The following is a 55,431-nucleotide window of genomic DNA, read 5'->3' on the forward strand; positions in this document are numbered from 1 at the left end:
GCACATAGCGCCCCTCGCTCGATGCCACCAGCTCCTCGGCCTTGGCGATGGCACCCGGCATTCCGCGCACCCCGTCAGTAAGGATGTCGCTCTTCAAATTTGGAACGAAGACGCTGCGGAGTGCCGTTGCAGGAGAAAGTCACCTTCGCAGCGAGCGCTCGTTTTGGCACGCTACTCCGCGACCATTCGTGCGGAGCATTGATCTCATCGAAAGGCCCGATAGCCAAGAGTGGTCTATCCAGCACACCAGGGCGTGCTCGAGGGACGTATTGGGAGCCGGAGATGCGCCGGAGCGCACTCCGGATCTTTGTGCTGGGACAACGATTTTTCCCAATCCGGGCGTCAATTCGACGCCTTCCACCGGAGAACTCACGATGAAGAGCAAGTCTGAGCTACCTCTCGTTTATTCGTGCTCAGGCTGTTCGAGCGCCGCTCAGATGGCGAACGACGTCGCGCTACGTCTGGATCACGATGAAGAGGCAGAGATGTCTTGTATCGCCGGGGTCGGCGGCGACGTCGGTCCGCTCGTGCGGATCGCGAAATCGGGTCGACCAATTCTGGCTATCGACGGCTGCTCTCTCCGATGCGCCGCGCACTGCCTTGCGAGGCACGGAGTGAAGCCAACGACTCATCTCGTTTTGACCGACGTCGGCATCAAGAAGCGGTTCCACAAGGAGTTTGACGAGAGCGAAGCGACGCTGGTCTACCGAAGGGCCGTAGCCGAATTGAAGTCCATCAAAGCAAACCCGCCTGCGGACGGATTGACCAGTTCGTCGGAGATGGTGGACGTCTGAACGTCCGCGGTTGGTGGCAGCCGCCCGGTTCGGCCTGCGAGAACAGTCCAAAGGCTGTTTAATCGGCGTTTGGAGTAGCGATGCAAACCCGAGTCGCATGGCCGCACCGAATCCCCCTCGCTGCGGTAACGATCGCGTAAGTCGTGACCGCCTAGCTCGACGAACTGTGAAGGATTGTATCAGCCATCTATCGATTCTTCGACTTCGACTTTCGCGACGGTGCGTAACACGGAGAGCGCCGCAGCCAATGTAGCGGCGTCAACATTCGTCGAATACGCCGCGTAGACCGGGAAAGAGAAGTGAGGCGCGCCTGGAACCAGATGGAGCTTTCCTGATGCCAAATGGGATTGTACCGCGTGCATTCGGAAATAACCAGAACCACCCTCCAATAGAACATAATTGAGCGCTAGCGGACCAAGATTGGCCACCAAGCTCGGGGTCGTGTCCGGAAAACTTACCGCATGATGGAGAGCGAAGTCGGGGCCCCATTCGACGTGAACGTATCTGGGATCATTTGCTTGATACGTCTTGAGGTCGGTTGTTATCAGTACGAGCTCTTCCTCAATCAGCAGATCTATCTCCAAACCGGGTCGATGCTGAGGCGCGTACATAATCGCGATATCAACGAGTCCGGCCGCTACGTGTGCGATCAGATCCTGAGGTACGTCGACATGAACGCGAAGCGCTATGTCTGGATGCGAGCGCCGCATCAGCCTGACCCACTGGAGCAGAAGCGGCTGCCACAAGCTGACCTCGCTTCCAACCGTCAAAACCGCGCGATGTCCCTCCGGTACCGCGACTTGCTGTTTTGCGCGCTGCCACAATTGTACGAATGTCGGGGCGTAACGAAGAAACTGCTCGCCCGCCGGAGTGAGGCTAGCGCCGCTTTTGTTTCGGACGAAAAGCGGTCGACCGAGTTGCTGTTCAAGAAGGCGCACACGTGCGCTAACCGTCGTCTGTGCGACATGCAACCGATCGGCGGCTTTGATGAAACTCCCGGTCGAGACAATTTCTATGAAAGTCCTGGCCAGCTCGATATCCATACTTTCATAGCATAATCAATGAGGACAAATGTCAATGAAATTCGTTTACCTGCTTGATCGTTCGATGAAGAAGCTTTCGTGGCGCGAGAATATGAGTGCCTGACGCTCAAGCTCACGTCCAGGCCGAGAAGCTTCTTCCAAAACTTCTGCCTTTGCCGCCGATGCAGCAGTTGTGGCGAAGCCTCAGAGACGAACAGCTGTCGAAACGTGTCAGAGAAGGCCTGCATGAGCGCCGAGACTTCATACCGGTCCAATCGGCGGGCCCAATCCTGAGAATCTCGCCAGGGTGGTTCGATTCAGTGAGGTGTTGTCTGCCAAGTATAAGGCTGGGGTCGGAGTATCCTCCCGTCGCTCCAGGCCCAACTAAACTCCAGCAGTCGCGACGCACTGGGCGTCGATAATATCTGGGAGAAGTTCAGCGCAACTTGCGCTTCCCAATCACTCCGTAAGCTTCTGCCCACAATTACAAGAACGCTTTGAGTGAAGTTTCTCAATCGCGTCTTGTTTAGTCATCACGGAGCGTTCGATTTCCGACTTCGATGGCGCTAACATTTCCAGCCTGCCTTCTTGCCGATGAGGGGACCGTGGCATATCGCTCAAACGCTCGGCGGCTCGAGCAGGATGCTACTTCCGATCATCAATCGGGTCCCCGATGCCGCCCTATTTCCGGCGTACGAGCGAAAACTTGTAGTCATTCGCTTGAGAGACATTGATTGATAAAATCAATCTAGGCTTTGTGGCCGGAGGCGAATGGAGGCCAAGCACTCACGGTCGTATCTCACGAGACTACCGACAACGTCGTTGGGTTCACCTACAACGAAGGACCGTTTTGCTGCTTCGGTCGCCGCTTGCAGTACACCAATCAATCGATGCACCCTCAGATAGCCCAACTAGGGCAGCACCCAGCGGCGTCAGCACTGAAACCGCGTTTGGTTTGACAGACGTCGCGTCCGGAAATACGAGCACTATTTGGCTGTTTGTGCCAGTGAGATTGTCGCGTACATCCACGTTTGAGTGGACGGCGACAACATTTGACGGCAGTTGATCATCGGGAACAATGGTGGCTCGATAAATCTCTCTCAATAAATTTGAGGCGTCCGGTGACACGCGCCTGTCCGTCAGTGCCGCCGTCGCGACTGAAATTAGTCTTTCTCGATCGGTCTCCGAAATCATCACTGGGGGCAGTCTCACTGGGAGATCATGATAAAATGTAACTTGGCTTGTGATCATTGCCACTCCCCTCGGCTTGGCCCTGTTCTCCAAAGACCGTGTTTAACCTATCGGCTATATTTTCTTCTCTCGCGCGCATTTGACAAGCGACAAATATTGCGCATCAGCACCAAAAAAGATGACGCATCTCAGCAATTGAACTGGTCACGCGTCGCCTCCGGGTTTTCGCCACTCGCCGCAAATCGCGCGACTCCAGACACACGACTTCTGGTTCAGTCAGATAACTGTCGACTGGGAATTAAGACATTGCCCCTCAACACGAGCTGAGTTTTCCTGAGGACAATAGTCCGGGTCTATTCATCCACTTGGGCCCGCTGCCGCTGACTTCTTCCTCGAAGCGGTCAGGCCGGACGGCTTCTTTCGGCCTCTTTTGATTGCACCTCACATAGCGGCAGATTGCAACCTCGCTGCCGGCGCTCTAAGATTCTTCTGTGCGGCCTACGCCATCTACTGCGAACAAGCCGACGATGGATTGATCGACTTGGTCCTCGATGGGCTGCGTGGCATCGCTCTATCTCACCAGGTGGAGCGCGCAAATTCAATGCGATAGGCCTTCGTACCCATGAGCAGATTTGCGCCCATGGCGCGTTCTTCATCAAGCAACTGGTGCGAGCGGCGAGCCCGCTTTAAGTCAAGATAATCGCGACGATCATTCCAACGAGCGTCATGATAAGGCCCGCGATTAACATCGGCACTAGGCTGCTGCCGGAATAGGGATTGCTGGAAGCTTCATCGGTCACCGGTTGGCCTCGACGTCTCATGGCTTTTTTCCTTCCTGCGGACGCCTGAATCTTTCGCCAATACCGAGCATGAGGCCGTTAGCGTTCGCGATGCCGAGTTCGAGGCTCGAAGCAATCCGTCGTGCGCGCTCAGCGAACTGCGATGCGGGTTCCGGCGGGCAGATCTCGCATGCGGTCTGTTCGAACAGCTCGAGCCAGCGGTCAAAATGATCGGCGTCGACAAGCAATGAGATGTGCTTGGCCATCGGTGTGCCCTGATAGCGCCCTGTCATCAGCAGGACCGACGACCAGAAGGCGCACATCTGCGAGAGGTGGGGTTCCCAGTCGTGGATGCGTGCGTCGAACACCGGGGCCAGCAAGCCGTCCGCGCGAACCTTCGCGTAAAAGGCGCGCACTACGCGCTCAATCATAGCCTCGCTAATTCCGCTTCGCTCCGTGACCTCAGCAGAGATCCGCTCGCGGCGTTCCGCCGGCGTCATCAGGTTCTCCATAATGAGCATTCACAATATATCTTTAAAGGAGTATAGTCGGGCTGCAAAGTTAAATTTTGGAGGGCCCCTAAATGGCTGACGTCTGGCTACCGTCGTTGAAGACCGATAATCCCCAAGCAGGCTTTGAGCTAGCCGTAAAGCTGTCGCGAATGGGCGCGAAACTCACGCAGCCCTCCGATCAGGTGAGGGCCCATCTGCGTGCCGCTTACGAGCAGGATTCCGCACAGCTAATAACCGCTTCCCATGTGATTGCCGTCCACTTCCAAACAGTCGCCGCGGCGAACAACTGGTGGCGGTAGCAAGGGTGGCCTCCCGGCCAGGACGCCCGCTCGGTGAATTGCCGCTAACCGGCGCGACGCAAGCGGCTCCAGCGCATGGCGTCACCTGAAGCAATGCAGCATGGAGCGTGCAGCGCGGGCTGCATGGACGATTGAAAATGAGCGGACGCCGGTGAAGGAAGTGCCGCTGCGACAACAATCCGCAAACCAAGCTGCCGCAAGCGCTTGGTCTTGGAGGCGCGACCCAACGACGAATCGTGGCACGACTGATGGAGGATGACTTTCGCAAACTTCGGACCTTCCAGTCCATCCTCATGAATACGGATAGGAAAGCATTACAGCCTGAACTTGGCGTGTGCGCTTTCGTCGCAATGATCACAGCGTAGGGACTGACTATGTTTATTGCGCTATGACGTACGTCCTCGACACCGACTCGCGCATCGCGCGCCTTTATTTGCACGCTGGTCGCCTGCACGCAGGCATTTAGCCGGACGGCCGCGCGCGCCGTCCGGGTTTCTCCTCCCTTTGTTGATTGCATGTCGTGACTTCCGCTTGGGAGTCGCCTGGACTCGAATAGAAGGAGCCTGCGGTGTTGCCTCTTCCGAAGATTACATTGACAGCATCCGACTACCCGCGTCTTGAGCAACTCGCACGCACGGCCGCCCAGCAGGGGGATATCGACGCGATCTTCTTAATCGGGGAGATCAACCGGTCGGAGATCGTGCCGGACCAGGTTGACCACGTTGGCTCACTCGTAACGATCGGATCGTGGGTCACCTACTGGACGAACTGGGGTGTGCCACGAAAGACGGTCCAGCTGGTCTGGCCTGAGGACCAGTCATCTGATCTCGCTTGCGTTTCCGTTCTATCGTCGTTGGGCGCAGCCTTGCTCGGCCTGCGGGTGGGCGACCAAATGCCCTACTTCGTCGGTGGCTGCCTGAACCTGGTCAGGGTCCAGAGCGTGAAACGATCCGAACCGAATGTCGTGCCCCTGTTTCGTCCACCGGCACGTGCGAAGCCAAGGCCGTTTGACGATGACCCAGGACCATCTGCCGCCTAGACACGACCAAACAATCCACTCGGAGATGTCAATGAGTAACACCAATACTGATAATCGAAAGCGAAAGGCCGTGCTGCCGCCTATCAAGGTGACAAAGGATGATATGCGCCGCCTCAACGTGCTGGCCAACTCGAGCACCGAACTCTTCCCCCGCGTGTCTCATTTTCTCGCGAGAGAAATGGAGCGTGCGACCGTCGTTGCCGACGGCACAGATCTCCATGGGGTAGTTAGGATGGGTTCTCGCGTGAGCTACAGTGTCGAGAAGACGGGCGAAGCTCGCGAAGTGGTGCTTGTCTATCCGCACGAAGCGAACATCGAACTGAACAAGATATCAGTTCTAACGCCGATAGGAGCAGCCCTCATCGGTTTGTCCGCCGGGCAAAGCATAGAGTTTCAAACACCTGGCCATCAGGTCAGATCGTTAACTGTGCTTGGTGTGTCCGAATGAAGGAAAGATCGGCTATCGCGGCATCATGCGCCCCGATCGGCTTGAGCGAGCGCCGGAGCCGATTGCTCTGCGCTCGGGCCTATCGTCTGATCCGCTTCAAATTGACGCTGTGGAGTCACAATGCTCGCTTATATTTTCTGGCATAGGCCTTTCGCCCGCGTCGATGCACGCGAATATGAGACCGCGCTGCTGGATTTCCACGCCGACATGGCGCGCGATCCGCCCCCAGGGTTCGAAGGATCGGCGACCTACCGCATCTCCGAGGTGCCCTGGTTGGACAACCGAGCCGGGTATGAGGATTGGTGCTTCCTGAAATCGTCGGCGGCCCTGGACGACCTAAATAGGGCGGCGATCAAGCCGGAGCGATGGAATGTGCATGCTTCGATTTCCAGTAGGACCGATTTCGGACATGGCGGCCTGTACTATCACTTGTCCGGGGAGGAGCGACCGATTGCCGGATCGCGGCTGATCTGCTTGAAGCGGCCGCGCGGCATTCGTTATGAGAAGCCGCTGCAAGACATCATCGATAGTTCGACGGGATTCTCGAGCTGCTGGCGAAAGCAAATGGTGCTGGGTCCCGGTGACGAGTTTGCCATCATCGGAAATTCGTCCCTTCGCATCTCTGTGTCGGAGCACTGGCAGAGCCGCGTTGTGGAACGGTCGCTTCTGACACCGGACAACACGCCGCGATGAAGTGGAGACGATGGGCACCTGCATTCGCGACCATCGTCGCGGAGCGCCGGCGTGAGCGGCGCAATCGGCCGCGAGGATCTTACGTGCCGCCGCCCACCGAGCCGGACTCGACCGTGGGCCTCGACGGGAGCCCCTCGCAAATCAGCTCCATGAGCTCGGCGCCGAGTTGCAGGTCGGGAACATAGCCAAAGACGTGCCGGCGAAGTTGTCCGTCGCGGTCGAAGAGGAGCGTCGTGGGCGTTCCCCGGAAGCCGTAGACGCGCATCGTTTGAGGAATACCGATGCCGTCAGGAGCATCGACGCCGACGGGAAAGCCGACCTTATACTCGTGCAGGAAGGCGCGGAGTGCGTTGGGCTGCATCGCATCGTGGTGCTCGAACACGCTATGAAGCCCGATCACTGCAAGGTCGGACGACTTGAAGGTAGCCGCAACGCGCTGCGCTTGCGGAAGACTGGTGGCGACGCAGCCTGGGCAAAGCATCTGGAAGGCGGTCAGCATCACCACCCGGCCGCGCAGGACGGTCAGCGATAGTGGATCGGGAGTATTGAACCACTCCGTCGTCCGCCACTCCGGCGCCATGTCAGCAGCCGCCATGCTGTCCCTCCTCGTCAGTTCGCCAAGGCAATGGAAACGCGAATACGGGTGCTGACGGTCGACTTGCTGAGGTGAAGCCGGTCCGCGGCGCTGAAGAAAATCCCGCTCGAAACCACCGTCAGACAAGGTCCCGGCCAGCGCCGTGTCCATCTGAAAAGCGTCGCTCCTTGATATCAAATTCATCGATATGAAGTGCCTAAATTATTCGTTTGTCAAAATTGATCCAGAACATAGGTTTTTGGTCAACGGGCTTCTTCCGGTTTCGTGCCGAGTGATCTCACCTCGCGGCGGAAGGGAGGAGATACATGGCGACGTTTCTGTTTCGTGTTGTCGCTAGCTTGCATCGCACCGATGTCGCCCGTCGAGCTGTTGCCGACCATGTAGGACACGTGGATGCGGCTGGCTGGAACGAGTTCGTGGAATGCTGTCTGAGTGCGTAGATGCGCAGGGAGAACGAAAATGAAGACGTTGGCGATGCGTGTGCTGGAATTGACGAGGCGTCTGCTCGAAAGGATGAGCCAGATCAAGCGCAACCGTGAGCCGGCACTTTCCGTCTGGCTCAAATCCTATGGCGGCGAGCTGACGCCGCCGCGGGAGCCTGTTCCGATCCGCCGAAGGTGGATTTGACGACCGGCTCCCTCGCCGGATGCCGGGAGCCGTCGAGCCAACTGCTCGACGGCGAGGTCGCGGAAGAGACTGCGTGATGCGCGCAGCGGTCGCTGCGACGCTTAACTGAGAGGTCAGCCATGTACCGAAAAATTCTTCTGGCCTATGACGGCTCGACCGATGGCGACGAGGCCTTGGCTCAGGTCGAGAGCCTGGTCTCGTCGACGAATACGACTGTTCGTCTTCTGGCGATCATCGATCTCTCCGAGAACATGCTCATCGTCGAAGGGATGGCTTTCGTTCCCGACAACCGGCGACACCTCACGCAGAAGCTGCTGGATGCCGGCGTCAAACGTCTGCGGCGCGTCGGATACAAGGCGACCAGCGACATCAGATATGGCAATCCCGCCGACCAAATTGATCTGATCGCGAGGGAAATGAGTGCCGATCTGGTCGTTCTCGGCCATCGCGACCAGGGGACGCTGGCACGCTGGCTGAACGGATCGGTCGGCGAGACGATCCTGCACCATCCGCCCTGCAGTCTGCTTGTCGCGGTGAAATCCAGAAAGGTCAAGAACAACGTCACGCCGATCCGGGAAGATGTGGGAGCGGCGTGAGGAGGCTGCCATGTTGAAAGCATCGACTATGTCGGCTCTCTTGCTGCTGGCCGCGACCCTAACCATGCCGTCAGACCCGGCCATCGCGAAGGACGTCGTCCTCGGAGCGTCCGTGCAACTGACCGGCCCGCTTGCCAATACCGGCCGCTACTACCGCGACGCCTACCAGTTCACGGTCGACAAAATCAATGCGGCGGGCGGGATAAAGGTGGGCAATGAAACGCGCAAGCTCGAGCTCAAGCTGTACGACAACCAGTCCGATGTGAACTTGAGCGTGCGCCAGTACACGCAGCTGGTCACGCAGGACAAGGTGGATTTCTTGCTGGGACCGTTCGCAAGCAACTTCGCATTGGCGGATTCGGCCGTGTCCGAAAAGTACAGAGTTCCGATGGTTCAGGGCGGTGGCGCGTCCGACCAGATCTTCGCTCGCAAGTTCAAGTACATATTCGGAACGCTGGCACCGGCCAGCAACTATTTCGGCTCGACGGTGGACATGATGAAGGAGCTCGATCCGACCCCGAAGTCGGTCGCTCTGCTCTACGCCGACGATGCCTTCGACGTCTCGGTGGCGGAAGGCACGCGGCCGAAGCTGAAGCAGGCGGGCCTGTCCCTGGTCATGGACGAGCGCTACAGCACCAACGCTACGGACTTCAATTCGCTGCTCTCGCAGATCAAGAGCAAGAACGTCGATGCGGTGCTGGTGGCGGGTCACGAAACCGAGATCCTGAATTTCGTGCGGCAGGCGAAGAGCCTCGCGGTCGCGCCGAAGATGTATTCCTTCACGGTGGGCGTCCCCAGCGAAGACTTCCGCAAGGCGCTGGACAAGGATGCGAACTACGCCTTCGGCATGACCGCCTGGCTGCCCGCCGCCGATCTAAAGGACCGCTGGTTTGGCGATGCCGCAAAGTTCGCTTCGGACTACAAGACGAAGTTCGGCTATGATCCGGACTACCATGCGGCCTCCGGCGCAGCCGACGTCGAAGCGTTGGTGCAAGCCATCGAGAATGCCGGATCGACCGAGCCGCAGAAGGTCCGCGACGCGTTGTCGAAGGTGAAGTTCGACAGCCTTTATGGGAGCATTGCCTTCAACGAGAACGGTCAGATCGACATACCTCAGACGGTCGTCCAGGTTCAAGGCGACGCGCTGGTCGCGATCTACGGCGTCAAGGGCAAGGTCGCGCAGCCGAAGTATCCGATGCCGGCCTGGGACGCGCGCTGAGCGGATCGCAAACGATCCAGCGGCGGAGGAGAGGACGACGTGGATCTGCTCGGGCAAGTCCTCATCAACGGAATCCTTCTGGGCGGCTTGTATGCCGTGATGGCGCTCGGTCTGGCGCTGGTCTGGGGCGTGCTGAACATCGTCAATCTGGCGCACGGCGCGTTCATCATGCTCGGCGCCTACGTGTCATGGCATCTTTACACCTACGCGGAGGTCGATCCGTTCCTGGGACTGCCGATCACCGCCGCGGTGATGTTCGTGCTCGGCTACGGCGTGCAGCGCGGGCTCCTGAACCTGATCGTTCGGGCGCCGATGTTCAACACGCTGCTGATCACGTTCGGGCTGGAGGTGGTGCTGACCTATCTGGCACAGCTGGCGTTCTCCGCCGACTTTCGCACCATCAACCCGTCCTACGCCGGCGCCAGCATCGCGCTGGGTCCGGTCGTGTTGCCGCTGGCGCGGCTTCTGGCCTTTGGCGTCGCGATCGCGCTGACCGTCGGCATGTGGCTGTTCCTGCTGCACACGCGGCTCGGCCGCGCCATCCGCGCCACCGCGCAGAACCTGGTCGCAGCTCGCCTCTACGGCGTCGAGCCGCGGCACCTCTACGCCATGACTTTCGGCGTCGGAATCGCGCTGGCCGGAACGGCGGGAGGCCTCTACGGAACGGTATCTCAGATCAATCCGTATATCGGCGCGGCGCTGACGGCGAAATCGTTCGCCATTTCGATCATCGGCGGGCTCGACAATCCGCTCGGCGTGATCGTCGGCGGCCTGTTCCTGGGCATCCTGGAATCGTTGACCGCGCTCTACGTCGGATCGACCTACGCGGACGTCGCGAGCTTCGGCGTGCTGGTTCTGGTGCTGATCGTGCGGCCCAACGGCCTGCTTGGGAAGGCGGCGTGAGCGCGTGGCGCATCGCGCTCGTTGTGGCGGTGATCGCCGCTCTCGCGGCTGTGCCCTGGCTCGGATCGGACGTCACGATCCAGTTCGGCATCAACGCCCTCCTGCTCGCGGTTCTTGCCCAGAGCTGGAATATCATCGGAGGTTATGCGGGTTACGCCTCGTTCGGCAATTCGGTGTTCTATGGCCTCGGCAGCTATGGTGTGGGCATCGCGATGGTGCAATGGCAGCTGCCGTTCGCCGCCGGTCTGGCATTCGGCGTAGCTCTTGCCACCGCCTTCGCCATTCTCCTCGGTGTGCCGGTGCTGCGGCTGAAAGGGCACTACTTCGCGATCGCAACGCTCGCGCTTGCGCAGGTCATGACGGCGATCGTTTCCAACGTGGAGCTGGCCGGCCGGAATATCGGCCTCGTGCTGCCGCCGCTCAACAATGATCTCCTGTTTTACGAGCTGTCGCTCGGACTCCTGGTGCTGACCACGGCGACCGTCTTCTGGTTGACGCGCAGCCGCTTCGGATTCGGACTGATCGCCATCCGCGAAAACGAGGAAGGGGCGGCCGTGATGGGTGTCAACACGACGTTTTACAAGACGCTGGCATTTGCGCTGTCGGGCATCTTCAGTGCGCTCGCCGGCGGCATTCACGCCTACTGGGTAACCTTCATCGATCCGGAAAGCGCATTCGACATCAGCCTCAACGTCAAGATGATCATCATGGCGGTATTCGGAGGACCCGGCACGGTTCTTGGGCCCATCGTCGGGGCATTCGCGCTGTCGGCGATCTCCGAGTTTCTGTCGAGCGAGATCACCCGTCTCGCGGGCCTGTTCTTCGGCGTCGTCGTCGTGGCAGCCGTCGTCCTGATGCCACGCGGCCTTGCCGACATGCTGCGGCGCATCCGCAAGATGGGCTGGCGGTATTTTGCCGAGAACATTCGGACACATCGGCTGTGAGCGAGATACTCAAGATCAGGCACCTGACGAGGCGCTTTGCGGGCCTGATCGCGGTCGACGATGTGAGCTTCGTGCTGGAGCGCGGCGAGATTCTCGGCGTGATCGGTCCGAACGGCGCCGGAAAGACCACGCTCATCAGCCTGATCAGCGGAACGCTTACACCCAGCTCGGGCGACATCCTCTTCGAGCAACACTCTCTGGGCCGCTTGCCCGCCTATCGTCGTGCCCGACTGGGCATAGGGCGCACGTTTCAGATCATGCGTCCGTTTCCCGGACTGTCGGTGCTGGACAACGTCGCGGTGGGCGCCCTGTTCGGGCGTGGCGGAGGACAAGCCCAGCTGACGAAGGCGCGCGAGCAGGCGCGCGCCCAGCTCGATTTCGTCGGGCTGGGCAGCAACGTCAATCAGCGCGCCGACGAATTGGGAGGTCCCGGGCGCAAGCGGCTCGAGCTGGCAAAAGCCCTGGCGATGCAGCCCAAGGTTCTGCTCTGCGACGAGGTCATGGCGGGGCTCAATCACGTCGAGATCGAGGAAGTGATCGAGGTGATCCGCAAGGTCCGCGATACCGGCATCAGCGTCCTCGTCATCGAGCACGTCATCAAGGCCATTAAGAGTCTGTCGGACCGGCTGTTGGTGCTGCACCATGGCGAGAAGATTGCCGAGGGCGAGCCCGGCGCCGTGCTCGCCAACCAGGCCGTCGTCGAGGCGTATCTTGGCAAGAGGCGGACATGAAAGGCGAGCTGGCAGCCGGGAGGGAGCCCCTGCTTGACGTACGCGCGGTCAGCGCAGGCTATGGCGGAATGCCGGTCCTGCGCGACGTCGCTTTGAAGGTCTACCCGGCGGAGATCGTGGCGCTGGTCGGCAGCAACGGAGCGGGCAAGACCACTCTGCTGCGCACGCTGTCTCGTGTGCTTTCCTGCACGGGTGGCATCGTTATGAACCGCCACGATCTGGTTCCGATGACGTCCGACCAGGCGTTCGCCGCGGGACTGGTCCAGGTACCCGAGGGCCGCCAGCTCTTCAATCGCATGAGCGTCCATGACAATTTGCTGATGGGCGCCTTCAGAAGACATAACAGAGCTGCGATCGCACACGATCTGGAAAGGATGTACGCGCTGTTCCCGCGTCTGTCGGAGCGTCGACGGCAGCTCGCAGGCAGCATGTCGGGTGGCGAGCAGCAGATGTGCGCCATGGCCCGCGGGCTGATGGCGGCGCCGATCCTGTTGATGATCGACGAGATGAGCTTGGGACTTGCGCCCGTCGTCATCGAGCAGCTGATGGATGTGTTGACGAGGATCCGCGACGAAGGCGTGACGGTATTGTTGGTCGAGCAGGATGTGCATCTGGCGCTGTCGATCGCCGACAGGGGCTACGTCATGGAGACCGGCCGTATCGTTCACAGTGGGAGCGCCAAGAAACTCATTGACGATCCCGATGTTCGAAGAGCCTATCTGGGATTCTGAAAATCCCGGCGATGCAACCTCGTCGGCAGAGGTAGGCTCTCGGACAGTTCGTCGGCAAAGCCACCTTTCCGGCCGACCTGCTGCACCATCCGACTTGAATTTTCAAGTGACGGGGCTGAAGATATGACGAGTTACTCGGCCGCCGGGAACCATTGCCGTTATTCGTGAGTTCTTGGCGCGTCGCATCCACTGACGAAGCGAGGGAGTACATCGTGGCGTTGCAGCACGCGAAACCAGGAGAGGTCGTCGATTTGCGACCGCTTGGCGGCAAACTGAAGGACGCCAAAACGGCGGCAATCATCAAGTCTGAACATTTCGAGGCGGTTCGGCTGATCGTCCTGGCCGGAACGGAAATCGCACCGCACAAGGTGCCCGGCAACATCATGCTCCATTGTTTGGAAGGGCGCATATCGCTTGGCCTTGCGAATTCTTCGATCACATTGGGTGCCGGCGAGTGGGTCTACCTCACGGGCGGCGCGATCCATGCGCTGAAGGGTATCGAAGATTCCTCCCTCCTTCTAACGATCCTTTTCGGCACCTGATGGGGAAGCTCGGAGCGAAAGGCCGCGGAGCGACGGGCGTCAGCGCCACCAATTGTTGGCCGCCGCAACGGTCTGGAAATGCAAAGCGATTACATGTGACGTTGCGATGAGCTGTTCCGACTCCTGCTCATACGCTGTCCGAAGACGCGAACGAATTTCGTCGGACGGCTGCGTGATTTTCACTCCCATCCTGGACAGCTTGACCGCCAATTCGAAGCCGGCCTGGGGGGTGTCTGTCGCTCATGGAGTCTCTCCCTGTCGTCACTGTCGAACTCTATCGTCTCAGTGTCCCATCCCCGGCATCACCTCGCCGTTATAGATGTCCGGGTTCTTGGGGCCCTCCACATGAAGCACACCGAGCAAACCCCGCTCCATGCGAGCGAGTGCGTGATCGACGAGCGTGTAGTTGCCGGGCACGTCGAGCTTGAACTCCGTGATGGCCGCACCGCCCGGCGGCACTGAGACCGTCTGAATTCCTTCGAGCGGAGCCGTGGTCATGCCGCCCAGATTGTAGACTTTATCGAAGATCTCGCCGATGACGTGGAAGGACGATGTGTAGTTCGGACCTCCGACGCCGAAGAAGATCCTGACCGTATCGCCGACCTTGGCCTGGAGCGGATGTAGCTTGGTGAGCGCGCCGACGGAGCCATTGAATACGAAATATTCGGGCCGCTCGTTGAGGAGCTTGTCGACGCTGAACTCGGCGCTGCCGTGCCGACCGAAGGCGATGTCGGAATAGATCTCGCCCTGCATGACGTAGAACTCATGGTCGACGGGCGGCAGTCCGCCTTCCGGCTCGACCAGAATGAGGCCATACATGCCGTTGGCGATGTGCTCGGCGACCATCGGCGTGGCGCAGTGATAGACGAAGAGACCCGGCACCAGCGCCTTCCAGGTCATCGATTTCTCGCCGCCCGGGTCGACCTGCAGCGCGGCCGCGCCGCCGCCCGGACCGGTCGCTGCATGGAAGTCGACGGAATGGATCATGGCGCTATCCGCCGAGTTCTTCAGATGGATGTCGATGGTGTCGCCGACACGTACCCGGATGAAGGGGCCCGGCACTTTGCCGTTGAACGTCCAGTACCCGAACGTGGTGCCTTCGGCGAGTCTGCCTTCGACCTCGACGCTCAACAGATCGACGCGGACTGTCTGGGGATCGCGCTTGCCGATCGGAGGCGGCAGATCGCTGGGCTCGCGCGAGATGTCGGCCTCAACGACAGTTTGCGGAGACGGTCTCGGCGTGACGATGAACTGGCCTTCCATGCCCGCCAGGCGATGTCCGGGGACGCTACAGTAGTAGGTGAAATCGCCGGACTTGCTGGCTCTGAATGCGATGGTCGTGCTCGCGCCCTTGCCGGTGACGCGCGGCGATTTAGTATCCTGGTCGGGAAAGACGATGTCGTGCTCGGCGCCTTCGCCGTTGATTAGCGTGAGCTGGACCACCTGACCTTCGGAAGCCGTGAGTACGGGGTTGACCTTGCCCTCGATCGCGCCGCCCACGCCGATATAGACCATGCGTCCTTCGGCGATGCCGGACCGAAGCGTGTATCTTGCATCGGCAATGTAACCGATGTCGGCGCCGGTTGCGCTCTGCGGCCGGGTCGGGGCTGGCGCGCCAGCCGGCGACGCTGCCGGCGCCGGTTGCGCCTGGGCGGCCGGTGTCGCAGCGGCGCTCTGGCCGGCGGCCGATGCCGCCAAGTAGGCGATGACGTCCGCCCGGTCATGATCCGTCTTGAGGCCGGGAAAGGGCATCTTGTTGCCGGGCACGAGCTTCTGCGGATCGTCGAGGTACCGGTCGAGCGTCGGACGATCCCAGGTGAGATCGGACTGCTTCATCGCCGGTGAGTAGTTGTACCCCGCCTCGGTACCAGACTTCCGGCCGACGACACCGGCGAGCGAGGGACCCAGCATGCTCTTCCCCGCATCCAGCGAATGGCACGCCTGACATTTGCGGAAGACCAGTCGACCGGCTGCAGCATCACCAGCACCTGCTGCCGGGACAGCTGAGGCTGCCGTCGGGGACTTGGAAGCCCACGCGGCCTGGCCACTCGTCGTCGGTGCTGGCGCGGGAGCCATCTGCGCCATGTCGTGGGCAACCTGAGGCTGTTTGGACTGCTCGGTCTCTCGGGTAGCAGCGTTCTGCTGCGAGGCGTTCTGCTGCGAGGCGGTCTGCTCGGTGGCCGCGGAAGTCGAGGATGGACCGGGCTGCGGCTCGCCGTTCGTTCCTCGAGCCGACTGCCCCGACGGCGCGTTGTGCGCCATCTGATGACTGTCGGAAGTCGTTTGGTTCTGCGGCTTGGCACCATCCGCGGAGTAGAGCACTTCGCCGAGCCAGAAGCCGCCGACGATCAGAACCAGCCCGATCAGGAGGATCGACCAGCGGCGCAGCGTCTCGGCGGCAGTGTCCCACATCGAATTGTCCTCCAGTTTCACTCTTCGCTGTTCTGGCGTTCCAGATCAGTCGGTGGCCTTGACGATCTCCGGCGGCTGCGAGGCATAGTAGGCGGCGGCTCCGTCGATCTCTTGGGGGGTCATGGCGCGGGCGATATTGCGCATCTGCTGGCTGATGTCGTTGGTGCGCTGCCCAGATGCGAAGGCCTGAAGCTGGGCCTTCAGGTACGCTTCGGATTGTCCTTCCAACCAGGGACTGCCGACCTTGTTGTCCAGGCTGCCATGACACGATCCGCAGGGGGCGATCCCGCGCACCGGCGCACCGTAGATCACGACGCGAGGTTTCGGGAGTTGCTCCATCGGATGAAACGCGGGTAGCCGCGGCAGGTAAGCGTAGTATCCGGCCAGGTCAGCGATGTCCTGATCCGACAGGTTGACTGCAAACGGTGACATGATGGCGTTCGTGCGTGCGCCCGCACGGAAGTCGAGAAGCTCCTTGTAGATCACGCTCGCATACTGACCCGCGAGGTTCGGCGAGTCGGCCCGGCTGATGCCGGTCGGCCCATGGCAGATGGCGCAGCGTTGGGCAAGCGTCGCGCCGCGTCCGATCGACTCCTGTGTCGAATGCGCGAGCGTCGTCGGCGTCAGGACCACCTCCGTGAGGCGTGGTCCGACCTTTGCTGTTGGGACAAATGTAGGCGGCTGAGGCAATCCGGCGGCGCTGCAGATCGCGTCCCAGAGGCTTGCGAACTTCAATTCCGTCTGAGCGTAGGGTAATACGATGAAGCCACCGATTGCTGTCAGCACGAAGAAGCCGGCGGCTATGCCGACGCCGGCCGCAAAGTAGGAATTCCTGAACGTGAAGAGCTCGCGGACGCTCATCACTGCGCTCCTACATATATCGCAGGAACGGAGGTGTCCTGGCGGGCGGCGAGCGTCAGGATCGGATAGCCGTAATTCGTGACTGTGAGGCCAATCATCAGCGCCACCCAGATCGCGTGGCTGTTGAGCGCGAGCGGCACCGAACGAACCGGATGGACGGGCAGACTGAAGCGGTACGCTCCTGCATCCGTCGCCGGCTGGGCATGGGCGCGCGCCAGGATAAACAGAAACAACAAGCCCGAGATCAGCAGGATCAAGGCACCGCCGGCCGACATGCTGACCGATAACGCCTGAGGCGCGATGGCGGGGTCGGAGTAATCGTAGTAGGCCATGCGGCGCGGCATGCCGAGGATACCGACCCAATGCCATGGAAACGTGGTGACGATCATGCCGATGAACCAAAGCCAGAGTTGCGCACGCACGAGCCGGATATCCGGCAGCGCTCGTCCCGTCAGATGCGGCCACAAATCATAGGCGATCGCGAAATACATGATGACGATGGCGCCGCCGAAGATCAGATGAAAATGGCCAGTGATCCACTGCGTGTTGTGGATGGAGGTATCGAGCTGATAGCTCATGTTGATCAAGCCGCCGGCCCCGCCGAAGCCGAGCATGATGAAAGAGAAGGCCACCGCCAGCATGACCGGATTGTCCCACGGCAGCGCTGCGAGCCAGCCGAACAGGCCGCGGCCGCCGCGCAAGCGCGCGGCGATCTCGACCGAGGCACAGATGGTGAAGACGGTCAGCAGTGTCGGGAGCGCGACGAGCGCAGTGAAGGCGGAGTGGATGAACTTAAAGCCGGCGCCGACTTGCGGGTCCTCAAAAGTGTGATGAATCCCGATCGGCATCGCCACCACCAGGAACAGGATGAACGCGATCCGGGCCATCGTGTCGCTGTAGAGCCGCCCACCGATCGCGCGCGGCACGATCACGTAATAGGCGATATAGCTTGGGATCAGCCAGAAATAGACGATCGCGTGGAGAGTCCAGGAGAAGAACACACGCGCCAAGCCTGCGTCGATCGTCGTCCTCCAGCCAAGCGCCACCGGAATGATCTGCAGCAGAAGCTCGAGCGCGGCCCCCACTGCGGTCCATGCCCAAAGGTAGGAGCCGGCAACGTTTGCGAACATCGCGAGCGGCACTGGTTCGTCCGGATGGGCGCGCCGCCAAACGCGCAGGTTGATGGACATCAGGGCGACCCAGATCCAAGAGCCGACCACGACGAGCACGACGCCGATGTAGTAGAACGCGTTGCCGATCAGGGGTGGGTAGAAAGTGTACAGCACCGATGCCCGGCCAAGTGCGACCGGGATCATCGCCGTGATCGCACCCACGACGATCAGCCAGAATCCCGACCAGGCCCAGCGTACGCCGACCAGCGGCTGCTTGAGAGCCGATTCCGAGATGGCATATCCGAAGCCCATTGCGACCAGGGTCGGAAAGACGTAGCCCATGACCGTGCCGTGCGCGGTCAGCGACCGGTAGTACCATTCGGGATTGCTGATCCAGGTGTAGAGCGGGCTCCGGACGAACATCTGCCAAGCGCCGAGACACAGCGCGAGGCCGAAAACTACGAAAGCAAGCCAGAAATGCGCAAGGACGAGCTTTCTATTCTCCAACACAGCTCAGCCTCCCGCCGTTTTTCGCCCGATCGGCGAATGCCGCCTTGTCCACGACTTTGACCTTGCCCCACATACCTTCATGACCGAAGCTGCAGAACTCCTGGCAGGGCATCAGGTAATCGCCCGTCTTCTCGAAGCGCATGTACTGCTCGGAGACATAGCCCGGCACCAGCATGGTATTGACGTTGGTGCCCTGGATCAGAATGCCGTGAACGACGTCGGCGCTGGTGGCCCGTAGCGTGATCGGTGTTTGCGCCGGCACGAGGATGCAAGCCGGCGTGAAGGAGTATTGCTGACCGATCGCGCGCACCGTCACGGCCCCGCTTGGTTCCAGCACACTGCCGAGATTGGATTCGACGAATTCTCCCGAAAGGTGCAGCCGGGCGGGATCGATGGTTTCCACGCGAGCCTGCGGCATGGTCGCTTGGTGGATGCCCGCGAAGGCTGCCAGCAGCGCGAGCACGACGATAATCGCGATCGACACCTTCGCCCAGCGCTTCTCGGTCCGTTCGGCGACTTCGGCACCGCGATGGTCGTCCTGCACCGTCATTGCAACGCTCCGCGGGGCAGAAAGACGAGCAGATAGAATGCGAACCACATCGCAATGACACAGGCCGTCGCGATGCCAGCCACCGCCAATGCTCCGCCCGGACCTCTTGCCACAATTCGATCAACTGAGTCGTCGGCGGGAGCATTGGCGTCCGGGTGCGGATTGGAGTTGAGCATGTCCGTTCTGTTCTCAGTTGAGTGGTGCCGAGCGCAATTCATTCGCTTCGCGGGCGCTGACGGGAGTGCCGCGATTGCCCCAGGACGTGCGAATGTAGGTCACAACGGACGCAACCTCGTTGTCCGAGAGTTGGCCTGCGAAGGGCGGCATGCCGTAGGGACGCGGATTGCCTTCGGTGCCCGGAGGATAGCCGCCGTTGAGCACCATGCGGATCGGATTGACGGCCGACTCCATCTCGATTGACTGGTTGCCGGCGAGCGGCGGCCAATGCGGTGGTTTGCCCTCGCCTTGTGCGCCGTGGCAGGTCGCGCATTTCCCGTCATAAACGGTCTTGCCGAGGCTCATGAGCAAGCTGCTCTCGGTTGACGGCAAGGTCGATGCCGCTGACGCTCTCGTTGGTGTCGGCTCGGCGATGCTCTTGAGATAGACCGCCATAGCCTTGGTATCTTCGTCCGTCAGATACTGCAGGCTGTTGTAGACGACCTCGGCCATGGGACCGTACACCACGCCTCGCGCCGAGACGCCGGTTTTCAGGAGGTCCGTGATATCCTTGATGCTCCAGTCCCCCAAACCGGCCTCCCGGTTTGACGTCAGGGATGGGGCGTACCAGTTCTGCATGGGTATCAGGCCGCCCTTGAAGGCTTCCGATTGGGAGGTGCCGCCCAGCGCGTTGATCGGCGAATGGCACATGCCGCAATGGCCAAGTCCTTCGACCAGATAAGCGCCGCGATTCCATTCGGCGGATTTGTTCGGATCGGCTATGTATTCGCCTTCGTTAAAGTACAACGTTCGCCAGCCCAGGATCAGCTGGCGGTTGTTGTAGGGGAAGCGGAGGTCGTGCTCCCGGTTCTTCTGGTTCACCGCCGGGATGGATTTGAGGTAAGCGAAGATCGCGTCGCTGTCTTCGCGCGTAATCTTGGTGTACGAGGCGAAAGGCATCGCCGGATACATCAGCCCGCCATCGGGAAAGCGGCCGTAGTGCATGGCCTTATAGAAGTCTTCGGCGGTCCATTTGCCGATTCCGGTATCGCGGTCGGGTGTAATGTTGGATGAAAAGAGCGTGCCGAATGGCGTCGGCATCGCTCGTCCGCCGCCGAAAATCCGTCCCTCCGGCGCGGTGTGACAGGCGATGCAGTCCCCGGCGCGCGCCAGGTACTCGCCTCTCGCCGCGACACTGTTGCCGCTGGACCTCTGCTGCGCCTCAGCCGTGCAGCCGACGAACCAAATCAACAAAGCCATAAGGATTCGTGAGCGCGATGGCATCTCCGTCTCCTCAATCCGGTTCGCTACCGCAGGCGAAGGGCAGCACATAGGTCCCCTTCGGCGCTGGAGCGATGCTCACCGGGGCTGGACGAGCTGCAAGCCAAGCCGCCACCGCAGTGACGTCCGCCTCAGTCAGGCGCGACGCGACTTGTTGCATGCAGTCCGGCGCCTTGGCAGTACGCGTCCCGTACCGCCAGGCTCCGAGTTGTGCGCTGATGTAGTTGGGGCGCAATCCCAACAAGCCGGGAATGCCGGGCTCCATTCCGGTCAAAGCCGGTCCGTGGCAACTTCCGCACGCTGGGATCTGTCGAACGGGATCGCCTCGAGTGACCAGAGTTTGGCCATGCCGAAGCACGGCCTCGCTGACGTCGCTCGGAGCAGGCGGCGGAAGCGGCGGATGCTGTTCCGCGAAATAGTCGGCCATCTCCTGCAAGTACGGATCAGTCAGGAATTCGAGCAGGTAGTTCATTGGCGGGTATTTCCGCCGGCCGTTCTTGAAGGCGAGGAGCTGATTGAAAAGATACCCGGAGGGCTTGCCGGAGAGCCGAGGAAAATAGACGTCGTTCGTGCCCTGTCCCTGGTTGCCATGGCACGGAGTGCACGCTTCCACACGGGCCGCCATCGTATCCGGCGGTCCGCCAGGCGTTTGAGCGAAAACGGGCAAAGCCAGGGAAAACCCCAGTCCCACCCCGGCGATGGCACTTCGCAGCTGCACGCGCATCCCCAATGCTGCGCAAACGAGCGGGCTTAACTCGATCCGCAAGCTATTGTTCCATTAAGGAACTGTCCGACGTCAATTAGCAAATCGGAGGGCTGCCCGGCGGGCCCAAATGGTGAAGCCGCTCGCCGTGCGATCGGGCGCCAACTAAAGATTCGTATGCCTCCGAGGCAAGTCGTTTAGGTAAGAAAGGCTTCGAGTTGCTCAACCTGTTTGCGGTGGAGGAGTAGCAGGTACATGAGCTTCGCGTTCAGCTGGGAATCGAAGATGTTCAGAACGGCCTGCTCGATCATGTCGGATAACCTGGTCTGGTTCCAGCATGCAGACGTGATAGTGCGCTGAAGACTGGACGTCGGGTTGGCCATAGTGACCGTCTTCTTTTGGCTTTGGCGAAGCGAGTCGGCGCCTCCTCTCGCGACGATCTCTTTCTTGAGAAGAACGCATATTGCCCCTTGGGCGAGCTCCGACTCGAAAGCGACATCCGCAAGATGAATGTCAGCCACGCGGCCGATTGAGGCAAACGCCTTGGCGCCGATGTGCTCGGTCTCGAGGAGATCTCTGAGAAACTGCAGCACTTCCTCCCTAGACCAATACCCGAAGTATGCCGGATCCGCCTCACTCATTCCGCACGGAGGCGATGTGAACCTTTGGCTCGTACTGTCTAAGATACTTTGGCGTGGTAACCGGGCCTTGTGCATGATTTCGCTCCCCTGCGAACAAAGACCTGCAGCTTTCCTGATCGTGTCAGATCGTGGACTGCGTGTGGGCCGTTTTGAGTTCTCGCTCTTTGAGCTGCGTTGACAAGCGAGAAATATTGCCGGTTTGCATCAAGGAAGTTGTTATCTCGGGACTAGCATGACCCCCAGGTTACGCACTCTCATCTCGAGGGTCCGCGATGCTTTTCGACTTAATGCGTAGCGCGACACCCCACGAGAGGTCTCGGTGACGCACGAGACGGCACTTCAGGAGCAGCGCATCAGGCGCGCCAAGCAGCTTCAGAGCTTCTTCCCATAAGTACAAACAGGGCGGCGGCTCTGATAGCCCGCACATTCCGTCCGACAGGCGCGGTCACTGTCGCGTTCAGATGCTGGCCGCCGGGACGATCGGAATGTGATCAATCACTTCTGTATGAAGTCTGGTACCGAACGCCAGTTGTCCCTCTCGCGAGTCAACGGCGGCCGTTTGTAGATGGAAAGAAGCGGCAAGACGTGCTCTCGGCCGAGATCGATCAAAAATACTGCACTCAGACGACAATTTAATTCGTTTGTCGGGCGCATCTACGGATGGGACACATAAAACGCCGCTACTGCTGCAGTTTACGGGTCAACCATCGAGCTTAAGTCCGCAAGCCGGTTAAAGCACGAAGAGTGGGTATCACCTAGGTTATGAGCAGCCGATTGGTCGGAGTCACTGAATGTCGACTACCTCGAGGGTTACGGACGCGCACACTGTAGCTCATGCAATACCGACGGGATGGCGGCGCTATCTCTACTCAACCAACCACAAAGACATCGGCACGATGTATTTCGTGTTTGCGATGTCCGCCGGACTGATCGGTGCAATGCTATCGGTGGCGATCCGAGCCGAATTGCAGGAGCCGGGCGCGCAGATCTTCGCCAATCCGCACACCTACAACGTCTTCGTGACCGGCCATGGCCTGATCATGATCTTCTTCACGCTCATGCCGGCCATGATGGGAGGCTTCGGCAATTGGCTGGTGCCCTTGATGATCGGTGCGCCGGACATGGCATTCCCGCGGATGAACAACATCTCGTTCTGGCTGCTCCCTGCCTCGTTTACGCTGCTCATCATTTCCATGTTCGTCGAGGGTGAGCCCGGCTCCTCCGGAGCAGGCACCGGCTGGACTCTCTACGCACCGCTCTCGACGGCCGGACATCCCGGCCCGTCGGTTGATTTCGTCATCCTATCGCTGCATCTGGCCGGCGCGTCTTCGATCCTCGGTGCGATCAATTTCATTACCACCATCTTCAACATGCGTGCCCCCGGCATGACCATGCACAAAATGCCTCTGTTCGTGTGGTCGGTGCTGGTTACGGCTTTCCTGCTCCTCTTGTCACTGCCCGTGCTCGCCGGTGGCATCACCATGCTACTGACCGACCGCAATTTCGGGACGACGTTCTTCGCTCCGGAAGGTGGCGGCGACCCTGTGCTGTTCCAACACCTCTTCTGGTTCTTCGGTCATCCCGAAGTCTACATCATGATCCTGCCCGGCTTCGGCATCATCAGCCAGGTGGTCTCAACCTTCAGCCGCAAACCCGTGTTCGGCTATCTCGGAATGGCCTATGCGATGATTGCCATAGGATTCATCGGCTTCGTCGTTTGGGCCCATCATATGTACACCGTGGGCATGTCGAGCAGCGCTCAGGCCTACTTCGCCGTCGCCAGCATGGTGATCGCCGTGCCAACCGGTGTCAAAATATTCTCCTGGGTCGCGACCATGTGGGGCGGTTCATTGAAATTCGAAACGCCAATGCTTTGGGCAATCGGGTTCATCTTCGTGTTCACGATCGGCGGTGTCACCGGTGTGGTGCTCGCCAATCCGGGGATCGATCGATCCCTACAAGACACCTACTATGTAGTCGCTCACTTCCATTACGTGCTGTCTCTGGGCGCGGTCTTCTCGATCTTCGCCGGCTGGTACTACTGGTTCCCGAAGTTCACCGGATACATGTATTCGGAGACGCTGGGCAAACTGCACTTCTGGCTGACATTCATCGGCGTCAATCTCGCGTTCTTCCCCATGCATTTCCTTGGCTTGTCGGGAATGCCGCGCCGCATCGCCGACTATCCGGACGCATTCGCGGGCATGAACCTGATTTCCTCGATTGGCGCCTATGTTTCCGCCGCCGGCCTGGTCGTGTTCTTTTCGGGGCTCGTTTATGCCCTTGCCCGCAAGTCGAGGGCGGCGGGCAACCCGTGGGGAGCAGGTGCGACGACGCTCGAATGGACGTTGCCTTCGCCACCCCGGTTTCACGAATTCGAGGTTCTCCCGCGAATTCAATGATCGGATGATCATATGGAGTCGACTACCTTCAGAACGTTGGCCAGAGCAATCAGAAGGGGTGGACCATGACGAGACGGTTGCGCGATCCAGACGCTAGCAAGGCGTTGGATCGTCAGTTGGACATCGAGCTTCAGGACACCTTTCCGGCCAGTGACCCGTTGAAGATCACGCGGTTCGCCGTTCCGGTGTACGAGCCGCACTCGAGAAAGGTGAGGTTGACGCCGCCCCTTAAGGGCCGGCCACCGGCTCGCTCCAACGGCAAAGGAAGGGGTCTAACCATGAGCAGGAAAAGCACGGCAGACCGTGTCAGGATCAAGCGGGCCTATGAACCGCCCACCTCCGAAGACGGAACCCGAGTCCTCATTGACCGGCTGTGGCCACGCGGAGTGATGAAGGCGAATGCCGCGATTGATGAATGGATGAAGGCGATAGCGCCCAGCACGGAGCTGCGGAAATGGTTCGGACATTCTCCCGAGCGTTGGCCGGAGTTTCGGCGGCGCTATCGGTCGGAAATCCGGCAGCATCCCGCCGAGCTCCAGCGATTGCGAGAACTTGCGCAGGACGGACCGATCACGCTCGTCTATGCCGCACATGACGACGCACACAACGACGCGGTGGTGTTGAGAGATCTACTTCTCAAAAGAAGCTGAATGGAGATGTGACGCAACTAAAGGCGCATTCTCGATCATTTTCCTTCACCCCGGATAAATCCCTTCGGTCAAACTCGATTATGCAGGAACAGTGGAAGCGTCGGGGGCGAACTCTTTTGATCGATTGGAGATAGACGATGACTTTGGAATGCAATTTGAACATCTCACGGCGCGAGACATCGGCGCCGATCTCGGGGCGGCAACAGATGGTGGCCAACGCACGGAGCGTTTTCGCCGCCTCGACGCAAAAGACGGTCCTGCATAAGCAGTGGCAGCGCCGATGGACTGCGGCACGCAGCGTGTGGGGGCCATGCTGTTGGCTCTGGAGTTGGGCGGAACGAATTGGCGAACCACGGTGATGGTGTCGGCCACGGCCTTCATGCTCGCCCGAGGCGGCGACATGCTTGACGATCATTGAGCGGGATCGCTCGGCCGGCCCATGTTCCGGGAGCGCCCGGCAGATTTGGAGGAGGAGAGCAGTGATCATTCGGCGTTCCGACGAGATGCCTCATATCACGCTGCTGAAGCGCTTCCCGGTGCCCAGGAACTTCGGCGTATCCGCCGGATCCCGCATTGGAAAGGGACGAAATTGGCCAAAGCCAAGCGGTGCGGTCCGGATCAAACGATTTGACGTCTATCGCTATGATCCGGACTCTGACGCAAATCCGCGCATCGATACCTTCCACGTCGATCTCGACGATTGCGGCCCGATGGTGCTCGATGCGCTCATCTGGATCAAGAACAGGGTCGATTCGAGCCTCACTTTCCGCCGCTCGTGTCGGGAGGGCGTCTGCGGCTCCTGCGCGATGAACATAGACGGTACGAACTGGCTGGCCTGCACGAGGTTCATTTCCGATCTGGCCATGCCAGGGACGATCTATCCGCTGGCGAACATGAGGATCATCAAGGATCTGGTGCCCGATCTCACTCACCTGTTTGCCCAACACAGCCTGGTTGAACCCTGGCTCCACTCCAAGACGCCCGATCCCGAACGCGAGCGGCGTCAATCGCCGGAGGAGCGCCACAGGCTCGACGGCCTCTACGAATGCATTCTGTGCTTCTGCTGCACCTCGAGCTGTCCGAGCCACTGGTGGAACGGCGACCGTTTTCTTGGTCCTGCGGTACTTCTTCAGGCGAACCGCTGGCTTGCGGACAGCCGCGATGAGGCGACTGGCGAGCGGCTCGACGATCTCGAAGATCCATTCCGACTTTATCGCTGCCATACCATTCTCAACTGCACGCGGACTTGTCCCAAGGGACTAAACCCCGGAAAAGCGATCGCCGAGATCAAAAAGATGCTGATCGAACGCCGCAGTTAACGACAGAGAGAGGATCGGTCCATGCCAAGCATTCCAACGGATCGCCCAAGGCCAATGTCGCCCAACATCCAGATCTACAGGCCACAGCTCACCTCGGTCCTGTCGATCGCAAACAGAATGACCGGCATTGCGCTAGGCGCTTATGCGGTCGCAATGGTCGTCTGGCTGATTTCGATAGCGGCCGGACCGACCACCTATGCCACGGTCCAATCGTTCATCGGGTCATGGCTCGGCCAGATCCTACTGTTGGGGTGCACGTTCTCCTTCTTTCTGCACCTTTGCGGCGGCATCCGGCACCTCGTCTGGGACGCGGGGCAGGGCTTCAGTCTCGGCGCGATCTACGCTTCCGGATGGACGGTGGTAGCGGCAAGCGTAATGCTGACGGCTCTCACGTGGGTCGTGGGAATCACCTTGGCGGGACACGGCAGATGAGTAGGACCGAGATGCGTTCACCGCTCGGCAAGGCGCTGGGACTGGGCTCCGCTCGGGAAGGGGTGGAAAATTGGTTGCTTGAACGCGTCTCGGCTATTGCACTCCTCCCGCTCACCTTGTGGTTCACGGTCTCAACCGTCATGCACGCGGGCGACGACTACGGGACGGTGGTGGCCTGGCTCAAGATGCCCGTCACGACGACGCTGATGACCTTGCTTCTGGTGGCGCTGTTCCATCATACCGCGCTTGGCCTCCAGGTCGTGATCGAAGATTATGTTCACTCTTGGATCAAGCTTCCCGCGCTGCTCGGAATGCGCCTGGGCTGCCTAGCGTTGGTGGTCGCAGGGCTCGTAGCGACGCTGAAGGTCGCCTTTGGAGTTTGAGATGAACCGGATCGCACGTTTTAGACAGATATCGACGGACGCTCTGACACGAATGCGGATCAAGGATGTTAGAGTCCCTAATAGGCGCCTCAGCCGTCAATGATTGTTGAAGCAATCCTGCCTGTCGCTCGTGAGCGGCTCATCACTCTGGGCGACAGGGCTTCGCTCGTTGACGCAGCAAGGCTCCTGCGCGACGTCGAAGTGGATATCGTCGTCGTACGCAAAGCCGACGAAACGTTGGCGGGCGTCATCACCAAGACGGACGTTGTTCGCCAAATCAGCCATTGCCAGGGAGCTTCTTGCATGGCAGCGGCTTCGGCCGTCATGACCAAGGCGGTCGTCTATTGCCGTCCCAATGACTTGCTGAGTGACGTCTGGTCGCGGATGAAGGAACGGCATCTGAAGAACGTCCCGATTCTGGATCCGGGCTCCCGACCGATAGGCGTGCTCAACGCGCGGGATGCGCTCGAGGCGCTCCTCGGAGAGCTTGAATATCAGGAGGTCCTGCTGCGGGACTACGTGATGTGCGTTGGCTATCACTAACGGCGAGTGATCTTGCCCCAGCCGCTAGGGAGGGGCTCCGTTTCCGCCGAGAACAGGGAGTGTTGAAATGACCGATACGATGTATCCGCCCTCGTCACGCGAACTTGCCGAAAAGCGCCGAGACCTCGCGCCGGAGACCGAAAAGGCATTCCAGGCCTTTAGCCGCCAAGTGTTCGCCGACGGGGCGCTGCCGTCGAAGACCAAGCAGCTGATTGCAGTTGCAGTGGCCCACGTAACGCAGTGCCCCTACTGCATCAAGGGACATACGAAAGCTGCGCTCCGCCAAGGCGCGACGCGCCAGGAACTGATGGAAGCAATTTGGGTCGCAGCCGAGATGCGCGCCGGCGGCGCCTATGCCCATAGCGCCCTCGCATTGGCGGCTATGGACGAAGTGGAAAATCGGGCCAAGTCCTGAAGACCGGCGCTCGCGCGGAACCAGCCGGCAGCAACTGCCAGCGAGACCGTCGCACCCCGCTTTCCCTCGGCGCCTACCGCGCGATGGTTATGGATCCTTTTGCCCGACCATGTAAATGGCGCTCAGGTTTGCCCGATAGCGCTCGAACACCCATCGCATGGCCATGACCCGGTCGCGCGCCGCATCGTCTTTCAAGAGATTCTTTGCCAGCCTCAAGGCTCCAAGAATGCCCTCGTCCTCGATCAGCCGAAGCGGCCGTAGCAGGTGCATCGGCGCATGGCCGAGGGCAACAACACGAAATCCGCCGCTTTGCAGGAGGGATTTCCATTCCTGACTGCGTAGCGGCCGGGCGCCGATGTGGATGACCGAGGAGAGTGCCCGATTGATCTCGCCCTGGCGCTCGGACGGCATGTCGTCAGGGACGATAGCGAGTTCGTGAATGCCGTACCGCCCGCCCGGACGCAGCAGCCGGAACGCCTCAGCCACGATCCGTCGCTTGTGCTCCGCGGTCTGCATGCTCAACATCGCCTCACCGACGACGAGCGAGGTGGACGCGGAGGGCAACTGCGTCTGGTCGGCTCGACCAACGACGACCGAAATGTGAGGAGCGGAGGGCAGTCGCCGAGCGGTCCACTGCGCCGCTTGTGCGTCACGTTCGATGGCCGTGTAGCACTGCGGTTCGTGACGCAGAATCATGCGGGCCGTGACGCCGAGACCGGGCGCGAACTCCACCACTTCGTCCGCGGGACTAATGGCCAGGTCGTCGAGCAGCGCCCGCGTCAGTTTAAGCCCTCCTGGGCGCAACACCCGCTTGCCGAGCCGGGCAAGCAGCCAGTGTCCCGGCATCTTCGCGATTTCGAGACTGCCGCCAGGCAGATCCACATCTTGGATCGAATGAATATCGGTCATTTCCCATCTCCTGCTCGCGGTGGCAACGTCATGCCTGTCAGCCGGTCGCCCGCTGGGCGTCCGGGATTGGGCGGTCGCCGAAATCGATCGCCGATCTACGAAGGAGGCGACCCGCCAAGTCCGTGATCAGCCGTGCGCGGCGGCTCCGGCAAAAGAAGGTGAGGCGAAACTCACCTTCGTCCTCCCCGATCCCGCGCTCGCAGACGCTCGTGATTTGTCCCTCGCGCATCAGGACCGGCACGCTGGTTACCGGCACGTGCAAAAGCTCGCCAATGAGTGCGGCGTCCACAAGAAACGTGTTGTCGCTGAACTCTATGACGCGATCGGATGGTGCTTGGGATTGGGCATCCTGGAGGCTCTCGATCATCGAAGATTCTCCTTGTCGGTTCACGCTAAAAGATATATCTTATATATATCTTTGAAGAAGGGAGTGTCAAGCGATGTCCGCGTCTGTCCAGTCGGAAGCCCGAACGTTGGCGCGGGCGGTCCGCGCTACGAAGCTTCGGGCCAAGCCGAGGTCACGGAGCGCAAGAGTCTCCAATAGCAATCTTCGTCCGACTCTCTCGACGGCCGAGCTCGCGTTCCGCATCTACGCGTCATTTCGCGCCCATCCACACATATGCAACGTGCTGACGCATATTTCATGCGCCAAGTGGAGCGAGGTGGAACGGTCCATCAGCTCTATTCTCGATCCGGCGACGACAACCGATGAACTTTCTCCGCTTGGGAGGAACATCGTCGATCTGATGGTCGCCGAGCGGGGGATCACTGGAAACATCCTGAAGCCCCATTTCCAAGCGGTCTTGCATAGGCTTCTCGATCCGCCCCAGTCGGAGCGGCTGATCCGCCATATCGAGGCTCTGTTTCGCGACCTCGAATGGAAGGCCCAACATCCCGCGCAGCCGCCAGCGCCGAGCACATCTTCTGAGAAGTCCGAAGTGTCAGAGTTGAATTGCAGTGAACGCGTCATCAACGTTGCGGACATCGATCCGCAATACCGTCATGCGATCCTCTCTCGCCTGTTCGAGCATCTGGCTCCGGATGACTCGATGCAGATCGTGGTAGATCACGATCCGAGGCGACTGCGGCTGCAACTCGAGGCGCGCCATGGCTCGCGATGCGGTTGGTCCTATCTAGAAACGGGACCGGATGTCTGGCGCGTTCGCCTCCGCCTGCTCGGTCGTGGGAGCGAAGATCATGGCTGATCCGTCAATCTCGAGCTGGAGACGTTTCGGTCAGCTATTCACGGTGGATGCCACGTCGCGCTGGCCCCGTGACGGCCGACGCTCGCGCGCGGAAAGGCTGGAAATCATCTCCTGCGTCGCCGCGACCGGGATGAGCGAGTGCTCCGCATGGATCGTCCCGATACTTGAGCGCACGATTGAAGAGGACCCGACAATGGAGAAGCGCAAATGTTGAGCAATTCCCATCACCATGTAAATCCAGCGAACGAGGCGGAACGGACCTATCTCGAGTCGCTCATCCGCGAGGATTTTGAGCGATGTCACTCCGGCGAAACACTGGATGATGTCAAACGCCGGGCATCGTTTTCCAAAGAAGACAAGGGACTTCTACGGGATTGGATGGCGGTAGCTGCGACGCGAGCGGCCGACGAGCAGGCAGGATCGCCAGCCAGGCTGGCTGCCTGATCGGCGCGCCGGAACGGATTGTCGGTCATGCTGCGGGTCGGACGCCAAAGTCCTTGGGCCTGAGCATCAGGTCGGCGAGCGTGTACTTGTCAAGCACCGCATTGAACGCATCGAGCCCCTCGTGGAAGATGCCGCGCAACCGGCAACTGCGTGTGATGATGCATTGGTTTCCCTTAGCAAAGCATTCGACCAGTGCGAAATCGGGTTCGGTAGCGCGGACGACGTCGCCCAAGCCTATCCTGTGCGGCGGCTTTGCCAGCGTCAGTCCGCCGGAGCGGCCACGCACGGCCTTCAAGAAGCCGGCCCGCGTCAGGGTGTTCGTGATCTTCATGAGGTGCGCGCGCGAGATCTTGTAGACCTCGGACACTTCCTCGATGGTGATCAGGCGGTCGTCATGGGCCGCCGCGTACATTAGCAGCCTGAGCGCGTAGTCGGTAAAATTCGTCAGTCGCATGCGGATCCCAAATTGAATAAATCAGCGGCACGGAGAAAACCAAAGGTATACATAATCTCGATGTTTTGCAATTTGCAGGGCTTCCATTTGCAGCGCCGACCGGCTCGCGATGCCGGTAGCCTCCACAAAATCGATCACAGCTTGCGCAGGAGGCGGTGCAACAAGGCGTTAAAGCGCCTCTCATCCTTTGGGGCGCTTCGACGGAGGATGACGCAGGCCTTGCCGGCGATGCGGCAGGCGGCGTCTACCTCGCCGGCATCGGCAAGCTTTTGCAAAGCATCAAGCAAGAGCAAGTTGATCTGCTCGTGCGGCGAGATGAGGGGAGCCAGCGCGGAATAGTTGAGGCCGGGACTGACGGAGGCCCGCGTCATCGACCGCCCCCTAGGTAGTTCTTTGCCGCCTGGCTCATCACGACCGGAGCCCACGGGGGATCATAGGTAAGCTGGACATCGGCCCAATGAACCCCGGCGACGGACTGCGCTGCCTCTCCGGCACCGTCCCTGAGATAATTGGTGGCGGGGCAGCCCCTCGTCGTCGTGGTCATGGAGATTCGGGCCACACCGTCGTCCGCGATGGCAACATCGTAGACTAGCCCGAGATCGACGATATTGATCACCTGGCGAAGCGCCGTGCGCACCCGCTCGACCAGATCGCCGGCGACTTTCATTCGGCCGCCTCCCTTTGGGCGCCCTTACGTATCAGGAGCTTGTACGTCGTCTGATCCGTCTCGAACCCGCCCAGCCATTCGAATCCTCGCTTGCCGAGTTCCGGCAGCAGGAATACCGGCTCGCGGCACAGAAGAGCACACAATACCTCGCCCGGCTGCAAGTCTTCGACGGCCGCAAGCGTGCGCACCATTGGCTCCGGCGGATCGAGATCGCGATTATCAAGCAGGCGCACGGGCTCGGGCCATCTCGAAGCGGCAACGCCGTCCGGTGTCGGCTGAGCGTCAGCGGCTTGAACGTGCGGAGTGAACAGCACTTCCCAATCGCCGCCACCGATCTCTTTTGCGGCATGGTCGAATCCCTTCTTACCCAGCACCGTGTAGAGCGGCACCGGCTCGAACGTCGCCAGCAAGCGGAGCGCCTGTCCAGCGCTGAGGCCGTTGACGGCCTGCATGATGGCCGAGAAGGGTTCGCCGCCGGAGCGCAGAATCGGCCGTACGTCGAGTTCGTAAGAAGCTTGCGTCATATGTCATTCCTTCATCTTGCGGTCGTTACAGAAATGGCGCGATGCAGCCGCGGCCATGCAGGATGGTCGTCAGGCAACATCGCCTCCGAGTCAGCGATGACTTCTCCTCGAGATTGGACGGAGGCGAGGCGAAACAGCCTCGCTCCCGCTGCCCGGTGCCGCTCAGGCCGCCTTGGCGAGTTTTCCGATCTCGACGCGCCAGACGGTCGGACCGCTCTCGACATAGGTCCAGGAGAACTGCTTCGGATGTTCGGCCTCCAGTTGGTAGTAGAGCGGTTTCGGATCATGATCGTTCACGAGAATGAACGATCCTCCGACGGCCAGTTCGTTGACGAGCTGGAAAATCTTCTGATGACGCTGAGCCGGCGGTAGCTCGCGTACATCGACGATTGAGGCGTTTGCGTTGGCACTGGACATTCCTAGTCTTCTCCTTTGGTCGCACGAACGTCTGATTGATCACCGCCGGCGACCTCGGCAGCAGATCGAAGCTCGAGCGGCTCATCCGGCTTCGGGCTGAAATGCTCGGCAAACTTGTTGGGAACGCCGTTCCAGGCATCGGCATCGGGTGGCGACTCGCCCTTCTTGACGATGTTCGGCCAAAGACCAGAATACTTATGGTTTAGACCAAGCCAATGTGAGTTGGCCGGAATATCGCTGTCCGGAAAGATCGCTTCGGCCGGGCACTCCGGCACGCAAACACCGCAGTCGATGCACTCGTCCGGGTGAATGACAAGCATGTTCTCACCGACGTAAAAGCAGTCGACGGGACAGACCTCGACACAGTCCATGTATTTGCACTTGATGCAGTTATCAGTGACGACGTGAGTCATCGGCCTGCCTCTTGTCGCCTCCCGCGCGCCGCATGGCGTCGAAGGAGCTGTCGTAGATGTTTAAGCGCATCATTCCCAAAAAGCAATATTCAAAATATATCTTTCGATTGTGAGGATCGTTTTCAATGGCTACGATGCGTAGCAAAGGGCCCAAGATTCAATGCGGCGTGCTCTTCACTGACATGTCGGCTACGGTCGACACGGTCGCGAGTTGCTCGGGATATCGGCAGCGGTCCCAATGCCAGCGACCTCCATCGGAACGCCGCTCGGCACAGCCATCTCTGCGCCCTTAGGTGGGCGGAGTTAGGTCGTACCTCTCGCGTCGTCCGATCGCGCGAAAGGACCTTCGCAAAGGGATGCGATGGGCCGGTGCGGAGTTCGAAAGCACCTTCCGTTTTGAAGCTGTCCACGTCTTCTGTGGGACAAAGCGCGGTCGCGGTACTGGATCACTTGCTTAATGCAGGTATGCCTTCATTGGGGTTAGTCCCCGTAATCGCGCACGAATAGAACTTCCCCGCGACCAACAGATTCGGCCTAACGCGCGTGGTCATACGGGCGTATGGGCATGCGCGCCTGTCATCTCCACCTCGGCTGTAAACTCGACGGCATAGTCGGCCATCTATTACATAGCCCGGCCGTCCAGATCGTCTGAATGCCGGCTGTGACGCTGTCCCAAAATTCACTCCGAAGGCGTTCTGAGTTTATCCGGAGCCAGACAGATCGTGCAGCGCAATCGTCAGCGCCTGCGGGACATGGACGCCCGATGGCCCCCCGCGGAATTGACGCCAATGTCGTCACACCTCGACAGAAGACTGGTGAGCGCCGAGCATACCATTCTCAATGAAGGCGCCCACGAAGCTTCGCAATGATCTGGCGGAGATCGTCGGCATATTCATCAAGGATCCGAAGCGCCTCGTTCCGCTGCCTACCGTGGGTTCGGCCTGCGGGCTTCGACACGTCCGACTTCGAAGAAGCTGTCTTTTCCGATCGACTCATACGTCACGCATGATCTATGTCCGAACAGGGGCGTTGATCCAAATCAACGGTTCCGGTTCCTCCGAAAGCTGGTCTGTTATGCGTCTTCCTCCTCTTGGGGACTGCCTGGCCAGGCCAGCAGTGCCGCGAGCGCGCAACCGACCACAATGCCGGAGGTGAGATCCTTCAAGAGCGTGAGGGCGAATGTCGGGACTAGCACGGCGGCACTCCGCCAATTCTTGACCAGTCGAACAAATTCCTCCTTCTCGGCCATGGACCAGCAGACGACCACCAGCACACCCGCGAGTGCTGCAAGCGGGATGTAGCGCGCCAAGGGAGCCGCAACCATCATAAAGAGCAGCAGAAACCCTGCGTGGATCATTCCCGAGAGCGGGCTCCGCGCACCGGCACGGATGTTCGTAGCGGTCCGCGCGATGGTGCCGGTCACGCTGATGCCTCCGAACATGGCGGAGGCGATGTTTGCGATCCCCTGCGCCATCAATTCCATGTTGGAACGGTGCTTGCGGCCGGTCATGCTGTCGGCGACCTTGGCCGACAGCAGGCTTTCCACGCCACCGAGCAACGTGAACGAGAAAGCGGTCGGAAGGATCTGAACGATGAGATCGAGCGAGAAACTCGGCAGGTGCGGAACCGGCAAGCCTTGAGGGATTTCGCCGAAGCGAGTGCCGATGGTCTCAATGGGCAGATCAAAAACCAGAGTGGCCGCGGAGGCTACTGCAATCGCGATCAGCATCCCGGGCCAGTTGGGCCGCCACCGACGTAGCGCGAAGATTAGCGTGGACGTGCCGACGCCGATGCCGAGAGCGGCCCAGCTCATGGTCGGCAGCGCGGACCCGAGCGCGACAAGCTTGGGTACGACCGGACCGGGCTCCTTGGTCGCCAGTATGAGGCCGAAGAGATCGCGGATTTGGCTTGAGAAGATGGTGCCGGCGATGCCGCAGGTGAAGCCCACCGTGACCGGATGCGGCATATGCCGGATCAGCGATCCGAGGCCGAGCGCACCTATCAGGGTTAGCAAGAGGCCGGAGACAAGGACGGTCAGCAGAAGTCCGTCGAGCCCGAACTGAGACACAGTCGCGGCCACCAGCACGATGAAGGCGCCGGCTGGTCCGCCGATCTGATATCTGCTGCCACCCAGCGCCGAAACGAGACAACCGCCGATGATGGCGGTGAAGAGTCCGCGCTCGGGCGTGACGCCGGAGGCCACCGCGATGGCCATGGAGAGCGGCAACGCCACGACGGCGACCGTCAGCCCTGCCGTTGCGTCCCGCTGCAGGTCTGCGAGTCCATAACCTTCGCCAATCGTCGTGAGGAGTTTGGGATGATAGAGGTGGGCAGTAGAGGAACCGTCGGGCATTGTCTTAAGAGTGCGTGAGTTTGACCAGGATCCGAATAGCGCCGCTTGGGTTGGGCCGCACACTGATGCTGATGCGGTGTCATTCTGCGGGGCTATGCGGTGTGGGTCATTGGGTTGGGATCGTCGCCGCGGCCGATGCAATTCGCGAGTCGGCCGCGACTACGCAAGAGAGGTGTCCATGCGCAACTGTGAAAGTAGCCGAGAGGAACGCCGACGACCTTGTCGCAGCGCAAATACGTCGCGACGCTTAGTGAACTGGCGCGAATCCGAGCGACTCCTTCACCTCCGGCGCTATCATCGACGGCGTCCACGGCGGGTCGAATGTCATCGCCACGTCGACCGACCGGACGCCCGGAACCTGCGAGGCGGCATTTGCGACACCTTCCTTGAGGAAACCGGCGGCCGGGCAGCCTTTCGTGGTCGCCGTCATCAGAATATAGACGTCGTCGTCCACGACGGTGATCTCGTAGACGAATCCAAGGTCGACGATGTTGTGTCCGAGTTCGGGATCGATGACGACGCGGAGCGCATCCCTTATAGTTGCGATGAAGTCATCCGTCATTGCGGTGCCCTCACGGTGAGTTCATAGGTCGTTCCATCAGGCGTGAAGCCGCCGAGCCAGCGGAAGCCGCGTTTCTCGAGATGCGGAAACAGGAGGAGCGGTTCGCGACGGAGGAGCGCCGACAGCGTTTGACCGGGAGCAAGTTGGTCGGCGGCACCAAGAATTCGGACCATCGGTTCGGGTGGATCCAGATCGCGGTTGTCGAGTTGGACGACCGGATCAGGCCAGACGTTGGGGACAGCCGCTTGCAGCGATGGCGCCGCCGACGGCGCGTCGCCAGGCGTAAACAGGATTTCCCACTCGCCGTCATCGAGCGCTCGTTCCGAGTGCGCAAAGCCCTTGTCGCCCAGGACGGCGAACAGCGGGGTCGGCTTGAATGTCGCGTAGAGGCGAATGCCCTGGCCTGTCTCAAGCCGTCCCAGCGCCGCCATGATGACCGAAAACGGTTCGCCTCCGGCGCGAAGAATGGGACGGACGTCGACGTCGATGTAGCTGGTCATGGCCATTGTTCCTTGTTCGTGAGTCAAGTCCGGGAGTACAGAAGCCGCGGTGCAATCGTCCCACTCTGCTGGCGAAGCGGCTCGGCCACATCAGTGAGGCGTCGCGTCCGGATCAGTTCCTGCACGATGCCGATCGTTGCCACTGTCATGGCAAGGGCTGCGCCGCGGAATATCGATGCTTGGCCGCACAGCAGGGCGGCGGTTCCGATCCAGACGGAGGCGAAGTAGGCCGCGAACCATTTGACAGCTCGCCGTTCGGCAACCAGGTCCTGCACGCGCGGCGTCGGAGCGCGCCCCATCGCCGGGCCGTAGGCCTCAAGCCAGGTCAGGAAGGCAACAATCTTGTAGAGCTTGGCGAGGACAAGGCCGGAAAGCCAACCGAATGCGACCAGGAACACAAAGGCACCAACGTGAGCAGCGAACGAGCCTGTGACCGCGAGGGCAAATCCCAGCAGCGTCGCGGCGGCGAGGCTCGCAAATCCACAGGCCGCCATCTTCATATTCAGTTCGAGCTGCTGCCGCTTGCGGCGGCGATAGAGCTCGCCGACATCGCGGCCGTAGAGCGCAAGCGTTGTGAGCCCGAGAGTTCCGGCGAACGCGAGAACAACACTGACGCTCCACTCGGTCGCGATGGCGAGCAGCCCGCCGGCCACGGTCATGCCGAACGTCGCCGAACCAGCGATGAGGGTCCTTCGGACCCTGCGTCCGTCGATGTCTGGCGACAACATGAACATCGAAAGTAGCCGATAGCTGACGCCCATGGCCGTGAGCGTCAGCCAGCCACCAAGCCCTGCGATAGCATGAAGCGGGACGCCGGACGCCAGCAGCGCAGCGAATCCCGGCCCTCCATAACCGGCGAGCGCCCACGCGAACGTGCTTCCAAGTGCGGCTGTCGCACACAGCGCGCCCAAACCGGCGAGCACGAAGTGAGCAGGACCGACCGGCGTGCGGGCACGCCAGACTGTCAGGCCGAGATTTGTGGCGACGAGACCGAAGCCCGCGACGAGCAAGGCCGCGGCGAGTGGAAGCAGCCACAGCCAAGCTGGCAGGCGACCACCCAGCGCAAGAAACCCGGCGAGGAGGGCGCCGAGTCCTGTCGTGAGCAGTCCCAGGCTCGGAAGCTCCCAACTCTCGGCAAAGAGTGGTTTTGCAACCAATACCGGCACAAACTGGAACAGGGCGCCGCACATGGCCAGACTGAGCCAGCCGATGCAGACCATGTGGACCACGACCAGCGTATCCGGCGAGCCGAGGTCCGCGGCAGGAAAGCCGAAACCGGCCGCCATCAGCGCTTCGGCCGCGATCAGCCAGGCGATCGCGATCGCAAAGTAGCTCATCGTCCATTTCGAGAGGTTGCCGCCAATCATGATCGCCTCCTCAAGCTTTGCGCACCCGGCAGAGCAGCGATGCGTACGCGAGCGCGAAACCGAGAAATGCGACCGTCCAAGCTACGCCGGCAACCGGCAGCAGAATATCCGCATGCGCGGGCTCGAGCGCGGCGCAAATGCGTGCGAGCGCCGCTGTCACAACCGCGAGGTAGAGCAACTGGGTCGTGGGCGAGGCCGCCAGCGCCTGGCCGGTGTGACCGAGCGAGGCACGCGTCATCACCGCGATCGTCATCGTTCCGATCGCGCCGCCGGTCCAGGCGTGCACCCCCGCCCCCGGCGCGGCGAGATCGAGCGCCGAAAGGGCAGTCAGGAAGTAGCCGACCGGAACGAAGGCATAAGCAACGTGGAGAATTAGGACCAGCCGGTCCGGAAACGTCCGCTCGCCCGCCCATCGCGACAGGCGCGCCAGATGCAGCAGGCCAGCAAAACAAAGCGCAGCGGCGACAAGTCCGCCCCTCGGCGCGGTGATCCAGATCAACAGCGCGAAGACGCCTGCCGCCATCGCCACAGCATCAAACCGCCCGAAAGGAATCGGCATGCGTCCTGGCGATCGCCGCGCGAGCCAGTTGCGGGTGAAACTCGGCACGATCCGGCCTCCGATGACGCCGATGAGTGTCACGACGAGGGCAATACCCGCGCGCGTCGAATACTCGGCGAGGCCGCTGAGATGTGCTTCGACGTGAAATGCCACGTTCACGATTGCCAGCAGGCTGACGATGCCGACGACTTTCAGGTTGCCCCACTTCCGGCCTGCTACGATCTCACGCGCCGCCGCGGCCGCGAGGAGGAGCAAGAACAGGGAATCCAGCATCATAGCCGCTGCCCAGCCGATCTCCGCGGAGAGGCTCACGGCGAGGCGGCCTGCGAGCCAAGTCGAGAAGAGAACCGTGAGCGGCTTCCCCTGGATGGGCAGACGACCGGTCCAGTTCGGCACCGCCGTCAGCAGGAAACCTGCAATCACGGCGGCGACATAGCCAAACAGCATCTCGTGGACGTGCCAGTCCCGAGGAGCAAATGCGGTCGGCAGCGAAATCTCACCCGCGAAGACAGCGAGCCAAAGCGGGATCATCACGCCGGCGTGGATTGCACCGAACAGAAAGAACGGCCGGAAGCCGAAGGAGAATAGCGCTAGCCCTCGATAGGCGCGCAGTTTGGCCATGGTTGCCATGGACGGGTTCCTGAGTGTTGTCCCCAGCCTAGGTGGACGTGCCTTGGGTATCTTTGTTAGGCCGCAAAGACTGCGGATGTTTCGCAGTGCGATAAGCTCTCGTAAATAGATCGGAGTACGATATATGAGAGTCTTCGAAAGGTTGCGGGAGCGCGTCCGCGTCACATCATCCGAATCGGAATGTCACGAGCCGGTGATCAGTAGCTCAGCGACGGTCGAGCGTGTAGAACACCAGCTAAATGAACGAGGCCGCGACGATTGCTGTTCCTTCTCCCCGGCGAATGCAAACTTGGTCCCCTGAGAAGATCTGCTCGCGCTACCCAACGGACGTCAGTGGTTTTGTCGCTGCCGAGGCGAGTGTTGTGAAGCGTTCTCTCGCGGGGTAGTGTCCGCGGCGTTTCGAGGAGAGCACGCCATGGCTTCCGTCGACCGCTCGCTGGTCATCAATCTCTCGATGTTCGCGGGCCTGATGCCCGCCGAGCAGGAGGAGTTGCTGCACGAGGCGCGGTCCGTCCGATATCCGAAGGATTCGGTTGTGTTCGAACAGGGTGCGGAAGCCGACCGCTTCTTCGTGCTGCTGCATGGTCATCTCCGCGTCGAGAAGGTCACGGCGCAAGGTCAGCAGACGGTCGTCCGCTATGTGTCCGCGGGCGAACTGTTCGGCGTCGCGCAGGCCATGAACCTGTCGCACTATCCCGCGACGGCGGTCGCGGCCGTCGACAGCATCGCGCTCGCCTGGCCATCCTCATCCTGGGGACGACTGATCGCCAAGTATCCGAGCCTTGCCAGCAGTGCACTGCAGACAGTCGGTAGCCGGCTGCATGACACCCAAGCTCGCGTGATCGAGATCTCGAACGAACAGGTCGAACAGCGCGTCGCGCATGCGCTGCTGCGGCTCGCCAAGCAAGCCGGCCGCAAAGTAGACGCCGGAATCGAGATCGATTTCCCGATCAGCCGCCAGGACATCGCCGAGATGACAGGCACGACGCTGCATACCGTCAGCCGAATTTTCAGCGGCTGGGAGAGCCGAGGCCTTGTCGAAGGCGGTCGTCAGCGCGTCGTATTGCGCGACCCGCACCGGCTTCACATCCTGGCCGAAGGCCGCGATGACGACCGACCCACGAGTTCAAGGTCCTGATTCGCCGGCCAAGATTACCTGTTGGGTACCAAGATCACAGGTACATCGGTCAAAGGACTGTCCCCTTCTCCAAAAGTCCGCGACGGATCACTCCTTTTCGTGGCCGAGCAGCTTGTGGGTGCATCGGTTGACGAAGTGCACGCGGCCACAAGACGGGCATTTTACGACGGCGAAAGCATCCCGTTCGGCGGGCCGATCCTCATCGATCCACTGCTGGACATATTCGGCAGTCGCCGGACATCGAAACATGATGCTGCTCATGTCTCATCATCCGGCCGCCTCGTGGCTAGACACATGACGCAGATCAACAATTTGCCTATTTTTCGGGCACCTTGAGAGAACTTTCGATCCAACCGCGGACGACGACAGACTTGAGCGGGTCGACATTCCCGCAATCGACGCAGCTAAAGCTCTCTCGTCCGTCGCCACTGGACGGCACGAGCGTCATTGGCTTGCCACAAGTCGGGCAAACCTTCGTTCTCGGATCGTGCGTCGTCATCGGACCTGCCCCAGTCAGACCAGACAAACATAGTGCCGGGTAAGGTCGCTGTTCAAGCTCCTAAGAGCGGCAGAGGCATCTCCGATAGTGACCCCAGCCGGGGGCTGATGGGGCTGGGGTCACTCCCGGATCAAGTGCCGGCGTTTCGCCGGCACCGTGCTGCAACGCGATCGGCTTCAACTCGTTCCCACCTTGCGCAAGGTCAAGGCATGGCAGTTCGACGGCCGCATATATTCACCATAGCCGAACGGGGTGCTTCAGCGCCCCGTCGCGGTTGCGAGGCCCGGGCTCCTAGGTAACCCCGGGCCTTTGCATTTGGATGACGATGCGAGTCACGCCGGCCGATCTGTTGTCTAATGGTGACGGGCCCCTATTGCTGGGTCAGCTTCACCGGAGCCTTGTCGAAAGTGTGCAGATACGCGATCAAGTCCTTGATCTTTTGCTCGTCCTTGATCCCGGCGAAAGCCATCTTGGTTCCGGGAACCTTGGCCTTCGGGTCCTTGATATACTCCGAGAACGTCGCCTCGTCCCAGGTGAGGCCCGACTTCTTGTTCGCGTCGGAATAGTTGTAGCCCTCGACTGATCCGGCCTTGCGTCCGATCAACCCGTTGAGCACGGGACCCACGGCGTTCTTGGCGCTATCGCCGACCTGATGACACGCCTTGCAGACAGCAAATGCCTTTTCACCGGCAGCCGCGTCCTGGGCGCTCGCCTGCCCAAATCCGGCAGCGAGGAACAGGGCCACAAATGCAATTCTCTTCATCCAGTTCTCCTTGCTTCAGTTTCAACGTCAAACTGTCACGCCACGAGTTCCGATACCACCCCCGCAGTATCGATCAGGTGGACCCGTTCGATCTCTAACTGCGGCAGCAGAGATCTGATCCGCGGTTCAGACATCAGGCTTAACGCGGTCGAGAGCGCGTCCGCGGCGGTGGCGCTGCGGGCCACGGTCGTGACGCTCTTATAAAGGTGGGCGCAGGCGCCGGTCGCCGGGTTGAACAGATGATTGAACCGACCCGTGGGATCGAAGCGGAAGCCATAGGCGCCAGAGGTAGAGACGGCGCGGTCAATGATCGGAAGGGTCGCTTGCATCTGGCCGACGATTTCGGGATCGGCGACGCCGACCTCCCAAGGCTGGCCGTCGGGACGCGCCCCGATTGCTCGCGTCTCGCCCATGTCGACGAGACTTTGCGTGATGCCTTGCGATCGCAGCAGCTCAACGACCTTGTCCGTCACGTAGCCCTGAGCGATGCCGTTGAGGGTGATGCGGGTGCCCCGTGGCATTGCGATCCGGTCGCGGCTGACCGACAGACGATCCCAGCCAACTCGGGCGAGCGCCGTCTCGACGGCAGCTTGGGATGGCCCGGAAGGATCGGCATCGGTCTTCGAGAAATGGTCCGCATAGAGCTCCCAGAGCGGCTGGACTGTCGGGTCGAACATCCCGCCGGTCAGCCTGGCGTAACGCTTCGAGATCGCGAGAAGATCGACCAGCTCGGCGGCAGGATCGACCAAGACACCGGTCCGGTTCAACTCGACCAATGTCGAATCGCTTCGGTAGAGGCTGAACAGGCCTTCCAATCGGCGCGCCTCCGCGCAGGCCACGGAAATCAAGCGCTCCGCCTCGGCTCTTACGGAATGATGAATCTTCATCGTCGCCGTCGCTCCCAGCATCGTGCCGCGCCAGACCACGATCTCCGCATCTGAGGTTGTTGCTGGGGACAGCGGAGAGAGCGCGAAGCCAGCCGTTGCTGCACTGATTGTGATGAATCGTCGTCGTGAAACCATTTGCATGATGGCATCCTTCTCAGTCGGCCGGTCCGCGCACGATGGCGCCGTCTTTCGGTCCTGTCCCTTCGCCTTCCGAATCTAGGACGTAATCGCGCGGTACCTCCGCGAAGCCGACAATGCGTCCGCCGTTCTCGGCCACGAACTTCTCTGCCGCGCCGCGGTCCGAGAACGGAACGGCCTCATTACCTCCCATGCCTCCCTTCGCGCGGCTGGCGATGACGAACAGGGCTTTCCTTGCCTCAACCCAATTGTCCGGCCCCGGCTTGTCCCAGCTCGGCGCCTTGCCCATGTCGGACACATAGATCGCCTGAATGTCTTTTGGCTCGTCCGGCAACATCGTGAACGCGATCGTATCGCGCACTGAGGAGAACCAGACCGGCTCGATCAGACTCGCGATGAAGATGTGCCCCTTCGGTCCCGGATGCTCGAGCACGTTCATGCCGCAGTAGTGCCCGATGTCTTCGGCGGTCATCCTATGGGGCGGCGGAGGGGTCGCGGCCTGCTTCTCCCAGCAGCCGCCAAGCGCGACCGGCAGCACCAGAGCGAACGCGAGGGCAGTTCGCCTCATAGCTCCCTCCTCGAGAAGGCGAGCGCAGCCAGTCCGAGAGGCACGGCGGTCCAGCAGATCAGGACGGCGAGGAGGACCGGCACCGTGAGGGAGGTACTTTGCGCCAAACCGGCCATGCCGGCGAAAGTGCTGACATTGGCGAACCCGGTCAGGTTGATCAGGCGGTAGGCGTCGGTCGGATTCGCCAGAAGCATCGCATTCAGCGCGGTGGCGGAGATGCTGCGGCCCTGATCGAGCGCAAGCACGCCCAGAAGTGCCATGTCGTAGATCAGGACTAGCAACAGCCACAGCCCGATGCAGATGCCGGCCGCCGTGCTGCGGTCGCGCACCAGGGCGCTGACGAGATAGCCGATCGCGACGAACGCTGCGCCGAGCAGCACGGAAGATCCGACCATCGCCGCGAAGGCGAGCAGGCTGTCCGAGTCCACCCGGGTGCCAGTCGCCGCCAGCGCGCCGACGGCAAGCCCGTAACCGAGGCAGGTCGCAAAGGCGAGCACCGCGAGGTGCCCCACGAATTTGCCGAGCAGCACCTGCCATCGGGCGACGGGGTAGCTGAGCAACAGGAGCATGGTGCCGCGCTCCATGTCGCCGACGATGGCGTCGTGCGAGATCAGAAGCGCGATCAGCGGAACGAGGAAGATCGTCAGGCTGGAAAGGCTGACGATCACGACATCGAGTGCGCGTACGCCGACGGTGCCGGTCGGGGCGCTGCCCAGGAAAGTCAGCGACAGTGCGAGGGCGGCGAGCAGGAGCGTCGCGGCGAGCACCCAGCGATTGCGGACGGCCTGGTGGATTTCCTTGGTCGCGATGATCAGCACGTTCACGGCTTTTCCTCCATATTGCGAAGGAAGTGGGCGTATAGCTCGTCGAGAGTCGGCGGAGCGACCTCTACGTCCTCCACCGAATTGCCGGCGGCCGTCGCGCGGTGCAGAAGTTCGATCTTCCGATCTGATACGGCTTCGATCTCGACGATCCGACCGTTGAGACGCCGGCACGTCGCGTCCGCCGGAACCCAAGCCGGCATTTCGCTCTTCGCCAATCCGGCGACCTTGAGGCGGATCCTGGTCGGCAGCCGTGCTAGACGGCGGAGCTCGCCGATCGAGCCGTCCGCGACCTTGATGCCCCGGTTCATGATGATCACACGGCCGGCCCGTTCCTCAAGCTCAGTCAGCGCATGTGAGGACAGCAGCACGGTCGCGCCGTCGGCCGCGAGGCGCTCGATCACCTCATAAAAGGTCTGACGTAGCTCCGGATCGAGCCCTGTTGTCGGCTCGTCCAGCAGCAGCACCCGCGGATGCCCGATCAGCGCCTGTGCAAGTCCAAGCCGTTGGCGCATGCCTTTGGAGTAGGTTCCGACCCGGCGGCCCGTAGCAGGGCCAAGGCCGACGGCGTCGAGCAGGGCCAAGGCCTTCGCGATCGGCTCACGCTTCAGCTTGGCGTAGAAGGTTTGGGTTTCGCGGGCTGTGAGGGCGGCGTCGAAGGAAACGTTCTCCGGGAGATAGCCGAGCTGTCGGCGACCGGCGAACTCGCCGGCAGCGGGATTGTCGCCGAGCACCTCGACCGATCCGCTGGTCGGTCGGATGAGGCCCAGCATCAGCTTCATCAGCGTGGTCTTGCCGGCGCCGTTGTGGCCAATAAGGGCCACTAATTCGCCAGCCTCCAACTGGAAGGAGGCGCCGCAGACGGCCTTCACTAGGCCGTACTCCTTGGTGACGTCGCTGACGCGTACCGTGCTGGTCATCGCGCCTCCGCGGCCGTGCGGCGCTTTGGCGGCGCCATCAGCGGATGGCTGTCGACCACGCCTCCCGGCAGCAACGCCGGAAACTGCGCTTGCGCCCAGCGGATCACCTGGACGGCGGGACTGTTGATAAGAACCTTGGCCGCCGGCGCGGTCCAAAGCACGTGGTCGATCAGACCATTCGGCCGGTAGGCCGTGTCTGCGACCCCGTCGCCGTTGAGATCGAAGGCCGGATTGTCGCTCCAGTAGTTGCCGCGGCCGCCGTTCGACCAATCCAGATGGCGGGTGCCGACATACTTCACCTGATTGGCATTGTTGACGAAGGCATTGCCTGTGATCCGGTTGCCCTCGGAGCCGGCCGTGAAGTGCACGCCGATCTCGCACCCTTCGAACCAGTTGCGCTCGATGCGGTTCTTGTTGGTGTTGTAGATGAACACGCACTTCTCGGGGCCGATCCGTTCGCCTCGAGCGACTTCGAGGGAACCCGCCACCGTTGGTGGCACGCCTTCGTCGGTGGCGCGATTGTCCGACGTAGCCCAGCGCTCCGCGGGCTGCGGCCCGCCGATGACGGTATTGCCGGATATGTCGGACCCGTTGGTCGCGTTGAAGAGAATGCCACGGTCGCGATCGTGATCCGAGACGTTGTCGCGCACGACGAGGTTCTTGGAGAACATCAACGCGTAGCCGATGATATTGTCCTTCGAGACATTGCCGATGATCTCGCCGTCATTGGTGTACATGTAATGGACGGCAAAACGCAGATCGCGGAAGCGATTGCCGCTGAAGACGTTGTTGCGGCTGGTAATCGCGAAGATGCCGTCGCGCCCATACCGGAAATCGTTGTCGACGACCTTGGCTCCCGGTGCATTCCAGACGGTCACCCCGTTGCCGGTTTGACTCATCGGTGCCTGGCGCAGGCCGATGATGCTGTTGTGGCGCGCGAGCGAGTCGGGGGCGCCGTGCAGATAGATGCCGAAGAGATTGTCCTGGAGCCGATTGTCCTCTACGACGGCGCCCCGCGCCGACTGCTCGACGAAGACCCCCGAATCCATGCCTTCGAGCGCGCGTCCAGATCCACGAATGTCGAGCCTACGGACCACCGCGCCAGGAGCCGAAATGGTGATCACACTACCCTTGCCGGAGCCATCGACCACTGCGCCATCGGCTCCCGAGAGCATGATCCGATGGGCGATGCGCAGCGGACCGTGGTAGGTACCTGCCGCGAGCAAAATCTCGTCGCCGTCGGCGGCAGCATCGAGAATGGACTGGAGGTCGTTAACCTCGGGCGTGACCGAAAGCTTCTCCGACGCCGCCGCGTGCGCGCCAACGCTGGCGGCCAAGAGAGCCGCCAGCGCCGTGACCGCAAGACGTCGCGCGCACCGCATGGTCAGACGTTCTGCGGCGACACCAGCATGCGCCCGCGCATCTCCATGTGCATGGCGTGGCAGAACCAGGTGCAGAAGTACCAATAGACGCCCGGCTTGTCGGCCACGAATGTCACCGACGAGGTCTGCTGCGGCCCGATCTCCATGTTGATGCCGTAGTTGACGATGCAGAAGCCGTGGGTGAGGTCCTCGACGTCATCGATGTTGGTCACGTAGACGGTCACCTCGTCGCCCTGCTTGACGTCGAATTTCTCGAGCGCGTAGGCAGGCGCGGCCGAATACATGTAGACGCGCACCTTGTTGCCGTCTCGGATCACCTTGGCGTCGCTTTCGAGCGTGACGCCGTCCGCCTTGGCCTGTTTGACCGCGTCCGCGAACATCGGATCGTCGCGCTTGTAGATGCTGGTGACCTTGCCCTCCAGCTTGGAGCGATGCACGATCACGGCATCATGTGGCTCGGCGAAGCTCGGTCCGTCGTGCACGAGCTTCATCTGATCGCCCGAGATGTCGATCAACTGGTCATTCTCGGGTTTGAGCGGGCCGACATTAATGAAGCGGTCCTTTGAGAACTTGTTGAGTGAGATGAGCCACTTGCCGTCGGCTTCCTTGGTCTCGCCCATCGAGGAATGATTGTGGCCCGGCTGGTAGTGGACGTCGAGCTTCTGGATGATTGGGTTGACCTTCTCGCCCTTGAACGCGCGCTTCGCCGTCTCGATATTCCACTTCGCGACCTGGCTGTCGAGAAAGAGCGTCGTGTAGGCATTGCCCTTGCCGTCGAACGCAGTGTGCAGCGGCCCGAGACCAAGTTCCGGTTCCGCGACCACGGTGTCACGCGGCTTGATCTTGTCGTCGAACAGGTCGTCGAACTTGCGGACGTCGAACACCGAGACTGTCGGCGACAGCTTGCCGTTGGCGACGACGTGAATGCCGTCTGGCGCGGTATTGATACCGTGCGGGCTGTTGGGAATGGGAACGTAGCGGGTGTAGGGCGATCCGTGCTTGCCGTCGAGCACCGGCACCCCGTTCATCTCTTTGAAGTCGCCCTTCTTGACTGCGTCCTCGATACGCTTGAGGTTGAAGATGACGATCCAGTCCGTCTCGCTCGCGGTCATCTCAGCCAGCGTGACGCCCTTCTCAGAATTGTAGCAGGTCGAGAACGCGTACTTGCCCTGATAATCGGCATCGGTGTTGTCGAGGTTGCCGTCAACGATCACCTGCCAGGCGACCTTCATCGTGTCGCCGTCAACGGCCGAGAACATCGACCAGTATTTGGTCTTGTCGTCGAGCACCTTGCCGTCGTTCGGCAGGGGCACCTCGTACTCGCCGTTGCAGAACACATAACCGGTGCGCGGGAATTTCTGTGGGCGCATGCCGTGGATCGTGTACTGGTTCGGCAGCTCGACGATCTTGTCGCACTTCATGATGTCGGTGCGGATGCGGGCTAAGCGGGTGTTGGCCTTGTCGTTGATGAAGATGTAGCGCCCGTCGTAGGTGCCGTCGGTGAACGACATGTGCGGATGATGGCAGTCGCCGTTCTGCCAGACCCCGTTCAAGCGCCCCTTCAAGCGGTCGCGCGTCTCCTGGGTCATTCCATCGTTCAGGATCTTCAGCGACTCGTTCGTCAGGCCCCAGCCGGTCGCACTGTCGCGGTTGAAGACAGGAATGCGCATCAATTCTCGCATCGAGGGCATGCCAATGATACGGACTTCGCCGGTCTGGCCGCTGGAGAAGAAGACGTAGTAGTCGTCGAGCTCGCCGGGCGCGACCTCGATCTTCTGGCCGCCTGCGCGCGCAGGTGCCTGGGCCTGAGCCGCAGCAGGCTCCGGCTCGACGGCTCTGCCGAGACCGAGGCCGCCTGCCAAGCCGGCGGCGCCGATCGCGGCGGTCCCGACCACCTGTCGTCGGCTGACGGCATTCTTGTCTTCGTCTCGATTCTTGTCCTCGTCTCGGGCCATCGTTCGTCTCCTTGCTGTCATGAGGAAGTGGATGGATCGGCGCCTGTTCCTGTAGGGACGGGCTTTCCGGCGTGGGTGATGACGGTTTTCGGACCCTTGCCGCCCGATCGCATCGTCGGCGAGGACATGGCCGCAAACTTCTCACGCTTGAGCCGCACCTGGATCATGTGCGGGCAGCGATGGTCGTCATAATAGAGTTCCTGGCAGTGCATGCAGTAGATGCACTCGTTCACGTTGATGTGTCCCTCGGGATGGATCGATTGCACTGGGCATTCCTTGGCACAGCGCTGGCAAGGCGAACCGCACTCCTGCCAACGTCGAAGCCATTCGAACGTCCGCATGCGGCCGGGGATCGCGAGCGCGGCGCCGAGCGGACAGAGATAGCGGCAGAAGAACCGTTCAATGAACAAGCCAGCCACCAACAGCGCAACGGCGTAGAGCACGAACGGCCAGCTTCTTGCAAACTTCAGGATAATCGCGGTCTTGAATGGTTCGACTTCGGCGAACCGCTCGGCCATATCGACCGAGTACAGCGAGAGCCCGAACAGCCCTAGGAAGATGATGTATTTGATAGGCCACAGCCGCTCATGCAGACCCCATGGCACCGTGATCTGCGGCACCTTCAGCCATTTTGCGACTGTATTCGTGAGCTCCTGCAAGGCGCCGAACGGGCAGAGCCAACCGCAGAACGGGCCGCGGCCCCAGAACAGTAGGCCACCGGCTACCGCCGCCCAGAGAATGAAGATCAGCGGTGCCGCAAGAAAGAACTCCCAGTGGAAGCCAGTTACCAGGGAGTTGGTGAACGTCAGGACATTCACCACGGAGAGCTGGGCGTTGGCGTACCAGCCGAGCCAAACCAGCACGAATGCCAGATAGGCGCGGCGTACCCAAGTGTAGAAGACCGGTCGTCGCACCAGCACGTTCTGGAAGAAGAAAATAACGGTTAGAATAGCGAGGGCGAGGGCGGTGACCGCGACAGAGGCGGCCTGCGAGCGCCAGATACGCATCCAAAGAGGCTCCTCCTCGGCATTCGCCGGCGCGCCCGGCTGCGGAGCAACGGCGGCTGGCGCCGCCGCGGTCGCGGGAATGGTCACCGCGCGCTGCTCGCGACGGATGTACTGCTCGGGAAGGTCGTAGTTGAGATCGAATGTGAGGAAAGCCTTGTCGCGCCCGACGGTGGCTCTCTGGACGAGGAGTTTCAATTCCCACGGTTGCGTCGGATCGAGTGTGAACTCAGGCGGCGTGACGAACAGCCCGATCTCCTTGAACTCCGGTGCGCCCGCGGCCGCCAGATTCCCCAGGCGCGTATGATTCCGGTCGCGGAAGCGGGTGCTGGATCCTTCCTGCAGGATTTCTATGCGATCGAAGATGCCGCCCCGCACGTAGGCCGAGCCTTTGAACGAGTAGATGCCGTTGCCGGCCACCAAGATCGCCTGCTGGCCCGGTTGCAGTCGTTCCTTGAGCCTTGCGTAGGCGTCATCGCCGAGCAGGCTGCGTCCGATGGTGGGCACACTGACGAGAGCGGCGTAGAGGTCGATGAAGGTATCGGACGGGTCGCCAGGCTCGGAGTTTTGAGCGGCCGCAGCATTGCCGGATTTGGCGAAGGCGTCGTTCACGTCCCCGATGCTCAAGTGCAGGTGGCGGACCGACCCGTCTCCTGCGAGAGTTTGCCAGTCGCGGACCTCGCTTTTCTCGAGATTGATCGTCTTGGTGACCGGAGGCAATGCGGCAGCGGCCGCAGCGGCATCGCTGCCCCCGATCCGCCCGGACCGGATGAGCTTCGATGCGGAGCGCACGATGCTGTCGCTCATGACCAGAACGGTCACGGTCGCGCCGCTCACGATATCGACCTGCGGCGGCTGCTCGGCGCCACTGGCGACGGGCTTCATGTCCTTGCCAATGAGGCCATTGACGGCTGCGACGATCCGAGCCTCCGGAATGCCGATCAGAACGATCGGCTCCTTATGATCGACCAGCTTTATGCCGGTGATCACACCCTTGGGGTCGATGCCGACCAGAATGTGGATCGGCTTCCCCGAATAGCCGACCGAGTTGGCGAAGTCGGAATTGAGATAGACGAAGCCCTGCAGCTGATCGCCGCGGTAGACGGGCGCGATCGGCGGATCGCCCTGTAGCGGACCAAAACGGTCGGCCTCCGGAAAAAAGTTCGTAGGCGAGGATTTGGGAAGATAGTTGGCCAGGTCGCTGGCCGCTCGAGCCGTTTCGGCCCAGAGCGCGGTGCAGATTGCGAGCAGGACGGCGAGCACGAAGCTGACTTCGCGTCGCTTCAAGGCGACGAAACTACGGGCCATGGAGCACCACAAGCGGAACGGCCTGCCTAACAGGGGCAGGTATTCCACCCAATTTTGAACGTTTGATGTCCCGGAATCGCCACTGAGACCGGATTTCGGGCTCATTGAGCCCAACGAAATTGACTTCCGTCAAGGCTGTCTTGTTAATATCGGAACACGATGCATCTTTGCGCCGCAACAAACAGCGGTGGAGATTGACCATGCCGTTGCTCCGAACCACGCTCTTGAAAGCGGAACCGGCCGGCGCGTTACATTCGCTTGACGAATTGTTCTCGCTCGCCAACGCCATGGAACAGGAAGCAGCAAGCAAATACTCGGAGCTTGCCCAGGAGATGGCCCGCCAAAACCGTTCGGAGCTCGCCGCAGTATTCAGCGATCTTGCGGCCGCGGAACGCGAACATGTCGATAGTGTGACCCGTTGGTCGCAATCGCGCCGTGGCAAACCGCCGGACCCCACCCTCGTCCGCTGGGACGCCCCCGCGACGTTCGACCGCGACGCCACAACCGAAATCAAGACTTCCAAGCTGATGACGCCATATCGCGCGCTGGCAATGGCGGTTCGCAATGAAGAGCGCGCCTTTGCGTTCTGGTCCTATCTCGCAGCGTTCGCCGAAGACCCAGAGATCAAGAAAGCGGCCGAGGTAATGGCGGGCGAGGAACTTGGTCATGTCGCGACTTTGCGCAAAGTTCGCCGACGCGCCTATCACCAGGAACATGATCGCTTACGTTCAGCTACCGGAAAAGCCGAGCAAATCGATGCCAGTGCCCTGGAGCGCCGATTGGCTGGCCAGTTTGAGCAATTGGAAGGTGGGCTCGACCCGGTACAGGCGCGAAGAATGCGAGAGCTTGCAGATGAAGCCCGGCAAATGTCGACCGAGGCTAATGGATTCGGTCGCTTTCCAGCGGAGCTTGAACGGCGCGACGCCGAGACCATCGCCGAAGTTTTGACGGACGCCTATCTCGAGGAAGCAGAGAGAGCGGATGATCCCGTGTGTCTTGAATCTCTGCAGGCACTCGCCGGGCGCGCCATCGCCCGTCTTGCCTGGTTACGTTCCTTGTCGGTCTGACGCGGGCCGCCCCCACGGGAGCTGGGCCAATCAGACAGACGATTGCGAGCCCAATAGTTGATCGTCCGGTTGAGATCGCGCGCTGGGCCAGCGCTACGCAGCTTGCCCAGGCCGTTCTCGACGGCGATGGTGGCTGCGCCGATCTTGCGCGCGAGGGCGATAGCCTGGCCGCAGACCCGCGACAGCAATTCGGTCACGCTCTCGCGCGAGACGCCGGGCTTGGCTGACAATTCCACGAGTGCCCAGTCGAGCGGCCTAGTGCCGTCGAGCCGCCTCGGATCGCCAGCATGCTCCACGGCGGCCAGTCCGATCCAATTCGCCCGTTGTTGCGCTGGTGGCGGTCCGATCGCGCCTCGTTAGATCCTCAAAGCCCGCTTCCGGGCGAGATCCAGTTATTCGCTTGGCTTCGCCCAAAATAACGGTGGTCAGAGTTTTGGCGTCGCAGGAGCCGCCGACAGCGAGATCAGGCGTGCCCCTTCCTCGATCAAGGATTGAAGATCGGCCGTGGCAGCGGCCGTTCGTCGCTTAATGGATGTCATATAGACACTAAGCTGAGAAACCTTGTCGTGGTCTTGGGGAGAGTCAGATACGAAGACCTTCACTAGAAAGTCGTGGGGACTCTTGTCGTTGGCATAGCTCGACAACGACATGGCGGAGTATTCGTCGTTGAACGGAGGGCAGTTGGTCCAGGCCTGCCCCGCGCAAGAAAGTAGTTTTTCCCCGACAAACGACCATTCGGCCGAAAACGTATTGTTTTGGACATTTTGCAGTTTCGAAGGTTCGCCGTACTTGTTGAAGATTGCCGCTCTGAAGTCGGCCAAGCGAGGCGCCTTGATAGGATCTCCATAGGTGAGAATCCGCCCAAGAGCGATGAGTTGATTGCCCGAGGCTGGTCCGCTAAACCTCAGAGTAATGTTCTCCCAGCTTCCAGTTTCGTCCTGCTTTCTCGCGACAGAGACGACATTGGCGAAGTCAGGGGTTTGAATCAGCGCTCCCTTGTAGTTGAGCTGGATCGCGGCGCGAGGGACGGAGATCTCAGCTTTCGGAAGCGCCTTCTCGAGGATCGCGCGGCTCTCCAGATAGGACATACCGAGCTGAACGTTCAGAACGTCCATCGAGCGTCCTGGAACTGCTATCGGCTCCGCTTTCAGCACGACTTTAGGTTCGTATCGAACAAGCTCCAAAGCGAGAGCACTTGAAGCAGCGATCATCGAAGAGAAGACGAGAACAATGAATCTCAGCACGGAACCCCCAGATTGAATGTCTAGTTGTAGCGAATAGGAGATTGAAGGGCGGTTGAACGTGCCTTTCGAAATGACGGGGTCGTTAGAACAAACTATTAAGATACCTTAGCCTTGCGGTTGACCGGATCAACGCGGTCGCGCGCTGGACCGAAACCACCTACTGGGGCCCGAGCGGGGGTCCATGGACGCGCCGGCGCCCCAACATTCATGGATCGCTTTCTGACCGACGAATGCTCGAACGCCGACCTGGTTGCCATCCCATCCTACGAAAAATCAGATTGGTGAACCGTCGCCGACGCCATCATCGTTGTCCGATTTCCGGATCAATGATCTGGCCGCCTCACCGTCTTCGGAAACGACACGGAAGCGGCGTCCCCGACGATGCCGCAATCAATCTTGTAGTAGCCGTGGCTCGTGCGGACCCGCATCCTTCGGGCAAGCCGCAGATTTAGGTCGGGCACGATTCGGTCCAGTTCAGGATTTAGATCATCGAGCTTCCCTGCTGCCTCGCCAAGCGCTTCGATGCACTTTGCGTTTGCGTCCTGAACCATTTCATCTTGCAGAAATTTGGCACGCTCAACGCCGGCGCAGATGCTGCCAGCAAATATGAAAAACCTCTCAAGAACAAAAAAGGCGGCCGCTCGGCGGTAAGGCCGGATTGGTGTTTCGGGGCCATTGTCGCCGTCCAGCCGACGGCGAATCCGGCGCATCGTGGCCCCGCCAGCAGCCGCTTTTTTTTCATCGCGTCCCGTTCGCTGGAAGCGAAGGATGGCGATCCAGCCCGGAATGCTCCGGATTGGCGCTGCCGGTGGTTAACGCAGGCCCGGTGCAGGCCCAGGACCGTCGTCGGCATCTTCGGCCGCACTCAGCGCCGGTTCGAGTTCCTTGATCAGGGAGAGACCCATCCACCGGTTGGTCAGCTTCTCCGTGAACATCGGAGGAGCGGGCAAGTTGGGCAACAGGCCCGGCCACACGTCGAGTATCTCCTCGACCGTATCCTTGACCTCCCGGATCACGATCCTGGTGTCGAGTCCCACCAAGCCCGCCAGGCGCTCGAAGCGGCGCAGGTTCACGGCCGCCGGATTATGGCTCTTGGCAAACTCGAGCGCCATCGTATCGTCGCCGAAGAAGAAGGTCGGCACGACGTCGTAGGCCGGAGACAGCTCGGGCGTGACGCCGTCGGGCAGCAGGAACGACCAGTTCTTCAGATGGCTGTCGCCGTTGCCGATCATGACGTCGACAACCAGCCGGCGCACCGCCTGCAGCATCTCCCCGCGCTTGTCGGAGGCGAACAGCCCGACCAGCTTCACGAGCGTCGACTGGTTGGCCATGGTGTACTTCTGATCGTGGATCGAGCCCATAACCTGAGCGAAATCCTCCATGTGAACGCGCTGGCCGTCCGGCGCGCGGTCGAAGCGGGAGATGGCGAGCGAATAGGCGCCGCCCTGCAGGAATTTCTCCGGCAGGCCGGCGATGTCCTTTGAGGCGACGAGTTCTGCTTTGACAGTCCGGATGCCGACGGCGCGCGCCAGCTCAAGCGCGGTGAACTCAGCTTCAGGCACCATCGCATGCTTGTCGCTAGGTGTCTTCAGGATGATGTCTCCGGCCGCCCCGCGCATCGGGAGCGTCAGCGAGCCCTTGTCATTCTGCTTCATCGAGAACTTGAGCTGGATGCCGGCGAGCGAAAAGCGGATGCCTCCGTCGACGTCGTCCTTCACTTGCTTTGTCGATGGCGGCGGCGCGCCGGCCTCAAGCTCAGCGACGACAGCGCCCGGCAGGTCCGCGCCAAGGCGCGATAGGACGTCGAAATTGTCGAAGGCGCCGGCGCCGAATTCCTTCTGCACGAGCTCGAGCAGCGCGCCTTCGGGCAGCAGGTTCTCGAAATAGGGCGGCAGGATGGATCCTTGCGTGATCTTATCCCCGTGATGGAGTAGCCGCGCCTTGGAGCCCTTGGGGCCGTCCTCAGTCTGGCCCTTCCAGGCGAGGCTGAGGATCGGCCGTCGCGCGCCGAGCGCCACGTAGGCCTGATCGACGGTGAACGTGATCGCACCTTCCGGGTCGCGGTATAGCGACCCGACCCGGACCGAAGCGTCGGGAGACGGCCGGAGGTAGATGCCGAGAGCGGCCGGCTTATTTCGGACGCGCATGTACCGGTTCCTCCTCTTCCAGCGTGTCGTCGACGAATACGTCGTCGAACACCGACGGCACCGGTCCGGTCGGGACCGGCGTTTGCATCGGCGTCTCGCCGATCAGCTTCAGCACCTCGTCGAGCCGATCGTTGGGAACGAAAACCAAGGACATGCCCAAGGCCTCTCCGGCGTCAGCCAGCATGTCCACGGTGCTGTTGGTGGCACCGGTTTCCATTTCGCTGATCCGGGAGTTCGGGCGACCGGTTCGCCGCCCGACCTGGCTGAGTTGCCAGTTGCGGCCGCGGCGGGCGCGAGCCAGCTGCTGTCCAAGCCGTTTCCGGGTGTCGCTTTCCGTCATAACGTAATTCCTCGCTTAAATCACGGTATAGCGTAACGGAGCGACGAAGCGACTGTCAAGTTTAGATTACCATAAAGCGTAATTATCAATGCGAATTACGCTATAGCGTAATTACTTCAGCGAGGAAACTCAACGCCGCCGTCCGCCAAGAGCTCGCCTCCCGGCAGAGCGGCGGATTACAGCCAACTCTTCAGACCATCATCGGCGAAAG

The 55,431-nt window shown here is 60.9% G+C and carries 61 protein-coding genes and 3 pseudogenes (1 of these 64 running past the window's edge); 26 read left to right on the forward strand and 38 right to left on the reverse strand.

Features of this window, described 5'->3' with window-relative positions; all coding sequences use genetic code 11:
- A pseudogene (locus XH90_RS31300) lies at positions 1-85 on the reverse strand (pyridoxal-phosphate dependent enzyme); its annotated part reaches 551 nt to the left of the window's first position; the annotation flags it as partial.
- A 289-nt stretch (positions 86-374) separates the two neighbouring features.
- On the opposite strand from XH90_RS31300, the gene XH90_RS31305 reads away from it, so the two are divergent.
- Positions 375-794 (forward strand): putative zinc-binding protein, encoded by a 420-nt coding sequence (locus tag XH90_RS31305; RefSeq protein ID WP_194478085.1) that lies wholly within the window; start codon positions 375-377, stop codon positions 792-794.
- Between the two features lie 179 nt (positions 795-973).
- On the opposite strand, the gene XH90_RS31310 is transcribed toward XH90_RS31305, so the two are convergent.
- From XH90_RS31310 to XH90_RS31320, 3 genes are all read right to left on the reverse strand, one after another.
- A complete protein-coding gene (locus XH90_RS31310) occupies positions 974-1,837 on the reverse strand; it encodes a LysR family transcriptional regulator (protein ID WP_194478086.1) in 864 nt (287 codons plus the stop codon).
- A gap of 807 nt (positions 1,838-2,644) precedes the next feature.
- Positions 2,645-3,067, reverse strand: a complete 423-nt coding sequence (locus tag XH90_RS39895; RefSeq protein WP_194478087.1) for a GreA/GreB family elongation factor — start codon at positions 3,065-3,067, stop codon at positions 2,645-2,647.
- 757 nt (positions 3,068-3,824) lie between these two features.
- Positions 3,825-4,307, reverse strand: a complete 483-nt coding sequence (locus XH90_RS31320; protein WP_246755640.1) for a group III truncated hemoglobin — start codon at positions 4,305-4,307, stop codon at positions 3,825-3,827.
- Between the two features lie 62 nt (positions 4,308-4,369).
- On the opposite strand from XH90_RS31320, the gene XH90_RS31325 reads away from it, so the two are divergent.
- From XH90_RS31325 to XH90_RS31340, 4 genes are all read left to right on the forward strand, one after another.
- Positions 4,370-4,597, forward strand: a complete 228-nt coding sequence (locus XH90_RS31325) for a hexameric tyrosine-coordinated heme protein (RefSeq protein WP_194478088.1) — start codon at positions 4,370-4,372, stop codon at positions 4,595-4,597.
- A 592-nt stretch (positions 4,598-5,189) separates the two neighbouring features.
- Positions 5,190-5,636, forward strand: a complete 447-nt coding sequence (locus XH90_RS31330; RefSeq protein WP_246755641.1) for a GreA/GreB family elongation factor — start codon at positions 5,190-5,192, stop codon at positions 5,634-5,636.
- Between the two features lie 31 nt (positions 5,637-5,667).
- On the forward strand, positions 5,668-6,084 hold the full coding sequence (rnk, locus tag XH90_RS31335; RefSeq protein WP_194478089.1) for a nucleoside diphosphate kinase regulator: 417 nt from the start codon (positions 5,668-5,670) through the stop codon (positions 6,082-6,084).
- A gap of 120 nt (positions 6,085-6,204) precedes the next feature.
- Entirely contained in the window at positions 6,205-6,777 is a 573-nt protein-coding gene (locus tag XH90_RS31340; RefSeq protein ID WP_194478090.1) for a hypothetical protein, read from the forward strand.
- 79 nt (positions 6,778-6,856) lie between these two features.
- On the opposite strand, the gene XH90_RS31345 is transcribed toward XH90_RS31340, so the two are convergent.
- Entirely contained in the window at positions 6,857-7,522 is a 666-nt protein-coding gene (locus XH90_RS31345; protein WP_371748278.1) for a TlpA disulfide reductase family protein, read from the reverse strand.
- Between the two features lie 309 nt (positions 7,523-7,831).
- Here XH90_RS31345 and XH90_RS31355 point away from each other — a divergent pair, with 309 nt between their 5' ends.
- The 8 genes from XH90_RS31355 (at position 7,832) to XH90_RS31390 (ending at position 13,665) form a co-directional block, all read left to right on the forward strand.
- Entirely contained in the window at positions 7,832-7,999 is a 168-nt protein-coding gene (locus XH90_RS31355) for a hypothetical protein (RefSeq protein ID WP_194478092.1), read from the forward strand.
- Between the two features lie 119 nt (positions 8,000-8,118).
- The gene (locus tag XH90_RS31360) at positions 8,119-8,595 is read left to right on the forward strand and encodes a universal stress protein (RefSeq protein WP_194478093.1); all 477 of its coding nucleotides are present in this window, start codon (positions 8,119-8,121) and stop codon (positions 8,593-8,595) included.
- Positions 8,596-8,623: 28 nt separating this feature from the next.
- Positions 8,624-9,814, forward strand: coding sequence for an amino acid ABC transporter substrate-binding protein (locus XH90_RS31365; RefSeq protein WP_371748374.1), 1,191 nt, complete (start codon positions 8,624-8,626; stop codon positions 9,812-9,814).
- Positions 9,815-9,853: 39 nt separating this feature from the next.
- Entirely contained in the window at positions 9,854-10,717 is an 864-nt protein-coding gene (locus tag XH90_RS31370) for a branched-chain amino acid ABC transporter permease (protein WP_194478095.1), read from the forward strand.
- Positions 10,714-11,661, forward strand: coding sequence for a branched-chain amino acid ABC transporter permease (locus XH90_RS31375; RefSeq protein WP_194478096.1), 948 nt, complete (start codon positions 10,714-10,716; stop codon positions 11,659-11,661). The genes XH90_RS31370 and XH90_RS31375 overlap by 4 nt, the downstream gene beginning before the upstream one ends.
- A complete protein-coding gene (locus tag XH90_RS31380; RefSeq protein ID WP_194478097.1) occupies positions 11,658-12,392 on the forward strand; it encodes an ABC transporter ATP-binding protein in 735 nt (244 codons plus the stop codon). Before XH90_RS31375 ends, XH90_RS31380 begins: the two co-directional genes overlap by 4 nt.
- Positions 12,389-13,123 (forward strand): ABC transporter ATP-binding protein, encoded by a 735-nt coding sequence (locus XH90_RS31385; protein WP_194478098.1) that lies wholly within the window; start codon positions 12,389-12,391, stop codon positions 13,121-13,123. Before XH90_RS31380 ends, XH90_RS31385 begins: the two co-directional genes overlap by 4 nt.
- 212 nt (positions 13,124-13,335) lie before the next feature.
- Positions 13,336-13,665: a cupin domain-containing protein gene (locus XH90_RS31390; protein ID WP_194478099.1), complete on the forward strand. Its 330-nt coding sequence runs from the start codon at positions 13,336-13,338 to the stop codon at positions 13,663-13,665.
- A 39-nt stretch (positions 13,666-13,704) separates the two neighbouring features.
- On the opposite strand, the pseudogene XH90_RS31395 reads toward XH90_RS31390, so the two are convergent.
- From XH90_RS31395 to XH90_RS31430, 8 genes and pseudogenes are all read right to left on the reverse strand, one after another.
- Positions 13,705-13,890 (reverse strand): annotated as a pseudogene (locus tag XH90_RS31395) (hexameric tyrosine-coordinated heme protein); the annotation flags it as partial.
- Positions 13,891-13,947: 57 nt separating this feature from the next.
- The gene (gene nirK / locus XH90_RS31400) at positions 13,948-16,077 is read right to left on the reverse strand and encodes a copper-containing nitrite reductase (RefSeq protein WP_194478101.1); all 2,130 of its coding nucleotides are present in this window, start codon (positions 16,075-16,077) and stop codon (positions 13,948-13,950) included.
- 45 nt (positions 16,078-16,122) lie between these two features.
- Entirely contained in the window at positions 16,123-16,938 is an 816-nt protein-coding gene (locus tag XH90_RS31405; RefSeq protein WP_194478103.1) for a cytochrome c, read from the reverse strand.
- A complete protein-coding gene (locus tag XH90_RS31410; RefSeq protein WP_194478104.1) occupies positions 16,938-18,560 on the reverse strand; it encodes a b(o/a)3-type cytochrome-c oxidase subunit 1 in 1,623 nt (540 codons plus the stop codon). Before XH90_RS31410 ends, XH90_RS31405 begins: the two co-directional genes overlap by 1 nt.
- Positions 18,547-19,110 (reverse strand): cytochrome C oxidase subunit II, encoded by a 564-nt coding sequence (locus XH90_RS31415; protein WP_194478105.1) that lies wholly within the window; start codon positions 19,108-19,110, stop codon positions 18,547-18,549. Before XH90_RS31415 ends, XH90_RS31410 begins: the two co-directional genes overlap by 14 nt.
- 189 nt (positions 19,111-19,299) lie before the next feature.
- Positions 19,300-20,550, reverse strand: coding sequence for a cytochrome c (locus tag XH90_RS31420; protein ID WP_194478106.1), 1,251 nt, complete (start codon positions 20,548-20,550; stop codon positions 19,300-19,302).
- Between the two features lie 10 nt (positions 20,551-20,560).
- Positions 20,561-21,172 carry a c-type cytochrome gene (locus tag XH90_RS31425; RefSeq protein WP_210348745.1) on the reverse strand — a complete coding sequence of 204 codons (612 nt, stop codon included), beginning with the start codon at positions 21,170-21,172 and terminating at the stop codon, positions 20,561-20,563.
- Between the two features lie 275 nt (positions 21,173-21,447).
- Complete coding sequence (locus XH90_RS31430; protein WP_194478107.1) at positions 21,448-21,843, reverse strand: hypothetical protein; 396 nt, start codon at positions 21,841-21,843, stop codon at positions 21,448-21,450.
- 839 nt (positions 21,844-22,682) lie between these two features.
- On the opposite strand from XH90_RS31430, the gene ctaD reads away from it, so the two are divergent.
- From ctaD to XH90_RS31465, 7 genes are all read left to right on the forward strand, one after another.
- A complete protein-coding gene (ctaD, locus tag XH90_RS31435) occupies positions 22,683-24,293 on the forward strand; it encodes a cytochrome c oxidase subunit I (RefSeq protein WP_194478108.1) in 1,611 nt (536 codons plus the stop codon).
- A gap of 65 nt (positions 24,294-24,358) precedes the next feature.
- The gene (locus tag XH90_RS39900; RefSeq protein WP_371748279.1) at positions 24,359-24,943 is read left to right on the forward strand and encodes a DUF488 domain-containing protein; all 585 of its coding nucleotides are present in this window, start codon (positions 24,359-24,361) and stop codon (positions 24,941-24,943) included.
- A gap of 521 nt (positions 24,944-25,464) precedes the next feature.
- Positions 25,465-26,262 (forward strand): succinate dehydrogenase iron-sulfur subunit, encoded by a 798-nt coding sequence (locus XH90_RS31445; protein WP_371748375.1) that lies wholly within the window; start codon positions 25,465-25,467, stop codon positions 26,260-26,262.
- A gap of 21 nt (positions 26,263-26,283) precedes the next feature.
- Entirely contained in the window at positions 26,284-26,694 is a 411-nt protein-coding gene (gene sdhC, locus XH90_RS31450) for a succinate dehydrogenase, cytochrome b556 subunit (RefSeq protein ID WP_194478110.1), read from the forward strand.
- The gene (gene sdhD / locus XH90_RS31455; protein WP_210348708.1) at positions 26,691-27,077 is read left to right on the forward strand and encodes a succinate dehydrogenase, hydrophobic membrane anchor protein; all 387 of its coding nucleotides are present in this window, start codon (positions 26,691-26,693) and stop codon (positions 27,075-27,077) included. Before sdhC ends, sdhD begins: the two co-directional genes overlap by 4 nt.
- 99 nt (positions 27,078-27,176) lie before the next feature.
- Positions 27,177-27,620 (forward strand): cyclic nucleotide-binding/CBS domain-containing protein, encoded by a 444-nt coding sequence (locus tag XH90_RS31460; RefSeq protein WP_194478111.1) that lies wholly within the window; start codon positions 27,177-27,179, stop codon positions 27,618-27,620.
- A 67-nt stretch (positions 27,621-27,687) separates the two neighbouring features.
- On the forward strand, positions 27,688-28,035 hold the full coding sequence (locus XH90_RS31465; protein WP_194478112.1) for a carboxymuconolactone decarboxylase family protein: 348 nt from the start codon (positions 27,688-27,690) through the stop codon (positions 28,033-28,035).
- An 87-nt stretch (positions 28,036-28,122) separates the two neighbouring features.
- Here XH90_RS31465 and XH90_RS31470 read toward each other — a convergent pair whose 3' ends face one another.
- Both XH90_RS31470 and XH90_RS31475 read right to left on the reverse strand, forming a co-directional pair.
- On the reverse strand, positions 28,123-28,944 hold the full coding sequence (locus XH90_RS31470) for a class I SAM-dependent methyltransferase (protein WP_194478113.1): 822 nt from the start codon (positions 28,942-28,944) through the stop codon (positions 28,123-28,125).
- A 37-nt stretch (positions 28,945-28,981) separates the two neighbouring features.
- Entirely contained in the window at positions 28,982-29,311 is a 330-nt protein-coding gene (locus XH90_RS31475; RefSeq protein WP_194478114.1) for a DUF6522 family protein, read from the reverse strand.
- Between the two features lie 259 nt (positions 29,312-29,570).
- Here XH90_RS31475 and XH90_RS39905 point away from each other — a divergent pair, with 259 nt between their 5' ends.
- From XH90_RS39905 to XH90_RS31490, 3 genes are read left to right on the forward strand one after another with little or no spacing between them, the layout of a single operon-like run.
- A complete protein-coding gene (locus XH90_RS39905) occupies positions 29,571-30,149 on the forward strand; it encodes a DUF2249 domain-containing protein (RefSeq protein WP_371748280.1) in 579 nt (192 codons plus the stop codon).
- Complete coding sequence (locus XH90_RS31485; RefSeq protein ID WP_194478115.1) at positions 30,142-30,363, forward strand: hypothetical protein; 222 nt, start codon at positions 30,142-30,144, stop codon at positions 30,361-30,363. Before XH90_RS39905 ends, XH90_RS31485 begins: the two co-directional genes overlap by 8 nt.
- A complete protein-coding gene (locus tag XH90_RS31490) occupies positions 30,357-30,593 on the forward strand; it encodes a hypothetical protein (RefSeq protein WP_194478116.1) in 237 nt (78 codons plus the stop codon). The genes XH90_RS31485 and XH90_RS31490 overlap by 7 nt, the downstream gene beginning before the upstream one ends.
- A 25-nt stretch (positions 30,594-30,618) precedes the next feature.
- Here XH90_RS31490 and XH90_RS31495 read toward each other — a convergent pair whose 3' ends face one another.
- From XH90_RS31495 to XH90_RS31545, 11 genes and pseudogenes are all read right to left on the reverse strand, one after another.
- Positions 30,619-31,047, reverse strand: coding sequence for an Rrf2 family transcriptional regulator (locus XH90_RS31495; protein ID WP_194478117.1), 429 nt, complete (start codon positions 31,045-31,047; stop codon positions 30,619-30,621).
- Positions 31,048-31,181: 134 nt separating this feature from the next.
- Positions 31,182-31,418 carry a hypothetical protein gene (locus tag XH90_RS31500; RefSeq protein ID WP_246755645.1) on the reverse strand — a complete coding sequence of 79 codons (237 nt, stop codon included), beginning with the start codon at positions 31,416-31,418 and terminating at the stop codon, positions 31,182-31,184.
- Complete coding sequence (locus XH90_RS31505) at positions 31,415-31,714, reverse strand: metal-sulfur cluster assembly factor (protein ID WP_194478118.1); 300 nt, start codon at positions 31,712-31,714, stop codon at positions 31,415-31,417. Before XH90_RS31505 ends, XH90_RS31500 begins: the two co-directional genes overlap by 4 nt.
- Positions 31,711-32,238, reverse strand: a complete 528-nt coding sequence (locus XH90_RS31510) for a DUF2249 domain-containing protein (protein WP_194478119.1) — start codon at positions 32,236-32,238, stop codon at positions 31,711-31,713. The genes XH90_RS31505 and XH90_RS31510 overlap by 4 nt, the downstream gene beginning before the upstream one ends.
- Positions 32,239-32,400: 162 nt before the next feature.
- Entirely contained in the window at positions 32,401-32,655 is a 255-nt protein-coding gene (locus XH90_RS31515; RefSeq protein WP_194478120.1) for a DUF2249 domain-containing protein, read from the reverse strand.
- Positions 32,656-32,735: 80 nt separating this feature from the next.
- Positions 32,736-33,068 (reverse strand): annotated as a pseudogene (fdxA, locus tag XH90_RS31520) (ferredoxin FdxA); the annotation flags it as partial.
- A 1,072-nt stretch (positions 33,069-34,140) separates the two neighbouring features.
- On the reverse strand, positions 34,141-35,421 hold the full coding sequence (locus XH90_RS31525) for a SulP family inorganic anion transporter (RefSeq protein WP_194478122.1): 1,281 nt from the start codon (positions 35,419-35,421) through the stop codon (positions 34,141-34,143).
- A 247-nt stretch (positions 35,422-35,668) separates the two neighbouring features.
- Positions 35,669-35,983, reverse strand: a complete 315-nt coding sequence (locus XH90_RS31530; RefSeq protein WP_194478123.1) for a metal-sulfur cluster assembly factor — start codon at positions 35,981-35,983, stop codon at positions 35,669-35,671.
- Positions 35,980-36,483 carry a DUF2249 domain-containing protein gene (locus tag XH90_RS31535; protein ID WP_194478124.1) on the reverse strand — a complete coding sequence of 168 codons (504 nt, stop codon included), beginning with the start codon at positions 36,481-36,483 and terminating at the stop codon, positions 35,980-35,982. The genes XH90_RS31530 and XH90_RS31535 overlap by 4 nt, the downstream gene beginning before the upstream one ends.
- Before the next feature lie 23 nt (positions 36,484-36,506).
- Positions 36,507-37,769, reverse strand: coding sequence for a hypothetical protein (locus tag XH90_RS31540; protein ID WP_371748281.1), 1,263 nt, complete (start codon positions 37,767-37,769; stop codon positions 36,507-36,509).
- Positions 37,770-37,860: 91 nt separating this feature from the next.
- Positions 37,861-39,039 (reverse strand): NnrS family protein, encoded by a 1,179-nt coding sequence (locus XH90_RS31545; protein ID WP_194482877.1) that lies wholly within the window; start codon positions 39,037-39,039, stop codon positions 37,861-37,863.
- 415 nt (positions 39,040-39,454) lie between these two features.
- Between XH90_RS31545 and XH90_RS31550 the strand changes: the two genes are divergently transcribed.
- The gene (locus tag XH90_RS31550) at positions 39,455-40,177 is read left to right on the forward strand and encodes a Crp/Fnr family transcriptional regulator (protein WP_194478126.1); all 723 of its coding nucleotides are present in this window, start codon (positions 39,455-39,457) and stop codon (positions 40,175-40,177) included.
- Positions 40,178-40,198: 21 nt separating this feature from the next.
- Positions 40,199-40,513 carry a hypothetical protein gene (locus XH90_RS31555; protein WP_194478127.1) on the forward strand — a complete coding sequence of 105 codons (315 nt, stop codon included), beginning with the start codon at positions 40,199-40,201 and terminating at the stop codon, positions 40,511-40,513.
- Between the two features lie 533 nt (positions 40,514-41,046).
- Here XH90_RS31555 and XH90_RS31560 read toward each other — a convergent pair.
- From XH90_RS31560 to XH90_RS31595, 8 genes are read right to left on the reverse strand one after another with little or no spacing between them, the layout of a single operon-like run.
- Positions 41,047-41,439 carry a cytochrome c family protein gene (locus XH90_RS31560; RefSeq protein WP_194478128.1) on the reverse strand — a complete coding sequence of 131 codons (393 nt, stop codon included), beginning with the start codon at positions 41,437-41,439 and terminating at the stop codon, positions 41,047-41,049.
- A 35-nt stretch (positions 41,440-41,474) separates the two neighbouring features.
- A complete protein-coding gene (locus XH90_RS31565) occupies positions 41,475-42,470 on the reverse strand; it encodes an FAD:protein FMN transferase (RefSeq protein ID WP_194482878.1) in 996 nt (331 codons plus the stop codon).
- A gap of 10 nt (positions 42,471-42,480) precedes the next feature.
- Positions 42,481-43,032 carry a nitrous oxide reductase accessory protein NosL gene (locus tag XH90_RS31570; RefSeq protein ID WP_194478129.1) on the reverse strand — a complete coding sequence of 184 codons (552 nt, stop codon included), beginning with the start codon at positions 43,030-43,032 and terminating at the stop codon, positions 42,481-42,483.
- Positions 43,029-43,856, reverse strand: coding sequence for an ABC transporter permease (locus XH90_RS31575; protein ID WP_194478130.1), 828 nt, complete (start codon positions 43,854-43,856; stop codon positions 43,029-43,031). The genes XH90_RS31570 and XH90_RS31575 overlap by 4 nt, the downstream gene beginning before the upstream one ends.
- Positions 43,853-44,773, reverse strand: coding sequence for an ABC transporter ATP-binding protein (locus XH90_RS31580; RefSeq protein WP_194478131.1), 921 nt, complete (start codon positions 44,771-44,773; stop codon positions 43,853-43,855). The genes XH90_RS31575 and XH90_RS31580 overlap by 4 nt, the downstream gene beginning before the upstream one ends.
- Positions 44,770-46,155, reverse strand: a complete 1,386-nt coding sequence (locus tag XH90_RS31585; RefSeq protein WP_194478132.1) for a nitrous oxide reductase family maturation protein NosD — start codon at positions 46,153-46,155, stop codon at positions 44,770-44,772. Before XH90_RS31585 ends, XH90_RS31580 begins: the two co-directional genes overlap by 4 nt.
- A 2-nt stretch (positions 46,156-46,157) precedes the next feature.
- A complete protein-coding gene (gene nosZ / locus XH90_RS31590) occupies positions 46,158-48,110 on the reverse strand; it encodes a TAT-dependent nitrous-oxide reductase (protein ID WP_194478133.1) in 1,953 nt (650 codons plus the stop codon).
- 17 nt (positions 48,111-48,127) lie between these two features.
- Positions 48,128-50,422, reverse strand: a complete 2,295-nt coding sequence (locus XH90_RS31595; RefSeq protein WP_194478134.1) for a NosR/NirI family protein — start codon at positions 50,420-50,422, stop codon at positions 48,128-48,130.
- Between the two features lie 200 nt (positions 50,423-50,622).
- Between XH90_RS31595 and XH90_RS31600 the strand changes: the two genes are divergently transcribed.
- On the forward strand, positions 50,623-51,489 hold the full coding sequence (locus tag XH90_RS31600) for a ferritin family protein (protein WP_194478135.1): 867 nt from the start codon (positions 50,623-50,625) through the stop codon (positions 51,487-51,489).
- A gap of 425 nt (positions 51,490-51,914) precedes the next feature.
- On the opposite strand, the gene XH90_RS31605 is transcribed toward XH90_RS31600, so the two are convergent.
- The 4 genes from XH90_RS31605 to XH90_RS31620 form a co-directional block, all read right to left on the reverse strand.
- Positions 51,915-52,733 carry a hypothetical protein gene (locus XH90_RS31605; RefSeq protein WP_194478136.1) on the reverse strand — a complete coding sequence of 273 codons (819 nt, stop codon included), beginning with the start codon at positions 52,731-52,733 and terminating at the stop codon, positions 51,915-51,917.
- Between the two features lie 323 nt (positions 52,734-53,056).
- Positions 53,057-53,443 (reverse strand): DUF86 domain-containing protein, encoded by a 387-nt coding sequence (locus tag XH90_RS31610; RefSeq protein ID WP_194478137.1) that lies wholly within the window; start codon positions 53,441-53,443, stop codon positions 53,057-53,059.
- 102 nt (positions 53,444-53,545) lie between these two features.
- Entirely contained in the window at positions 53,546-54,880 is a 1,335-nt protein-coding gene (locus tag XH90_RS31615) for a type II toxin-antitoxin system HipA family toxin (RefSeq protein ID WP_194478138.1), read from the reverse strand.
- Positions 54,864-55,220: a helix-turn-helix domain-containing protein gene (locus XH90_RS31620; RefSeq protein ID WP_194478139.1), complete on the reverse strand. Its 357-nt coding sequence runs from the start codon at positions 55,218-55,220 to the stop codon at positions 54,864-54,866. Before XH90_RS31620 ends, XH90_RS31615 begins: the two co-directional genes overlap by 17 nt.
- Positions 55,221-55,431: the final 211 nt, after the last annotated feature.

The organism is Bradyrhizobium sp. CCBAU 53338, from assembly GCF_015291665.1.
In the GTDB taxonomy this organism is placed as follows: Bacteria; Pseudomonadota; Alphaproteobacteria; order Rhizobiales; family Xanthobacteraceae; genus Bradyrhizobium.

Coding starts and splice junctions, on each gene's coding strand:
- XH90_RS31305 (WP_194478085.1), top strand. CDS start 375: ATGAAGAGCAAGTCTGAGCTACCTCTCGTTTATTCGTGCTCAGGCTGT.
- XH90_RS31310 (WP_194478086.1), bottom strand. CDS start 1,837: ATGGATATCGAGCTGGCCAGGACTTTCATAGAAATTGTCTCGACCGGG.
- XH90_RS39895 (WP_194478087.1), bottom strand. CDS start 3,067: ATGATCACAAGCCAAGTTACATTTTATCATGATCTCCCAGTGAGACTG.
- XH90_RS31320 (WP_246755640.1), bottom strand. CDS start 4,307: ATGCTCATTATGGAGAACCTGATGACGCCGGCGGAACGCCGCGAGCGG.
- XH90_RS31325 (WP_194478088.1), top strand. CDS start 4,370: ATGGCTGACGTCTGGCTACCGTCGTTGAAGACCGATAATCCCCAAGCA.
- rnk (WP_194478089.1), top strand. CDS start 5,668: ATGAGTAACACCAATACTGATAATCGAAAGCGAAAGGCCGTGCTGCCG.
- XH90_RS31340 (WP_194478090.1), top strand. CDS start 6,205: ATGCTCGCTTATATTTTCTGGCATAGGCCTTTCGCCCGCGTCGATGCA.
- XH90_RS31345 (WP_371748278.1), bottom strand. CDS start 7,522: ATGGACACGGCGCTGGCCGGGACCTTGTCTGACGGTGGTTTCGAGCGG.
- XH90_RS31355 (WP_194478092.1), top strand. CDS start 7,832: ATGAAGACGTTGGCGATGCGTGTGCTGGAATTGACGAGGCGTCTGCTC.
- XH90_RS31360 (WP_194478093.1), top strand. CDS start 8,119: ATGTACCGAAAAATTCTTCTGGCCTATGACGGCTCGACCGATGGCGAC.
- XH90_RS31365 (WP_371748374.1), top strand. CDS start 8,624: ATGTCGGCTCTCTTGCTGCTGGCCGCGACCCTAACCATGCCGTCAGAC.
- XH90_RS31385 (WP_194478098.1), top strand. CDS start 12,389: ATGAAAGGCGAGCTGGCAGCCGGGAGGGAGCCCCTGCTTGACGTACGC.
- nirK (WP_194478101.1), bottom strand. CDS start 16,077: ATGTGGGACACTGCCGCCGAGACGCTGCGCCGCTGGTCGATCCTCCTG.
- XH90_RS31405 (WP_194478103.1), bottom strand. CDS start 16,938: ATGAGCGTCCGCGAGCTCTTCACGTTCAGGAATTCCTACTTTGCGGCC.
- XH90_RS31415 (WP_194478105.1), bottom strand. CDS start 19,110: ATGACGGTGCAGGACGACCATCGCGGTGCCGAAGTCGCCGAACGGACC.
- XH90_RS31420 (WP_194478106.1), bottom strand. CDS start 20,550: ATGCCATCGCGCTCACGAATCCTTATGGCTTTGTTGATTTGGTTCGTC.
- XH90_RS31425 (WP_210348745.1), bottom strand. CDS start 21,172: ATGGCGGCCCGTGTGGAAGCGTGCACTCCGTGCCATGGCAACCAGGGA.
- ctaD (WP_194478108.1), top strand. CDS start 22,683: ATGTCGACTACCTCGAGGGTTACGGACGCGCACACTGTAGCTCATGCA.
- XH90_RS39900 (WP_371748279.1), top strand. CDS start 24,359: ATGACGAGACGGTTGCGCGATCCAGACGCTAGCAAGGCGTTGGATCGT.
- sdhC (WP_194478110.1), top strand. CDS start 26,284: ATGCCAAGCATTCCAACGGATCGCCCAAGGCCAATGTCGCCCAACATC.
- sdhD (WP_210348708.1), top strand. CDS start 26,691: ATGAGTAGGACCGAGATGCGTTCACCGCTCGGCAAGGCGCTGGGACTG.
- XH90_RS31460 (WP_194478111.1), top strand. CDS start 27,177: ATGATTGTTGAAGCAATCCTGCCTGTCGCTCGTGAGCGGCTCATCACT.
- XH90_RS31465 (WP_194478112.1), top strand. CDS start 27,688: ATGACCGATACGATGTATCCGCCCTCGTCACGCGAACTTGCCGAAAAG.
- XH90_RS31470 (WP_194478113.1), bottom strand. CDS start 28,944: ATGACCGATATTCATTCGATCCAAGATGTGGATCTGCCTGGCGGCAGT.
- XH90_RS31475 (WP_194478114.1), bottom strand. CDS start 29,311: ATGATCGAGAGCCTCCAGGATGCCCAATCCCAAGCACCATCCGATCGC.
- XH90_RS31485 (WP_194478115.1), top strand. CDS start 30,142: ATGGCTGATCCGTCAATCTCGAGCTGGAGACGTTTCGGTCAGCTATTC.
- XH90_RS31490 (WP_194478116.1), top strand. CDS start 30,357: ATGTTGAGCAATTCCCATCACCATGTAAATCCAGCGAACGAGGCGGAA.
- XH90_RS31495 (WP_194478117.1), bottom strand. CDS start 31,047: ATGCGACTGACGAATTTTACCGACTACGCGCTCAGGCTGCTAATGTAC.
- XH90_RS31500 (WP_246755645.1), bottom strand. CDS start 31,418: ATGACGCGGGCCTCCGTCAGTCCCGGCCTCAACTATTCCGCGCTGGCT.
- XH90_RS31505 (WP_194478118.1), bottom strand. CDS start 31,714: ATGAAAGTCGCCGGCGATCTGGTCGAGCGGGTGCGCACGGCGCTTCGC.
- XH90_RS31510 (WP_194478119.1), bottom strand. CDS start 32,238: ATGACGCAAGCTTCTTACGAACTCGACGTACGGCCGATTCTGCGCTCC.
- XH90_RS31515 (WP_194478120.1), bottom strand. CDS start 32,655: ATGTCCAGTGCCAACGCAAACGCCTCAATCGTCGATGTACGCGAGCTA.
- XH90_RS31525 (WP_194478122.1), bottom strand. CDS start 35,421: ATGCCCGACGGTTCCTCTACTGCCCACCTCTATCATCCCAAACTCCTC.
- XH90_RS31530 (WP_194478123.1), bottom strand. CDS start 35,983: ATGACGGATGACTTCATCGCAACTATAAGGGATGCGCTCCGCGTCGTC.
- XH90_RS31535 (WP_194478124.1), bottom strand. CDS start 36,483: ATGACCAGCTACATCGACGTCGACGTCCGTCCCATTCTTCGCGCCGGA.
- XH90_RS31540 (WP_371748281.1), bottom strand. CDS start 37,769: ATGGCGGCCGGTTTCGGCTTTCCTGCCGCGGACCTCGGCTCGCCGGAT.
- XH90_RS31545 (WP_194482877.1), bottom strand. CDS start 39,039: ATGGCAACCATGGCCAAACTGCGCGCCTATCGAGGGCTAGCGCTATTC.
- XH90_RS31550 (WP_194478126.1), top strand. CDS start 39,455: ATGGCTTCCGTCGACCGCTCGCTGGTCATCAATCTCTCGATGTTCGCG.
- XH90_RS31560 (WP_194478128.1), bottom strand. CDS start 41,439: ATGAAGAGAATTGCATTTGTGGCCCTGTTCCTCGCTGCCGGATTTGGG.
- XH90_RS31570 (WP_194478129.1), bottom strand. CDS start 43,032: ATGAGGCGAACTGCCCTCGCGTTCGCTCTGGTGCTGCCGGTCGCGCTT.
- XH90_RS31580 (WP_194478131.1), bottom strand. CDS start 44,773: ATGACCAGCACGGTACGCGTCAGCGACGTCACCAAGGAGTACGGCCTA.
- XH90_RS31585 (WP_194478132.1), bottom strand. CDS start 46,155: ATGCGGTGCGCGCGACGTCTTGCGGTCACGGCGCTGGCGGCTCTCTTG.
- nosZ (WP_194478133.1), bottom strand. CDS start 48,110: ATGGCCCGAGACGAGGACAAGAATCGAGACGAAGACAAGAATGCCGTC.
- XH90_RS31595 (WP_194478134.1), bottom strand. CDS start 50,422: ATGGCCCGTAGTTTCGTCGCCTTGAAGCGACGCGAAGTCAGCTTCGTG.
- XH90_RS31600 (WP_194478135.1), top strand. CDS start 50,623: ATGCCGTTGCTCCGAACCACGCTCTTGAAAGCGGAACCGGCCGGCGCG.
- XH90_RS31610 (WP_194478137.1), bottom strand. CDS start 53,443: ATGCGCCGGATTCGCCGTCGGCTGGACGGCGACAATGGCCCCGAAACA.
- XH90_RS31615 (WP_194478138.1), bottom strand. CDS start 54,880: ATGCGCGTCCGAAATAAGCCGGCCGCTCTCGGCATCTACCTCCGGCCG.
- XH90_RS31620 (WP_194478139.1), bottom strand. CDS start 55,220: ATGACGGAAAGCGACACCCGGAAACGGCTTGGACAGCAGCTGGCTCGC.